Source organism: Marinobacter sp. (genome assembly GCF_033722735.1).
Lineage (GTDB): Bacteria > Pseudomonadota > Gammaproteobacteria > Pseudomonadales > Oleiphilaceae > Marinobacter.
On sequence record NZ_JAWVYN010000007.1, the window covers coordinates 1 to 56,211 of the forward strand.

The following is a 56,211-nucleotide window of genomic DNA, read 5'->3' on the forward strand; positions in this document are numbered from 1 at the left end:
AAACCCCACCTGGAGCAAGACCAAATAGGAATCCAATGGCGTGGCCCGCGCTGGATTCGGGTAGGTTGCTTGAGGCCTGTGGTGACGCAGGCCCTAGATGAATGACTGTCCACGACAGAACCCGGCTTATCGGCGAGCTCATTATTACCCTTCCCTAATGTTTAAGTCTGATCGTTCCCGATCGCGACCTTTTATAGCCAAATAATCTTACAGTTCACTTCGGACCTGCAGAATCCGTCGCAGGTATTTGATTTGGCTGTCTTTCCTGTCCGACATTTCAGTCCTCTCCGGGTTAATCGTCTGTAACCTGTTGTCATTAAAGAAAGTTTTCTTGGTCCGTCGTTCCCGGCGGCGCTTGCATTGTGTTTTCCGTGTTTCTATAGTGTGCAGAAGTGGGAAAAAGTGGTTTGTTGTGGTTTTTTGTGGTGAATAACGGGTGCGCGGTGGGAAATTTGGGATGCCGCTGATCGCCAGCCACACAACCTTTGGCCCTGGAATGCACCGCAGAGTCGGATTACATGAGCAACTTTCTCGGCAGTCATGCCATCAATATGGATGCGAAGGGACGCATGGCGATCCCCGCCAAGCTGCGCGAGGAGCTCGCGCAGCTGTGTGGCAGTCGCATCGTATTGACGGCGAGTGCGGATGAGGAGCGTTGTTTGTTGATCTACCCGGAGCCGCAATGGAAACAGGTGGAGGAGCAACTCAATGGGTTGCCCACCATGAAGAAGGCGGTGCGTCGCCTCCAGCGCATCATGCTGGGTTATGCGACGCCGTTGGAGCTGGACAGCGCCGGTCGGGTTCTGGTGCCGCCCACCTTGCGCAATTTTGCGGGCTTGGAGAAAAAGCTGATGTTGGTTGGTCAGGGCAAGAAACTGGAGCTCTGGAGTGAGGAGCGCTGGTTCGCCTGGCTGGATGAATCGGACGACGACGAAGAAATGCCACCGGAGATGGAGGCGCTTTCCCTATGACCGGCCGCCGCAAAGAGGGCGCGGATGGTCAGAAGCTGCACCAGTCCGTGCTCCTCGACGCGGCGGTGGATCAGCTGGTGACCGATCCGGACGGCAACTACGTAGATTGTACCTTTGGTCGTGGCGGTCACAGTCGCCGGATCCTGGAGCGGTTGTCGGACCGTGGGCGCGTTCTGGGTATCGATAAAGACCCGGTAGCGATTGATTTTGCCGAACGACTCGCCAAAGAGGACGTTCGGTTTTCGTCGTTCCATGGATCGTTCGCCGAGCTGCAGGCCGCGGTGGAAGGTGCCAGCTGGCAGGGAGGTGTGAACGGCGTGCTGATGGATCTGGGGGTCTCCTCCCCGCAGCTCGACGATGCCTCCCGTGGCTTCAGTTTCATGCGTGAGGGGCCGCTGGACATGCGGATGAATCCCCAGCAGTCACCCAGTGCTGCCCAGTGGCTGGCGGTCGCCGAGGAAAAAGAGATTGCGGATGTGCTCTGGCGTTACGGTGAGGAGAAGTTCTCCCGCCGCATTGCCCGGGCCATCGTCGCTCGTCGCCAGGAAGAGCCGCTACGGGGAACCCGGGAGCTGGCCGAGCTGGTGAGCGAGGCGATGCCTCGCAAAGAAAAACACAAGCATCCGGCCACCCGAACCTTTCAGGCGATTCGGATCTTTATCAATCGTGAGCTGGAAGACCTGGAGCTGGGGCTGGCGGATGCCGCTGGCCAGCTGGCACCGGGCGGACGGCTTGTGGTGATCAGCTTTCACTCGCTGGAGGACCGCATGGTGAAACGGTTCATGCGGGATAAGGCCCGTGGGCCGGTCCTGCCGCGAGGGGTGCCGGTCACGGCAAAGGAAGAGGCGTCGGACTATCGGCTGGTGGGCAAGGCCATCAAGGCCGATGTGGAAGAGGTCAGCGAAAACGTACGGTCACGCAGTGCTGTGATGCGGGTCCTGGAGCGGCGCGCAGATCGCAATGGAGAAGGAGCGTAGAATGGGTGCGGTGACCATTGAGCGGCCAGTCAAGGCCAAGCCGGCAAAACTGAACACGGAGCGCCTGAAGGAAGGAGTTTCCCGGGCCTACCGTCTGTCGCGGCGGATATTTTCAGCGTTGGCCCAACGCGACGTCCTGGTGTCTTTGGCGTTGGTCCTGGTGCTGATCAGCTCCGCCATTGGCGTGGTGGCCAGTGCTCACGCCAATCGAGGGCTGTTTAACGAATTGTCGAGGCTGCAGGAGCAGCGGGACGCTTACCAGCGGGAATGGAGTCAGCTGCTGCTGGAGCAGAGCGCGTTGAGTGCTCATGGTCGCATTGAGCATCAGGCCGCGGAACGGCTTGAGATGGTGGTGCCCGGCAAGCAGGACATCGTGCTGGTGCCTCTGGCTCCGGCGGACGTTCGGCTGCCTTAATCATAAAGCGGTTGTCAGGGTAGGTAGACAAAGTGGCAAACCAGAACCAGCAACAGACACCGATGCGACGGCTGGCTGCCGGGCTGCAGGCCTGGCGGTTCGGCTCCGTGGTGGGTGTCTTTCTGGTGGTGGTCGGTGTTCTGGCCTGGCGGCTGGTTGATCTGCATGTCGTGGACCAGGAATTCCTGCGTCGTCAGGGTGATGTCCGTACCATTCGCGTGGAAAACGTGGATGCCCACCGGGGCATGATTACCGATCGCTACGGCGAGCCGCTGGCGGTGAGTACGCCGGTACAGACTGTCTGGGCCAACCCGAGCGAGATGGACCCGGACGACCCGCGGCTGACCAATGCGGCCCGCTTGCTGGATCTCAGTGAGGCCGAGTTGCGCAGTCGTATTCGCCGCTATGGCGAGCGTCGCTTCATCTATGTCCAGCGCAAGGTGCAACCCAGTCTGGCCCGGGAGGTCATGGCCCTGCGGATTCCCGGTCTGTACAGTCGCCGCGAATACCAGCGCTTCTACCCGGCCGGAGAGGTCACCTCCCACGTGGTCGGCTTTACCAACATTGACGGCCGCGGCCAGGAGGGCATAGAGCTGTCCTACAACGACTGGCTGCGTGGGGAGCCCGGGGCCAAGCGGGTGCTCAAGGACAATCGTGGGCGGATTATCAACGACCTGTCACTGATACGCGACGCCAGTCCCGGCCGGGACCTGAGCCTCAGCATCGATTTGCGGCTGCAGTACCTGGCCTATCGCGAACTCAAGGCGGTTGTGGCGGCACACAATGCCCACGGCGGCACACTGGTGATGCTGGACGTGGATACCGGCGAAGTGCTGGCGATGGTCAACCAGCATTCTTACAACCCGAACGACCGCAGCCAGCTCAGTCCGGAGCGGTTACGGAACAAGGCGATCACCGACCTGTTCGAACCCGGGTCGCCGATGAAGCCGATCACCATGGCGGCAGCGCTGGAATCCGGGCGCTACACCATCAACAGTACCATTGACACATCGCCGGGCTATCGGCGATTCGGACGTTTTACCATTCGCGATATGCGCAATTATGGCGTTATCGACATGACCACCATCATTGCCAAATCGTCGAATGTGGGGATCAGTCGCATCGCCAACGATCTCGGCGGCGACATGATTCGCGACCTGTATTTCCGCATGGGCCTGGGGCAGGCCACCGGCATCGGGTTTCCCGGAGAAGCGGTGGGGGTTCTCCCCGCGCCGCCCCGTTGGCGGCCCGTGGAAGAGGCCACCCTGTCCTATGGCTACGGCATCAGCGTGAACGCCCTGCAGCTCGCCCAAGCCTACATGGTGCTGGCGAATGGCGGTATCCGCTATCCGGTGTCGCTGCTGAAGCTGACCGAGCCGCCGGCCGGGGAGCGGGTGTTGTCGGAGCGGGTGACTGCCCAGGTTCGGGGCATGTTGCGGGAAGTGGTGGAACACGGTACCGGGCGCCAGGCCCAGCCCGGTTTCTACTCGGCCGGCGGCAAGACCGGAACGGTCCACCTTCTCGGCAAGAACGGATATGAAGACAGCGAGTACAAGGCCATATTCGCGGGTATGGCTCCCATTGATAACCCAAGGATCGTAACGGTAGTGGCCGTCGATGCGCCCCAGGCCGGTGAATACTACGGTGGCGAAGTGGCTGCCCCGGTGTTCGCCCGGGTAATGGGGGACGCATTACGGCTGCTGAATGTGAAGCCGGAACTGGAAATCGGCGAGGCAACGGGGCCTGCCGGCACATCCGGAGAGCGGGGTTAACGCTATGTGCATCACATCCCTGAGTACGCTGTTACATGGCATTGTGGAAGTGCCATCGGTTTTCGACGTCACCATCCATGGCCTGGCGACGGACAGCCGTGAAGTGAAGTCGGGTGACGCCTTTCTTGCCCTGCCGGGCTCGCGAACGAGCGCCGGCCACTATGTGGATATGGCCATTGCCCGCGGCGCCTCGGTGGTGCTGTTGGATACCGAGCACGGCACGCCGTGCCGCGAGCATCACGGCGCCTTGCTGGTTCCCGTGGTCGGATTGCGGGCCAAACTGGGCCTGATTGCCGACCGGTTCTACGAGCACCCCTCGCGCCAGCTTCGGCTGATTGGCGTCACCGGCACCAATGGCAAGACCTCGGTGACCCAATATGTTGCCCAGCTGCTGAATGAAACCGGCACCCCCTGTGGGGTCATCGGGACACTGGGCTATGGCATGCCGGGGCGGCTCCAGACTGCCAGTCACACCACGCCGGATGTGGTCAAGGTCAATCGAACCCTGGCCCAGATCCGCGCCCAGCAGGGCCGAGCGGCGGCGATGGAGGTCTCTTCCCACGCGTTGGACCAGGGCCGGATCGACCAACTGACACTGACCGGGGCAGTCTTCACCAACCTGACCCGGGATCACCTCGACTACCACGGTTCCATGGAAGCCTACGGTGCGGCCAAGGCCCGCCTGTTTGAGCGCGAGGAGCTGCACTTTGCCGTCATCAACTTCGATGACCCGTTCGGTCGTCAGCTCTACGAGCAACTGGAAGGCAAGTGCGATCGGGTCCGTTACAGCCTGCACGAGGCGCAGACCGAACTCTGGCTGACCCACTTCAAGCCGACCGCGGGGGGCTTTGATGCCAGCGTGGATGGCCTGTGGGGGCCTTTCGAGGTTTCGACCCCGCTTCTGGGCAGCTTCAACGCCAGTAACCTGCTGGCTGCCATGGGCGTCGTATTGAGCCTTGGGGTACCGGTCGCCCGTCTTGTCCAGGCGGTGGAACGCCTGACCCCGCCGGCGGGAAGGCTGGAATCCTTCACCGGCGCCAACGGTATCCAGGTGGTCGTGGACTATGCCCATACCCCCGATGCCCTGGCCAATGCCCTGGCCGCCTTGCGGCCGCATACCGAGAAACGCCTGATCTGTGTCTTCGGCTGTGGTGGTGACCGGGATGCCGGCAAACGCCCGGAAATGGCACGGGAAGCGGAGAAACGGGCCGATGTGGTGGTGGTCACCGACGACAACCCTCGAAGCGAGGCGCCCACGCAGATTGTCCGGGACATAGTGACGGGGTTCGCCGAGCCGGCGCGGTCCACGGTGATCCACGATCGGGCCGAAGCCATCCGCCAGGCCATTGCCATGGCCGAACCTGGAGATGTGGTCCTGGTGGCCGGCAAGGGGCATGAGTCCTGGCAGGAAACCGCCGGCCAGCGGCTGCCGTTCAGCGATGTGGAACAGGTGCGTCATGCCCTGGATCTGAACGGGGGCGTGGCATGATTCGCGCTTTCTCCCTGAAAGAAGCGGCCGGCTGGCTGGGCACCGACGCTGGCGATCTGGCGGGCCAGTTTACCGGGGTCTCAACGGATACCCGCAGCCTGAGGGCCGGTGAGTTGTTTGTTGCCCTTCGGGGTGAGCGTTTTGATGGCCATCGCTTCCTGGCGGCCGCTGAAGCGGCCGGCGCGGTCGCCGCGGTGGTCGATGCGGTGGATGACTCGGTGCCACTGCCCCAATTGAAAGTGGCCGACACCCTGGTTGCCCTGGGCAGGCTGGCGGCGGCTAATCGGGATGAAAGCGATGCCCGCCTGGTGGCGGTCACCGGCAGCAGCGGCAAAACCACGGTCAAGGAGATGACGGCAGCGGTGCTGGCCCAGGCGGGCACCACGCTGGCCACGGCCGGCAACCTGAACAATCACATCGGAGTGCCGTTGACGCTGCTGCGCCTGGCGCCTGAACACCGCTACGGCGTCATTGAGCATGGCGCCAGCGGCCTGGGGGAAATCGCCGAAACCATCCGCCTGACCCGGCCGGAGGTAGGCATCCTGACCAACGCCGGCGACGCCCACCTGGAGGGGTTTGGCAGCTACGACAACATTGTCGTGGCGAAAGGGGAACTGATCGACGGTGTCGATGACCGCGGGGTGGTGGTGCTCAATCACGACGACCCCGCGTTTCCGGTTTGGCGTGAACGGGCCGAAGAGCGCCAGGTGTTGAGCGTGAGCGGGCAACAGCGGGCCGACGCCAGCTTCCGTCACGAACCGCTGGCTGCTCCGGCCGGCCAACAGCGATTTCGGGTCCTCGGCCCGGAAGGGTGGCAGTGTACGGTATCGCTGGCCCTGCCGGGGGAGCACAACGTGGTGAACGCGTTGATGGCGGTGGCCGCTGGTTTCGCCCTGGGGCTCTCCGCCGCCAGCATCGAGCAGGGACTGGCCACCATGGCGCCGGTCAAGGGGCGCCTTCAGCCGGTGGAACTGGCCAGCGGGATCACCCTGATCGACGACAGCTATAACGCCAATCCGACGTCAATGAAAGCGGCGCTGGGTGTGCTGGCAGGGCAACCCGGGCTTCGGGTGGCCTGTCTGGGCGCGATGGCGGAGCTGGGCGAAGCGTCCGACCGACTGCATCGTGAGATCGGTGAGGCGGCGAAAGCCCTGGGCATCGATCGGTTTGTGGCCGTTGGTGACGGCTGTGGTGAATACCTCGCCGGTTTTGGTGAGGGCGCCGTGCATTGTGGCAGTCACGCCGAGGCCGTCGATTGCTTGTTACAACTACTCAAGGGCCCGGCCACCGTGCTGTTAAAGGGTTCTCGCAGTTCCGCCATGGAGCGTGTGGCGGAGGGATTAAAGGAAAAGGTGACCAATTCATGCTGCTCTGGCTGACAGAGATTCTCTCACAGTATTTTTCTGCCCTGACGGTGTTTCAGTACCTCACGTTGCGGGGCATTTTTGGTGTGCTGACGGCGCTGCTGATTTCGCTGCTGATCGGTCCCTACATGATCCGCAAACTCAGCCAGTACCAGATTGGTCAGGCGGTGCGGGACGATGGCCCGCAAACCCACCTGAGCAAAGCCGGTACGCCGACCATGGGCGGTGCGCTGATCCTGGTGGCCATCGCCGTCAGCACCCTGCTGTGGGCGGATTTGGGTAACCGTTATGTCTGGATCACCCTGTTGGTCACCATGTTCTTCGGGGCCATTGGCTGGGTGGACGACTACCGCAAGGTGGTGGAGCGCAACCCCCGTGGTCTGCCGGGTCGCTGGAAGTATTTCTGGCAGTCGGTGATCGGTGCGGTGGCTGCGGTGGCTCTGTACTACAGCGCCTCGCTGCCCCAGGAAACCTCCCTGTTTCTGCCGTTCTTCAAGAACGTTTCGCTGACGCTGGGGCCGGTGCTGTTCATTCTGCTGACCTACTTCGTCGTCGTCGGCAGCTCCAACGCCGTGAACCTGACCGATGGCCTCGATGGCCTGGCCATCATGCCCACGGTGATGGTGGCGGCGGCCCTGGCGATTTTCGCCTACCTGTCCGGGCACGCCCAGTTTGCCGACTACCTGCTGATTCCCCATCTGCCCGGTACCGGTGAGCTGATTGTATTCTGTGGCGCCGTGGTGGGGGCCGGACTCGGGTTCTTGTGGTTTAACACCTACCCCGCGCAGGTCTTCATGGGCGACGTGGGCGCACTGGCGCTGGGCGCCGCCCTCGGGGTGGTGGCGGTGATCGTGCGGCAGGAAATCGTGCTGTTCATCATGGGGGGGGTGTTCGTGATGGAAACCGTCTCGGTCATCCTGCAGGTGGGGTCGTTCCGGCTGACCGGGCGGCGGATATTCCGCATGGCCCCGCTGCATCATCACTTTGAGCTGAAAGGTTGGCCGGAACCCCGCGTTATCGTTCGGTTCTGGGTGATCACCGTGGTCCTGGTCCTGGTGGGCCTGTCCACACTGAAAATTCGCTAGGCACGGCAGGTCGTTCATGACAGTCATCGTCTCGGATCGTCGCACATTGGTGGTAGGGCTCGGCAAGACCGGGCTTTCCTGCGTGCGTTACCTGTGCGCCCTCGGTCGCGACGTCGCAGTGGCCGACAGCCGCCAGGCACCACCGGGGTTGGCGGAACTGCAGGCCAACTGGCCGGAGGTGCCGGTGCACCTTGGCGACTTCGATGGCGAGCTGTTCACGGGCTTTAACGAGCTGGTGGTCAGTCCCGGCATCAGTATCGCCGAGCCGGCCATCCAGGCCGCTGCCGGGCAGGGGGCCCGCATTCGCGGCGACATCGACCTGTTCAGCGAGGCGGCCCGGGCGCCCATCGTCGCCATCACCGGCTCCAACGGCAAGACCACCGTGACCACGCTGGTGGGGGAGATGGCCAGGGCCGCGGGGATCCGTGTGGCCGTGGGTGGCAACATCGGAACCCCGGCACTGGATCTGCTGGACGACAGCGTCGAGCTCTACGTACTGGAGCTGTCCAGCTTCCAGCTGGAGACCACCGAAACCCTGGGAGCGCTGGCGGCCACGGTGCTCAATGTCAGCGACGACCACATGGATCGCTACGACTCCAAGATGGCGTACTTCCAGGCCAAGCAGCGGATCTACCGCGGCTGCCAGCACGCCATCGTGAACCTGGATGACGCCCTGAGTACGCCGATGGCGAGGGACAATCTGAAGTTTCTCTGCTTCGGTTTTCATCGGGTAAATCCGGACACCTTCAGCACCCGGGACGATGATGAAGGCACCTGGATCACCTTTGGCTTCGATAACCTGGTCCTGGCCGACACGTTACCGCTGCTGGGCAAACACAACATCAGCAATGTCATGGCGGCGCTCGCTCTGGGACAGGCCGCCGGCTTGCCGATGGACACCATGCTGGCGGTGGCAAAGCGGTTCCGCGGGCTGCCCCACCGTTGTGAATTCGTCCGCCGGGTCGAGGGGGTCGAATACATCAACGATTCCAAGGGCACCAACGTGGGGGCCACTGTCGCCGCGCTGGAGAGTCTGGAGCCCCGGGAGGGCAAGATCGTGCTGATCGCCGGCGGCGATGGTAAGGGCGCCGATTTTACACCGCTGGCCCAACCGGTGGCGGCCCATTGTCGGGCGGTGGTGCTGATGGGCGCCGACGCCGACAAGCTGGCCGCCGTCCTGCCGGCAAACGTCAGTACCGAGCAGGTGCCAAACCTGGCTGAAGCGGTGAAGCGGGCAGCGGCGTTGGCGCAGTCTGGGGACCGGGTCCTGTTGTCACCGGCCTGCGCCAGCTTTGACATGTTCCGCGATTATCTCGACCGTGGTGATCAGTTTCGACAGCGGGTGGAGGCGTTGTGATGCAGGCGGCATCGACTCTGGACCTCAACGGCGGCCTGTTCGGGCGGATCCGGCCGCTGCCCTGGCTGGTGCTCAGCGCCGGCTCGCTGCTGGTCCTGGGCCTTGTCATGATTTCCTCGGCCTCGATGGACATGGCCGCGGAAACGTTGGGCAACAGCTACCACTATGTGGTGCGTCAGCTGATCTTCGCCGCCCTGGGCTGTGCCCTGGCGTTGGCCGCGGCCAACGTGCCGCTGGCCTGGTGGGAACGTAGCGGCTGGTTATTGCTGGGCATCGGCCTGCTGGCACTGGTGCTGGTGTTGACGCCGCTGGGGCGTACGGTGAACGGCTCGACCCGCTGGATTCCGTTTGGCCTGTTCAACGTTCAGGTGTCGGAGATTGCCAAGCTGTGCCTGATTGCCTACCTCGCCGGCTACGTGGTCCGGCGACGGGAAGAGCTGGTAAACACCTGGTCCGGGTTCATCAAGCCGGTGGCCGTGCTGACCTTCGCCTCGGTGCTGTTGGTGATTGAGCCGGATTTCGGTGCCACCGTGGTCCTGATGACCGCGGCGCTGGGCATGATCTTCCTCAGCGGCGTGCGGCTCAGCCGGTTTTTGCCGCTGATCACCCTGTGTGTGGTGATGGGGGTGGCGCTGGTGGTGACCCAGCCCTACCGGTTGAAGCGGGTGGTCAGCTATCTCGATCCTTGGAAGGACCAGTTCGACACCGGCTACCAGCTGACCCAGTCACTGATTGCGTTTGGTCGTGGCGACTGGGCCGGCGTGGGGTTGGGCAACTCGATTCAGAAACTGTTCTATCTGCCGGAGGCCCACACCGATTTCATTTTTGCCATCACGGCGGAGGAGTTCGGCTTGCTGGGCTCACTGCTGGTGCTGACCCTGCTCACCGTGCTGGTGCTGTCCGGCTTCATCATTGCCCGCAAGGCTGAGCGGGCGGGGATGACCTTTGCCGGCTGCTTTTCCTACGGCATTGCGCTGCTGATTGGCCTGCAGGCGACGATCAATATTGGCGTCAACACCGGCCTGCTGCCCACCAAGGGCTTGACCCTCCCGCTAATGAGCTACGGCGGGTCCAGCCTGATGGTGACCTGTGTCTGCATCGGCATTCTGGCGCGGGTGGAAATGGAGCGGGCCGACCTGCTCGAGCAGGGCAAGGCACCAGCGGACCCCAGACCGTCGGGAGGAGCGTCCTATGACGACTAAACGCTTCCTGATGATGGCCGGGGGCACCGGTGGTCATGTGTTTCCGGCGCTGGCGACGGCTCGCATGCTGCAGGAGAAGGGGCATGAGGTGCACTGGCTGGGTTCCCAGGGCGGTATGGAAGAACGGCTGATTGGCGCTACCGACATTCCGCTGTCGCTGATTGCGGTGTCCGGCCTGCGTGGCAAGGGCAAACTGGCCCTGCTGGCGGCACCCTTCCGGCTGACCCGGGCGCTGTGCCAGGCGCTGGCGGTGGTACGAAGCCTGAAGCCGGACTGTGTCATCGGGATGGGCGGATTCGTCACCGGCCCTGGCGGCCTGGCGGCCTGGCTGACCAAGACACCGCTGCTGGTGCACGAACAGAATGCGATCGCCGGGATGACCAACCGAATCCTGGCCCGCTTTGCGAAGACGGTGATGGAGGCGTTCCCGGGCAGCTTCGGTCCCCAGCGGGTCACCCGCTGTACCGGCAACCCGGTGCGCCAGGACCTGGCCAGGATAGCGGAGCCGGCCGCCCGGCTGGAGCACCGCCGTGGTCCGCTCCACCTGCTGGTGGTGGGCGGCAGCCTGGGAGCCCAGGCCATCAATCAGCGGGTGCCGGAGGCGCTGGCAAAGCTCGACGCCGACATTCGACCGGTGGTGCGCCACCAGAGCGGGGAGCGGAACCTGGAGCTGGCAAGGCAGGCCTACCAGGCCGCCGGGGTGGAGGCCACCATCGAGCCGTTTATCGAAGACATGGCCGAGGCCTACGAGTGGGCAGATCTGGTGTTGTGCCGTTCCGGTGCGCTGACCGTGTCCGAGCTCTGTATCGCCGGCGTGGGGGCCATCCTGGTGCCCTTTCCCCATGCCGTCGACGATCATCAGACCCGTAACGGCCAACAGATGCTGGATGCCAGGGCGGCAGTGCTGATCCCGCAACATCGTCTGTCCGCGGAGCTGCTGGCGGATACCCTGGCCGAGCTGTGCAGCGACCGGCAGCGGATAATCAACATGGCGCAGGCGGCCCGGTCGCTGGCGCGCCCCGATGCGACGGAGAGAGTAGTGAATTACTGTCTGGAGGCGGCTCATGCCTGAGATGACCAATCCACCGCTGGTGTACCAGGTGCCTGAAATGCGCCGGATCCGCAACATCCATTTCGTGGGCATTGGCGGCGCGGGGATGAGCGGCATTGCCGAAGTGCTCAAGAACCAGGGCTATGACGTGTCCGGTTCCGACATCAGGCACAGTGCCGTCACCGACCGGCTGACCGCGCTGGGCGTTGACGTCTACATCGGCCATGCCGAGCGGAACAGCGCCCAGGCTGATGTGGTGGTGGTGTCCACCGCGGTTGCCCAGGACAATCCCGAGGTGGTGGCGGCACGGGCCCGTCGGGTACCCATCGTACCCCGTGCCGAGATGCTGGCGGAGATCATGCGTTACCGCCACGGCATTGCCGTGGCCGGGACCCACGGCAAGACCACGACGACCAGCCTGATTGCCTCGATACTGGGGGAAGCGGGGCTGGATCCCACCTTTGTGATCGGCGGCAAGCTCAACAGCGCGGGTACCAACGCCCAGCTGGGCGGTTCCCGCTACCTGGTGGCGGAAGCGGATGAGAGCGACGCGTCCTTCCTGCACCTGACCCCGGTGATTTCGGTGGTGACCAACATCGAAGCCGACCACATGGACACCTACGGCGGTGATGTCGGAAAGCTCAAGCAGACCTTCATCGACTTTCTCCACAACCTGCCGTTTTACGGGGTGGCGGTGATGTGTGTGGATGATGCTTATGTCCGGGAGATCATCCCGCGCATTTCCCGGGCCATCATCACCTATGGCATCGATAACCCGGACGCCGACTATCGGGCCGAGCAGATTCGCTCCGATGGATTGCGCAGCCGCTTCGTGGTGAAGCGCCCGGGTGGACGCCCGGACTTGCAGGTCGAGCTGAAAATGCCCGGCCGGCACAACGTGCTCAATGCCCTGGCGGCGATTGCGGTGGCCACCGATGAGGGGGTGGATGATGCCGCGATCTGCAGCGGCCTGGCTGGATTTGCCGGTGTTGGGCGTCGATTCCAGGTCTATGGCGACTATCAGACCCAGAACGGGATGGTCACGCTGGTTGACGACTATGGCCACCACCCGACGGAGGTGGAGGCGGTGATCAAGGCCGCCCGTGACGCCTATCCCGGGCGGCGGCTGGTGATGCTGTATCAGCCTCACCGCTATAGCCGCACCCGGGACCTCTACGAGGATTTCGTGAGGGTGCTGTCGGAAGTGGATGGTCTGCTGCTGATGGACGTCTATGCCGCGGGCGAGGCCGCGGTGCCGGGTGCCGATGGCCGGGCTCTGTGTCGGAGTATCCGCCAGCGGGGCCGGTTGGAGCCGGTTTTCGTCGAGAATAATGAGGAGATCGAACAACTGCTGACAGGCGTCCTGCAGGACGGTGATCTGCTGATCACCCAGGGCGCCGGGGACATTGGCGGTGTGGCTGCCCGGCTGGCCGCCGCAGGAGTGATTGCAAGTGAGTGAGATGAGCGAACAGGTCTATCGGGTCGACAGCGAAACCCGCGAACAGCTGGGACGAGTGGCCGTCTTCATGGGAGGCGATTCCGCCGAACGGGCGGTGTCGCTGAAAAGCGGAGCGGCGGTGGTGAGCGCCCTGCAGTCTGCCGGTGTGGATGCCTTCGGAGTGGACGTTCAGGGCTGCCTGCTGGAGACCGTCAAGGAGCCGGAGTTCGACCGGGTCTTCATTGCCTTGCACGGCCGTGGCGGGGAAGACGGCACGCTTCAGGCCATCCTGGCTCAGGCGGGTATTCCCTATACCGGCAGCGAGGTACTGGCGTCGGCCCTGGCCATGGACAAGTTGCGCACCAAGTACGTGTTCGAAGGTTGTGGCCTGCCAACCCCGAAATTCCGGGCCATGGCCTCGGTCGAGGAAGCGGACGATGTGCTGGCGGCGCTCCGGCTGCCGTTGAGCGTCAAGCCGTCCCGGGAAGGTTCGAGCATCGGCATCTTCAAGGTGAGCAACCGGGAGGAACTGGTCCGCGCCTATGAGAGTGCCAGTGAGCACGATGCCCTGGTGCTGGTGGAGGAATGGATCGAGGGCCCGGAGTTCACCGTCAGTGTCCTGCAGGGACGGGCATTGCCGGCCATTGGCCTGAGTACCGATCACGAGTTCTACGATTATGACGCCAAGTACCTGACCGATGACACCCAGTATCGCATTCCCTGTGGCCTGGCACCGGATCTGGAGCTGGAGTTGCAGCATCTGGCGGTGGATGCCTTCAACATGATCGGCTGCCGCACTTGGGGACGGGTCGACATCATGCAGGATCAGGACGGCAGGTTCTGGTTGTTGGAGTTGAACACCTCGCCGGGGATGACCGATCACAGCCTGGTGCCGATGGCGGCCAGGGCGGCGGGGATCAGTTTTGAAGAATTGGTGGTGCGTATTCTGCGCGACACCCTGGAGACTGGCGATGCTTGAACGGGTCTTGGTGCGCGGGCGCGCCATACCCCCCGAGCCACCACGGCGACGGGGGGCCACGTCCCTGGAGCCGGACGGTGACCGCTTCAACCCCTTCCGGGCCCTGTGGGAGGCGCTGCCCTGGACCCAGGTCGGGCTTGGCGCCGTGGTGTTGATGCTGGCGGCACTGGTGCCCTGGGGCACCGGCGAGGTGCTCAGCGCCATGGACCGTCAGATCATGGCGATCGACGTTCGCGGCGAGCTGGTGGGCGAGAGTCGGGTCGCCCTGGAGCGGCGGGTCAGTGAATGGGTGGGACGGAGTTTCTTTGCCACCGATCTGGCCGAGGTCAAGTCCGCGGTGGAGCTTCGGCCCTGGATCGCCAGTGCCGCGGTGCGCCGTATCTGGCCGGACCGGCTGGTGGTGGAGGTGCGGGAGAAGAAGCCTCTGGCCTATTGGAACGCCCGGCAACTGGTCAGTCGCTCCGGTCAGCTGTTCGCGCCCGACAACCGGGATATCGTCGGGCGGCTGCCTCAGTTGGCGGGTCCGGATGAGCGGGTGAGGGATGTTATTGATATGGCGCGCGCCATGGCGGAGGTCCTGGCCCAGCGGGATCTGGGCTTTGCCGGACTGCGCCTGGAGCCGCGTGGGGCCTGGACCCTGACCCTGGCCAACGGCATTGAAGTGTCCCTGGGGCGGGACCAGGTGGAACAACGGTTTGAACGCTTCATCACGGTGTATCAGGAGAGTCTGGCGGCGCGTGCGGATGAGGTGCAACGAATTGATGCCCGGTATACCAACGGAGTGGCGGTTCAGTGGAAGCCACTGGACGGGGCATCAGGCAGTAAAACATAGACGCATTCTAGAACCACGTTTTGGTGAAACACATGTCATCGGTTGATACGGAAAACATGATCGTCGGCCTCGATATCGGAACCTCGAAAGTGGTGGCGATTGTCGGTAAACGAAAGCTGGACGGCACTATTGAGGTTGTCGGTATTGGGTCCCACCCCTCCCGGGGGCTGAAGCGCGGGGTGGTGGTCAATATCGAGACCACCGTTCAGGCGATCCAGCGGGCGGTCGAGGAGGCGGAGTTGATGGCGGGATGCCGGATCCACTCCGTCTACGCCGGCATTGCGGGCAGTCACATCAAGAGCCTCAATTCCCACGGCATCGTGGCCATCCGCGACCGGGAAGTGACCCAGGCGGACATCGACCGGGTGATCGATGCCGCCCAGGCAGTGGCCATCCCGGCGGATCAGAAGGTGCTGCACATCCTGCCCCAGGAGTTCGTCATCGATAACCAGGAGGGCATCAAGGAACCCATGGGGATGTCCGGGGTTCGGCTGGAAGCCAAGGTGCACCTGGTGACCTGCGCGGTAAATGCCGCCCAGAACATCGAGAAATGCGTCCGTCGCTGTGGCCTGGAGGTGGATGACATCATCCTCGAGCAACTGGCCTCCAGCTATGCGGTGTTGACCGAGGATGAGAAGGAACTGGGGGTGTGCGTGGTGGATATCGGCGGTGGCACCACCGATATCGCGGTGTTTACCGGCGGCGCCATCCGCCATACCGCGGTGATCCCAATTGCCGGCGACCAGGTCACCAACGACATCGCCATGGCGCTGCGGACACCGACCCAGAACGCCGAGGAGATCAAGATCAAGTATGCCTGCGCCCTGACCCAGCTGGCCGGTGCGGACGAAACCATCAAGGTGCCCAGCGTCGGTGACCGGGCGCCACGGGATCTGTCTCGTCAGGCCCTGGCCGAGGTGGTGGAACCCCGTTACGAGGAACTGTTCACCCTGGTTCAGTCCGAGTTGCGCCGTTCCGGGTTCGAGGACCTGATCCCGGCAGGCATCGTGATCACCGGCGGTTCCTCCACCATGGAAGGGGTGGTGGAACTGGCCGAGGAAATCTTCCACATGCCGGTTCGTCTGGCCTGCCCGCAGGCCGTGGCCGGTATGACGGAGGTGGTCAACAACCCGATCTACGCCACCGGTGTCGGGTTGCTGATTTACGGCTTCCGCCAGATGGACCTTGGGGTGGAGCCAGTGCTCAAGAGCGAGGACGCGCCCTCGCTGGTTGAGCGCATGAAAAACTGGTTCACCGGCAACTTCTAGGTGAACCAGGGCAGTACCCGGCTCCTGGCCGGGGGTGAACGAAGGTATCTCGAAAATCGAAGACTCAAATAAATCAGCCGGGACAGGCTGACAATCGCACGAAGGAGTAGGGGAAAATGTTTGAACTAGTCGATAACGTCCAGCAAAACGCTGTGATCAAAGTCGTCGGTGTTGGTGGTGGCGGCGGTAACGCTGTCCGTCACATGCTCAGCAGCGACATCGAAGGCGTCGAGTTTATCTGCGCCAACACCGATGCCCAGGCGCTGACCGACCTGGAAGCCCGTCAGGTGATCCAGCTCGGTGGCAACATCACCAAGGGCCTGGGCGCGGGGGCCAATCCCGAAGTGGGCCGGCAGAGCGCCCTGGAAGACCGCGACCGGATCGCCGATGCCCTGCAGGGGGCGGACATGGTGTTCATCACCGCCGGCATGGGCGGCGGTACGGGTACCGGTGCGGCACCGATCGTCGCCGAGGTGGCCCGGGAAATGGGCATCCTGACCGTGGCCGTGGTCACCAAGCCGTTCATGTTCGAAGGCGGCAAGCGGATGAGCGTGGCCGAATCCGGTCTGAAGGACCTGGAAGAGTGTGTTGACTCCCTGATTACAATTCCCAACGAAAAACTGCTGGCAGTCATGGGCAAAAAGACTAGTCTGCTGGATGCGTTTGCGTCGGCCAACGACGTGCTGCTGGGTGCGGTTCAGGGCATCGCCGACCTGATCACCCGCAACGGTATGATCAACGTCGACTTTGCGGATGTGAAAACCGTGATGTCCGAAATGGGCATGGCGATGATGGGCACCGCCCGCGCCTCTGGCGAAAACCGGGCTCAGGAGGCTGCCGAAGCCGCCATTCGCAGCCCGCTGCTTGAGGACATCAACCTGCAGGGCGCCAAGGGAATCCTGGTCAACATCACCGCGGGTATGGACCTCAACCTGGGCGAGTTCTCCGAGGTGGGTGACATCGTCCGTGAGTTTGCATCGGATTCCGCTACCGTGGTGGTCGGCACCGTGATTGATCCGGAAATGACCGAGGAACTGAAGGTGACCGTGGTGGCGACCGGCCTGGGCGGCGAACGCGAGAAGCCGACCAAGGTGGTGGACAATACCCGCACCCTGGATGGCACCACCGACTACAACCAGCTGGACCGTCCGGCGGTACTGCGTCGCCGTGCGGTTGCCAACGGTAATGTGGCCATCGACCAGAGCAAGGAAAGTGAGGAGCAGAGCGTGGACTATCTCGATATTCCCGCATTCCTCCGCCGCCAGGCCGACTGATAGTCTGGCGGTAACCTGCGTTTTGTCGTCTGTTGCCGGTCAGCAGGGCCAACGCTTGCACATGCTTGCTGAGGTAGTATTCGCACACTGAAATACCATCTGGTGTAGCCTGGTTGGTTAAATGGTATTCAGTTACGTTCTTTGGTATTCTCTGGCCAACTTTTTGCCCAGAAGATATCGACTTTTTGTTACGGGTATATGTGCCAATGATCAGACAACGGACCCTCAAAAACACCATCCGAGCCACAGGCGTTGGCTTGCATTCGGGTGAGAAAGTCTACCTCACGCTGAAGCCGGCTCCGGTGGATTCGGGCATCGTGTTCCGACGCACGGATCTGGATCCGGTCGTTGAAATCCGGGCCTGTGCCGAGAACGTTGGCGAGACCATGTTGTCGACGACCCTGGTGAAAGAGGGCGTCCGTGTGGCGACGGTGGAGCATTTGCTGTCGGCCATGGCGGGTCTGGGCATCGATAACTGCTATGTCGAACTGAGTGCCGCGGAAGTTCCGATTATGGACGGCAGCGCTGGGCCTTTCGTGTTCCTGCTGCAGTCTGCCGGTATCGCCGAGCAGGACTCCGCCAAGCGGTTTATCCGCATCAAGCGGGAAGTGACCGTGGAAGAAGGCGACAAGAAGGCGACCTTCCTGCCGTTCGACGGCTTCAAGGTGAGCTTTGGCATCGATTTCGACCACCCGGTGTTCAAGGGGCGGGCACAGACTGCCTCGGTCGATTTCTCCAGCACGTCTTTCGTCAAGGAAGTCAGCCGCGCCCGTACCTTCGGTTTCATGCGTGACATCGAGAAGTTGCGCGCCATGAACCTGGCGCTGGGCGGCAGCGTGGACAACGCCATCGTGGTGGATGATTACAAGATCCTCAACGAGGATGGTCTGCGTTACGACGATGAGTTCGTCAAGCACAAGGTGCTGGATGCCATTGGCGACCTGTACCTGCTGGGGAACAGCCTGATCGGCGAATTCCGTGGTGTGAAATCCGGCCACGACCTCAACAACAAGCTCTTGCGCAAGCTGATTGCCGAGGAAGATGCCTGGGAAGTGGTGACCTTCGATGACGAAGCAACGGCTCCCATCTCTTACCTGAAACCGGTACTGGCGGCTCAGACTTAAGTCAGGACGACTTAATCCCGCGCATGGCTGGCGAGTTTTTCGAGAACCTCGCGTAGTTTTTTATCCTTCGTGTGCCCGGCTTCCTCTTTGAGGAGCCGGGCATTTTCGTTACTGAGCGGCCGCATGGTACGGGCGCGGCGGATTGGGTGTCGCGCGGGGCGGACCTTGACGGTCAGTTTCCAGGCGTAGCGGAAGGCGTCCTCATGCCGGAGCGTTTCCAGGACCTCGTGCTGACGGTAGCGTACCTGGCTGGCGACGGCGGCCGATTCGGTGCTGAGGGTAAGTTCGCCGTCGTGGTAGCTGACGAAGCGGGTCCGGTCCCGGAGGGGATGGGGGATCGCGGCCAGCACCACCTGCTCGGCGCTGGCATGGAGCTGGGCCTTGGCCAGCAGTTGGTTCAAGGTCGAGGACGGTCGGGTGCTTTCGGGGCTCAGGTGCAGGCTGGGTTTCTGTTTCATGACAAAACCTATACTCGACGGCGACAGTTACGATTGGTTACACTTAGGCACGTTTATTCAGTGGGCTCTTTATTACACTCGTGTAATATGAAGCGCAAGGAGTGTAATCCTGGAGCGACTCACCGTGAAGCTCCCGGGCGCCGGCTGATACTTTTCCTAATTTTGTGGTCGTTGCCTACAGGATGCACCTTTTTTGATACAAGGTACATGCTGCCCATGAGCGAGTAGTCGGGGAAGGAATCCCCGGAGTTGGCACAGGAAGGCCGGAAGATCTGCAAGATCTTCCGCGACACTCGACTGCAAGGATACTGGGGCGGCTCCGGATGAATCCTGAAAATGATATGAACATTATTCTTGTCGGTAAGAAACATGGTGAATCCCGTGTGCTTGCGGTGACACTACCCCTGGCTGCCCTGGTGTTGTGTCTGGTGCTTGCGCTCGTCGGTGGGGCCGCCTGGCTCGGCTATCGAGCGGCTCAGCCGGTCAGCAGCAGTGAAAGCGAGTTTTCGCCGGCAGTGATTGCGGCCTGGCAGGAGCGGCTGTCGAACCAGCAGCGGGAACTGGCGGAGCTGGAAACCCTGGCCAGTCAGCAGGTCGATGCCCTGACGCTTCGCCTGGGTGAAATGCAGGGCCGTCTGCTGCGGCTTGATGCCATGGGGCAGCGTTTTGTCGAGTCCGGCCTGATTGCCAGCGATGAATTCGATTTCGACCAGCCTGCCGCGGTGGGGGGGCCGGAAGACACCATGCCGGGAGAGTCCTACACCACCCCGGAGCTCAGCGCGATGATTGGCCAGCTGGAAACACGCATTGCCGACCGTGAGCAGCAGTTGCGCCTGCTGGATTCCCTCATATCCCGTCAGCAGATCGAGAAAGAACGTTTCGTCGCCGGGCGGCCCATTACCTGGGGCTGGCTCTCTTCCCGTTATGGTTACCGTTCAGACCCGTTCACGGGTCGCCGCACCTGGCATAGCGGCGTCGACCTTGCCGGCAAGGACGGCAGCGACATCATTGCGGTGGCGGCCGGGGTGGTCACCTATGCCGATGACCGCCATGGCTATGGCAACCTGGTGGAAATCGACCATGGCGATGGCCTGGTGACCCGCTACGCCCACTGCAAGACCATTCAGGTGGAAGTCGGGGACATTGTCCAGAAGGGCCAGGTTGTGGCGTTGATGGGCAGCACCGGCCGTTCCACCGGCCCGCACGTGCACTTTGAAGTGCTTCGCAACGGCAAATCCCAGAATCCCGAGCATTACATCCAGCGCGCCAGCCGATAACCGGGCTGGCCGCGTCCCCCCCCCTTTTCCGTCCCTTGCTGGCTAAACCTTGCGCCCTGCCTTTTTTCCTTTTGCAAAATAAGGTTAGAATGCCGGCTTCCTCCGTTTAATCAAAGAAGCAGTGGTTTATGTTCTCGAAGCTCGCGACCAAGATGTTCGGCAGTAAGAATGCCAGGGAAATCAAAAGAATGCGCAAGATCGTCCAGCGCATTAATGAACTCGAGGAACAACTTGGCGGATTGTCCGATGCCGAGCTTCAGGGTAAGACTGCCGAATTCCGTCACCGGCTGGCCGAGGGCGAATCCCTGGATGCCCTGTTACCCGAGGCGTTTGCCGCCGTTCGCGAGGCGGGGCGCCGGTCCATGGGCATGCGCCACTACGACGTCCAGCTGATCGGTGCCATCACCCTGCATGAGGGCCATATCGCGGAGATGAAAACCGGTGAGGGTAAGACCCTGGTGGCCACCGCCGCGGTTTACCTGAACGCGCTCTCCGGCAAGGGCGTCCACGTGGTCACGGTGAACGACTACCTGGCCCGCCGGGATGCGGAATGGATGGGCAAGCTGTACCGGTTCCTCGGCCTCCAGGTGGGGGTCATCGCCGCCGGCCAGACGCCCGAGGAGAAGCGGGCGGCTTATCAGGCGGACATCACCTACGGCACCAACAACGAGTTCGGCTTTGATTACCTGCGGGACAACATGGCCTTCAGCACCGCCGACAAGGTGCAGCGGGGACTGAATTTTGCCATTGTGGATGAGGTGGATTCCATCCTGATCGACGAGGCCCGGACGCCGCTGATCATCTCCGGTGCCGCGGAGGACAGTTCCAAGCTGTACCGTGAGATCAACGACCTGGTGCCCAACCTGGAGAAGGGGGAGGAAACCGAGGAGGGCGAGCCGGAAGGCGACTTCACGCTGGATGAGAAGTCCCGTCAGGTGGAACTGACCGAGGCCGGCCACGAAAAGGTTGAAGAACTGCTGCTCAGCCGCGGCCTGCTGCAGGAAGGCGAGAGCCTCTACTCTGCCGCCAATCTCAGCCTGCTTCACCACGTCCACTCCGCCTTGCGCGCCCATCACCTGTTCCAGAAGGACATCGACTACATTGTCCAGGGCGGTCAGGTGGTGATTGTCGATGAGCACACCGGCCGTACCATGCCGGGCCGTCGCTGGAGCGAGGGCCTGCATCAGGCCATCGAAGCCAAGGAAGGGGTCAATATCCAGGCGGAGAGCCAGACCCTGGCCTCCACCACCTTCCAGAACTATTTCCGCCTGTACGACAAGCTGGCGGGGATGACCGGCACCGCCGATACCGAGGCCTTCGAGTTCCGCCAGATCTACGGCCTGGACGTGGTGGTGATCCCGCCCAACAAGCCGATTCAGCGGATCGATTACAACGACCTGATTTACCTGACCCAGGAAGAGAAGTTCCACGCCATCATCGATGAAATCAAGGACGTCACCGCCGAGGGGCGGCCGATCCTGGTGGGGACGGCGTCCATCGAGGCCTCCGAGTTGCTGTCCATGTTGCTCAAGAAGGCCCGTATCGAGCACAAGATCCTCAACGCCAAGCAGCACGAGAGCGAGGCGCACATCATTGCCCAGGCCGGTCGTCCGGGGGTGGTGACCATCGCCACCAACATGGCCGGCCGGGGGACCGATATTGTCCTGGGGGGCAACTGGGAGTTTGAGGTGGCGGAGCTGGACAACCCCACCGAAGAGCAGGTTGCCAAGATCAAGGCGGCCTGGACCGAGCGCCACAACCAGGTGCTGGAGGCCGGTGGCCTCCACATCGTCGGCACCGAGCGCCACGAATCCCGCCGCATCGACAACCAGCTCCGAGGTCGTGCCGGGCGTCAGGGCGACCCGGGCTCGTCCCGTTTCTTCCTGTCCCTGGAAGACAACCTGATGCGGATCTTCGCACCCGACCGGGTCAAGAGCCTGATGCAGGCCATGGGCATGAAGAAGGGCGAGGCGATCGAGCACCGGATGGTGACCAACGCCATCGAGAAGTCCCAGCGCAAAGTGGAAGGCCGCAACTTCGATATGCGGAAGACCCTGCTGGAGTACGACGACGTCGCCAACGACCAGCGCACCGTGATCTACGAGCAGCGTAACGAGGTCATGGCCTCCGACGACATTTCCGACATGATTGAGACCATCCGTGCCGACGTGGTGGACAGCCTGGTGAGCGAGTTCATCCCGCCCCAGAGCATGCCGGAGCAGTGGGACATCGCGGGGCTGGAAGCCCAGTTGCAGTCCGAGCTGGCGGTGGAACTGCCGATCCAGAAGTGGCTGGATGAGGACAGCAAGTTGTACGAGGAAACCCTGCGTCAGCGCATCCTCGACGAGGTGGTCACGGTGTATGCCGGCAAGGAGCAGGTGGTGGGCGCCGAGTCCATGCGCAAGTTCGAGAAGCAGGTGGTATTGCAGGTGCTGGATACCCTGTGGAAGGAGCACCTGTCCAACATGGATCACCTGCGTCGCGGTATCCACCTGCGTGGCTATGCCCAGAAGAACCCCAAGCAGGAGTACAAACGCGAAGCCTTCAACCTGTTCGAGTCCATGCTGGAGACCATGAAGCGGGACATCACCCGGGTGCTGTGTCACGTCAAGGTACAGAGCCGGGAAGAAATGGAAGCGGTGGAGCGCCGTCGTAAGGAGGAGCTGGAGCGGGAGCTGGCCAAGGCCAAGCTTCGTCACGACGAAACCTCCGCCACCGCCCAGAAGCCGGCCGAGCCCGGAGAGGGCGCCGGTGGCACGCAGGCCACACCGGAGACCTTCGTGCGACAGGAGCGCAAGGTGGGCCGCAACGAGCCCTGCCCCTGCGGGTCCGGGAAGAAGTACAAGCAGTGTCACGGCAAAGTGACCTGAGGCCGACACACTGATTCACAACCCGCACCCTGACCACAGCAGGCTGCGGGTTTTTCGTTTTAGCCGGATCCCATCCGGCCGCTAATTGGAAGAGGAGAGACAATCATGGCGGTAGGGCCGGGCACTTTGCCTGAGTTTTTTCCCGTTGCGGGCGTTCGGCTGGGCATAGCCAGTGCCGGAATCAAGACGCCCGGACGCAAAGATCTGGTGGTGCTGGAGCTGGCCGAAGACAGCCGGGTCGCGGGGATATTCACCACCAACCAGTTTTGTGCGGCCCCGGTCACCGTGGCGCGCCAGCACCTGAGCCAGGGCCAGCCCCGCTACCTGGTGATCAACACCGGCAACGCCAATGCCGGTACCGGCGCCCAGGGCATGCGCGACGCCCTGGCCACCTGTTCCGCCCTGGGCGAAGCGGCAGGTGTGCCGGCTGCGGCGGTGTTGCCGTTTTCCACCGGGGTCATTGGCGAGCCCCTGCCCCTGGACCGGTTGGTGGCGGCGCTACCGGCGGCCCTGGACAATCTGTCCGAGACCCACTGGCCGGAGGCGGCGGCGGGCATCATGACCACCGACACCCGGCCCAAGGGCAGCAGCCGCCAGGTGACGGTGGGCGGTCAGCGGGTGACCATTTCCGGGATCAGCAAGGGGGCCGGTATGATTCGCCCCAACATGGCCACCATGCTGGGCTTTATCGCCACCGATGCCCGAATCGAGCCGGGTCTGCTGCAAACCCTGGTCAGCGAGCTGGGGGAGCGGTCGTTCAACCGCATCACCATCGACAGCGATACCTCCACCAACGATGCCTGCATGCTGATTGCCACCGGCCAGAGCGGTGGCGCGGAAATCGGTCCGGACAGCCCGGACCTGCCGGTGCTGCGTGAGGCGCTGGCGGAGGTCTTCCTGGAGCTGGCCCATGCCATCGTCCGTGACGGCGAGGGCGCCACCAAGTTCGTCACCCTGGACATCCGTGAGGCGGCCAGCCAGGACGAGGCGCTGGCGGTGGCCTATACCGTGGCCCACTCGCCGCTGGTGAAGACCGCGCTGTATGCCTCGGACCCCAACTGGGGACGGATTCTGGCGGCGGTGGGCCGTGCCGGGGTGGCAGGGCTTGACCTGGAGGCCATCGAAATCTGGCTGGGGGAGGTGTGCCTGGTGCGCAATGGCGGTCGGGCCGACGACTACAGCGAGGAGCGCGGTCAGGCGGTGATGGACCAGGAGGAGATCACCATCCGCATCGACCTGAAGCGCGGCGCGGTGCAGGAACGGGTCTGGACCTGTGACTTCTCCCACGACTATGTGACCATCAACGCGGAATACCGGACCTGACCATGACCGAAGTGCATGTGGCGGTCGCCGTGATCCGGCGGGGGGAGCGGGTGTTGATTGCCCGTCGTCCCGACCACGTCCACCAGGGCGGCCTGCTGGAGTTTCCCGGGGGCAAGGTGGAACCGGGCGAGACGGTGCAGGCCGCGCTGGTTCGCGAGATCCAGGAAGAAACCGGCCTGGCGGTGGCGCCGGAGTCGTTGCAGCCGGTTATCGGGGTGCGCCACGACTACGGCGACAAGCGGGTGTTTCTCGATGTCTGGAGCGCCGACACCGTGGTCGGCGAGGCCCATGGCCGCGAGGGGCAGGAAGTGGCCTGGATGCCGCTGGCGGACCTGCGGGATGCCGATTTCCCGGCCGCCAATCGCCCCATCATCCAGGCGCTGAAGCTGCCTCATCAGTACGCCATCAGCGGTCATTTTGACACCGTGGAGGCGGGCCTGGAACGCCTCGAGCGGGGCCTCGCCGCCCACTGCCCGGCGTTGGTGCTGCTGCGGGCCCCCTGGTTACCGGCGCGGGACTACCGTCGGTTTGCCGAGGCGGGCCTGGCCCTGTGCCAGGCCGCGGGGGCCGCCGCCCTGGTGCATGGCCTGGCCGACCCCGGGCTGCTGGCGGCGGCAGCGGGCGTCCACTTGCCGTGGCGTGAGGCCGCAGGCTTGTGCGAGCGCCCCGTGGCGCCCGACAGGCTGTTGGCCGTTTCCTGTCACAGTCAGGCGGAGCTGCGTCAGGCCATGGCACTGGGCGCCGATTTCGCCACTTTGGGGGCGGTCCAGGCGACGCCCTCCCACCCCGACGTCCAGCCCATGGGCTGGCAGCAGTTCGAGCGCGAAGTGGCCTGCGCCGCCCTGCCGGTGTTTGCCCTCGGCGGGGTGACCCCGGCCGATATTGACCAGGCCCGGGCGCGTGGGGGCCAGGGTGTCGCCGGCATCGGCCTGTGGTGGTAACCCCTGCCTCTGGCGGGGCGGAATCAGGTACACTGTGGGTAATTCAGTGAAGCGGGAGCCGATGTGAGCGAACTGACACACCTGGATGACAAGGGCGCCGCCCGCATGGTGGACGTGACCGCCAAGGCGGTGACCGAGCGAGAGGCCCGGGCGCAGGGCTTTGTGCGCATGGCGCCGGACACCCTGGCGATGATTGTCGATGGCCAGCACCCGAAGGGGGATGTGCTGGCGGTGGCCCGCATTGCCGGCATCATGGCGGCCAAGAAGACCCACGAGCTGATTCCGTTGTGCCACGCCCTGAACCTGACGTCGGTGAAGGTGGAGCTGACACCCCAGGAGCAACCGGCGGGTATCCAGATCGAGGCCCGCTGCAAGCTGGCCGCCCAGACTGGCGTGGAGATGGAGGCGTTAACGGCGGTCAGTGTCGCCGGATTGACGCTTTACGACATGTGCAAGGCGGTGGATCGGGGGATGGTGATCGAACAGGTCCGCCTGCTGGAGAAAAGCGGCGGTCGCAGCGGGCACTGGCAGGCCGGGTAGGCCGGGCCGAAAGGGGAAGCGATGAACAAACCACAGCCACTGATCGACAGTTTCGGGCGCCAGGTGACCTACGTGCGCCTGTCGGTGACCGATCGCTGTGATTTCCGCTGTGTCTATTGCATGGCCGAGGAGATGACCTTCCTGCCCAAGTCCCAGGTGTTGTCTCTGGAAGAGATGGAGGTGCTGGCCCGCAACCTGGTGGCCTGTGGCGTCACCAAGATCCGGCTGACCGGCGGCGAACCCCTGGTGCGCCCCGGGGTGGTGGACCTGGTGCGTAAGTTGCGTCGACTGCCGGGACTGCAAGAGCTGTGCATGACCACCAATGGTGGACGCCTCCAGGACCTGGCGCAGCCATTGAAGGACGCCGGACTGGATCGTCTCAACATCAGCCTCGACAGCCTGGATGCCGAGCGCTTCCACGCCCTGACCCGAACCGGGCGTCTGGGACGGGTGCTGGCGGGCATTCGCGCGGCGCAGCAGGCCGGCTTCGAGCGCACCAAGCTCAATGCAGTGATCCTGCGTGGGCGCAACGAAGACGAAGTCTTGCCCCTGGTCCGGTTCGCGTTGGCCCATCGGCTCGACCTGAGCTTTATCGAGGAAATGCCGCTGGGAGTGATTACCGAGCATGATCGGGCGGAGGCGTTCATGTCCAGTGACGACCTGAGCGCCCTGATCCGCCGGGAGTTTGACCTTGAGCCCCTTGCCGAGACCACCGGCGGGCCGTCGCGCTACTACGAAGTGCCGGGGCATCCGGTGCGGATTGGGTTCATCTCCCCGCACAGCCATAATTTCTGCGGCGACTGCAATCGGGTACGGGTCACCACCGAGGGCCGGTTGCTGCTGTGTCTGGGGAACGAGCATTCGATGGACCTGCGGGCGGTATTGCGGGATGGCCCGCAGCAACCGGAGGCGGTGGATGGCCGGGTGCGGGAGGCCCTGCAGGCGGCCATGGCAATCAAGCCGGAGCGGCACGACTTCAGCCTGGAAGACGAGCCCCAGATCCTGCGGTTCATGAACGCCACCGGTGGCTAGCACAGGGGCCGATGCTGGTGGGCCCACCTTCGTACTACGCCAATCGGCGGCCTTCTGTTAAAATGCCCGGCCTATTCAGATCGAGGGGCCGCCGTCAGTGTCCCGTGTGGCCCGGCCAAAGGCCTGGGATCCGTGGCGCGACTCCCTAATTGCGAGGAAATATTGTGGCTGTTCGCTACGTTCAGAGCTGCCGGCTGCCCACACCGTTCGGTGTCTTCGACATGCACGGTTTTGAAGAGCCGGACACGGGCAAGGAGCACATTGCCCTGACACTGGGGTCACTGGCGAGTGACGAACCCATGTTGGCCCGGACTCACTCCGAATGCCTCACCGGCGACGCGCTCTACAGCATGCGCTGTGACTGCGGCTACCAGCTCGAAGAGGCCCTGCGCAGCATCGCCCGGGAAGGACGTGGCATCCTGCTGTACCTGCGCCAGGAAGGGCGTGGTATCGGCCTGCTTAACAAGATTCGCGCCTACAACCTTCAGGATCAGGGGGCGGACACCGTCGAGGCCAACGAGCGGTTGGGCTTCGCCGCTGACCTGCGCGATTACAGCATGTGTCGCGACATGTTGTCCCACCTGGGCATCTCCAGCCTGCGGCTGATGACCAACAATCCCCGCAAGGTGGACGCGCTGAAGTCCTACGGCATCGACATCGCCGAACGGGTGCCGCTCCACGTAGGGCGCAACCCGCACAACGAAGGCTACCTCAATACCAAGCAGAGCAAGCTGGGCCACTGGCTCGAGACCCACCAGGATGACGACCCGGTCGAATAATCCGGCAGGAGGAGGGCAGCGCTAGAGGCCGGACTGACCGCTAGCGTGCAATTTTCAGGGTTTGGCGAGCCCGCAACTGGTCCAGGCGCTGTTCGATGCTGCGGCGGATACCGTCGGTATCCAGGCCGCAATCCGCCAGCAGATCTCCGTGTTTGCCGTGCTCGACAAACGCATCCGGCAGGCCCAGTTGCAACATCGGTTGGGCGATGCCCTGCCGGTTCAGGAATTCACTTACCGCGCTGCCCGCGCCGCCCGCCACCACGTTTTCCTCAAGGGTGACCAGCAATTCGTGCTGTTCGGCCAGTTCCATTACCAGGGCCTCGTCCAAGGGCTTCACAAAGCGCATGTCGGCCACCGTGGCATCCAGCGCCTCCGCGGCTCTCAGGGCCGGTGCCAGCAGGGTGCCAAAGTTGAGAATGGCGACGCCGTCACCTTCCCGAACCCGCCGGCCCTGTCCCAGCGGCTGGGCGGTCAGTTCCGCCTGCAGCTCGCGGCCGGGGCCGGTGCCCCTGGGGTAGCGTACCGCGGCCGGGCCGTCGTAGAGCAGGCCGGTATGCAGCAACTGCCGGGTCTCGTCCTCGTCGGACGGCGTCATTACCACCATGTTGGGGATGCAGCGCAGGTAGCTGATGTCGAAGGCACCGGCGTGGGTGGGGCCATCCTCGCCCACCAGGCCGGCCCGGTCGATGGCGAACAGCACATCCAGGTTCTGGATGGCGACATCGTGAATCAGCTGGTCGTAGCCCCGCTGCAGGAAGGTGGAGTAGATGGCGACCACCGGCTTGGCGCCGTCACAGGCCAGGCCGGCGGCGAGGGTGACGGCATGCTGTTCGGCGATGGCGACGTCAAAATAGCGGTCGGGGAAGCGCCGGGAGAAGGCCAGCAGGTCCGAACCCTCGCACATGGCGGGGGTAATGCCGACCAGGCGCGGGTGTTGCTCCGCCGCGTCACACAGCCACTGACCAAAGACGTTGGCGTACTTGGGCTTGGCGGGGGCTTTCTTAGCCACCGGCGCCGGCTTGCTGGCCGGGACCGGCTCGATCTTGTTGATGGCGTGGTAGCCAATGGGATCGGCCTCGGCGGGCGCAAAGCCCTTGCCCTTCTTGGTCACCACATGCAGGAACTGCGGGCCATCCAGGTCACGGATGTTTTCCAGGGTTTCCACCAGCAGCGGCAGGTCGTGGCCATCGATGGGGCCGATGTAGTTGAAGCCCAGTTCCTCGAACAGGGTGCCAGGGGCGATCATGCCCTTGAAGTGTTCTTCGGTCTTGCGGGCCAGGGCCATCAGTTGGGGGGCCCCCTGCAGGACCCGCTTGCTGCTGTCCCGCACCTGGTTGTAGGTGCGGCTGGCCAGCAGCTTGGCAAAATAGTTGGACAGGCCGCCCACGTTGTGGGAAATCGACATGTCGTTGTCGTTCAGGATCACCAGCATGTTGGCGCGCAGGTGGCCGGCATGATTGAGTGCCTCGAAGGCCATGCCGGCGGTCATGGCACCGTCGCCGATCACCGCTATGCTGCGGCGGCGGCTGTCCTCCAGGCGGGCCGCAATGGCCATGCCCAGGGCGGCACTGATCGAGGTGCTGGAGTGGCCGACGCCGAAGGTGTCGTAGTCGCTTTCGCCGCGCTTGGGAAACCCGGCGAGCCCGCCTTTCTGGCGGATGCTGGCCATGCGTTCCCGACGCCCGGTGAGGATCTTGTGGGGGTAGGCCTGGTGGCCCACGTCCCACACCAGCCGGTCATCCGGGGTGTTGAAGACGTAATGCAGCGCGACCGTCAGCTCCAGTACGCCCAGGCCCGCGCCAAAGTGGCCGCCGGTCTGGCCTACGGACCACAGCAAGAAGGCCCGGAGCTCCCGCGCCAGCTGGGGTAGCTGATCATCAGACAGCAGGCGCAGCTGGTCTGGCGTGTCAATCCGGTCCAGCAGCGGCGTGTTGGGCCGTTGTGGCGGGATTTCCTTGAATGTGTATGTGTCCTGCATCCGCTTGCGTCTTTTCCGCGTGTGTCAGCTACTGGTGAATAACGCCGTATTATACGGGATGATCGGCGCCAGTTTCACACTGATTGGGGGTGGTTGCCAATGGGCTCCGGGAATGCCGGTTAGCCCGCTCAGTGGGTCCTGGCTACGACAAAGTCCGCCATGTCCCTCAGTGGGTCCGCTTCGGGGCCAAATCCCCCGAGGCTGTCCAGGGCTGAGCGGAGCAGTTCCCGCAGATGTCCCCGTGCTCCCTCGATACCGAGCAGCGCCGGGTAGGTGGGCTTTTCCCGGGCCGCATCGGAGCCCTGGGGCTTGCCGATCACCGCCGTGTCGCCCTCGATGTCCAGCAGGTCATCCTGTACCTGGAATGCCAGCCCGAGCGCGCGGGCATACTGGGTCAGTTGCTCCAGCTGCTCCGTCGTCGTCGACTGGCTGGCCAGGGCCCCCATCCTTACGCTTGCCTCGATCAGGGCGCCGGTTTTGTGTCGGTGCATGGACTCGAGGGTGGCCAGGGCCAGTTGCTGGCCCACCGATTCCAGGTCGATGGCCTGGCCGCCGACCATGCCGGCCGCACCGCTGGCCCTGGCCAGCTCCTGCACCAGGCGTATCCGGGTGGCGGCGTCGAGGCCCGGGGCCTCGCTGAGCCAATCAAATGCGGCGGCCTGCAGGGCATCGCCGGCGAGAATGGCGGTCGCCTCGTCAAACGCGATGTGCACCGTGGGCCGACCGCGCCGCAGCTCGTCGTCGTCCATGGCTGGCAGGTCATCGTGCACCAGGGAATAGGCGTGGATGGCTTCGATGGCGCAGGCCGGCACCAGCGCCGTGTCCGCGTCCCGCCCCATGGCCTGTGCCGCGGCCAGGCAGAGTGCTGGCCGGATTCGCTTGCCCCCACCCAGGAGGCTGTAACTCATGGCGTCGTGGAGCCGCGTTGAGGGCTGGCGGATGGAGGCCAGCAGTCGATCAAGCTCGGCGTCCACCAGGCCTTGGCTCTGCGCCAGGAACGCCTGGGTAGCGGCGGTCGATGTCGGCATCAGGCGGACTCATCCGGATTGAAGGGTTTGCTTTCCAGGCTGCCATCCTCCAGTTGCACCAGCTGTTCGATGCGCTGCTCGGCGGATTTCAGGGCCTGTTGGCAATCGCGGGTCAGTTTCACACCGCGCTCGAACGCACCGAGCGACTGCTCCAGCGACAGTTCGCCCTGTTCCAGGTCCTTGACCAGGCTTTCCAGTTCGTTGAGGGCCTTCTCGAAGTCAGCGATGGATGTTGTGCTTGGCTGGTCGGCCATAGTGCCGGTTCTCCGGTTGCTCCACGGATTTCCGGCGGATTATATCAGAGGTTCCCGCTGCCAGCAGAACTGTCTGTGGTCGCCCGGTTGGCCCTGTGGCGTCCAGGCCTGCTCGGTCACGGTAATCTCGCCGTCACGGCGCACGGTGACGATGGTGGTGGCCCGGGTGCCGTAGTGGGGGCCGACGATGAACGGCGACGACAGGAAGCGCTCGGTTTCCAGGCCAACACCGGTATCGGGGAGCACGTGGTCCGGCGCTGGTGTGGGGTCCTGTAGCTGTTCAATCAGCTGGGCGTGGAGCTGCCCGGTGGGCCGGATGGAGGGATCGGCCAGGGTGCTGGCCACGGCGTTGCGCAGTCGCAACAGCTTGGGCCAGGGGCTTTGCAGCAGGTGGTTGCTCAACCCGTAGCTGCCCCGATGGAGGTGGCGGCCAGGGTGGGCGTCCCGGTTGCTGTAATACCAGCCGTGGCCATGGTCGAGCGGGCTCAGCTTCACCAGGTTAAAGCCTGAATAGAGGTCCTGTTGCGCCGTCAGCCGTGCCTGCAGGGTGTCGGTTTCAGTGGTCAGCGCACGCACCGGCAGCTCGCCGCGGGAGTGGCGGCCCATCTCGGGGGTGCCCTCGCGGACGTTGGTGACGGCGGCCACCTGACCCGCGCGGTCGATGGCCAGCCAGGTGCCGCCGGATTTCAGGTCACGGCCGGCGAGCAGGTCGGGCTGTGACCACCAGTCCATGGCGGCGGTGGGGCGCTGATGGAATTCGTCGCGGTTGGCGGCCACCAGCAGTGGGAAATCCGGGTGCTGGCCCAGTGAGAAGATGATCAGGCACATGGTGTTGGCGGGTTCCTCGGCGGTTGGGCGTTCGGCGGCAGTGCATGCCACGGTGATAATCTGACGCCTGCTTGTGTATCATACCAGCCTTCATGCATAGACCGGATTTGGGCGGGCCATGTCGATAGTGATTCTGTTTGCGTTGTACCTGGGGTTGGGCGCCCTGGCCGGAACCCTGGCCGGGCTGTTCGGCATCGGGGGCGGACTGGTCATTGTGCCGGTGCTGATCTTCAGCTTCGGCCTGCAGGGCATTGACCCGGACGTCGCGGCCCACCTGGCTGTCGGCACATCCCTGGCCACCATCGTGTTCACCTCCATTAGCTCCATTCGCTCGCACCACGTCAAGCAAGGGGTGCGCTGGGAGATTTTCCGGCCGATGACCGCCGGTATCGTGATTGGCGCGATGCTCGGGGCCTGGACTGCCTCCCTGCTCAGTGGTACGTCACTGGAACTGATCATCGGGGTGTTTGTCATTTTGGTGGCGTTGAAGATGCTGCTGGAAGTTAACCCCAGGCCGGGCCGGGATGTGCCCGGCGCGGTGGGGCTGGGGGGCGCGGGTGCCGGCATCGGCTGGGCGTCGGCGATTTTCGGCATTGGTGGGGGCACCCTGACGGTGCCGTTTCTCAGCTGGTGCAACGTGCGCATGCAACAGGCGGTGGGGACGTCGGCGGCCTGCGGCCTGCCCATCGCGGTGGCCGGAGCGCTGACCAACATTGCCACCGGCTGGCAGCAGCCCCAATTGCCCGAGTTCAGCGTGGGCTTCATCTACCTGCCGGCGCTGGTGGGTATTGTGCTGACCAGTGTATTCTTCGCCCGGTTCGGTGCTGAGCTGGCTCACCGCCTCGACGCCCGCGTATTGAAGAAGATATTCGCGCTGGTGCTGATCATCGTCGGCATCCGTTTTCTGCTGTAGTGTTCGATCCGATTCCTGACCCAAGAGGTTCTTGATGCTGCGTCATCCGCAATTTGATCCGGTCGCCATTTCCCTGGGCCCCTTGAAGGTGCACTGGTATGGGCTCACCTACCTGGTGGGCTTTCTGGTGGGCTGGTGGCTCGGCCGGATCCGCGCCCGCAAACCCTGGTCCCCGATCAACGAGCAGCAAATGGGGGATGTACTGTTTTACATCGCCATCGGAGTGATCCTTGGAGGGCGGTTCGGCTATGTGCTGTTCTACAACTTCGATCGCTTCCTGATGGACCCGTTGTGGCTGTTGCGGGTTTGGGAGGGCGGCATGTCCTTCCACGGCGGTCTGCTGGGGGTGATGCTGGCGATGTGGTGGTTTGGTCGCAAGGTCGGCCGCAGCTTCTTCGAGATCGCCGATTTCATTGCCCCGCTGGTGCCGGTGGGGCTCGGCGCCGGGCGTATCGGCAATTTCATCAATGGCGAGCTCTGGGGGCGGGCCACCGACGCGCCCTGGGGCATGGTGTTTCCCCAGGCACCGGACGCCCTGGCCCGCCATCCGTCGCAACTCTACCAGTTCGCCCTGGAGGGCCTGGTGTTGTTTGTGGCGCTCTGGTGGTTCTCCGCCAGACCGCGTCCGAAAATGGCGGTGTCGGGGTTGTTCCTCACCCTCTATGGCTGCTTCCGCTTCCTGGTGGAATTCGTGCGCCAGCCGGATCCGCAACTGGGCTACCTGGCCTTTGACTGGCTCACCATGGGGCAATTGTTGTCCCTGCCGATGATCGTGGCCGGTCTGGCGTTGATGTTCATGGCTTACCGGAGACAAGTGGCATGAAAGCCTATCTCGACCTGATGAAAGACGTTGTCGACAACGGCATCGATCGTGGCGATCGCACCGGGGTGGGAACCCGCTCGGTGTTCGGACGCCAGATCCGTTTCGACTTGAGCCAGGGATTCCCGCTGGTGACCACCAAGAAGGTCCACCTGCGCAGCATCATCTATGAGCTGCTGTGGTTCCTCAACGGCTCCACCGACAACAACTGGCTCAAAGAGCGCAAGGTCTCGATCTGGAACGAGTGGGCGCTGGACAATGGCGACCTGGGGCCGATCTACGGCAAGCAGTGGCGCAGCTGGCGCTGTCCCAACGGCGAGGTGGTGGACCAGATCAGCGAGGTGATCGAACAGATTCGCCGCACGCCCAACTCCCGGCGGCTGATCGTCTCCGCCTGGAACCCGGCGGAGCTGCCGGACGAGTCCATCAGCCCCCAGGCCAACGTGGAGCAGGGCCGGATGGCGCTGGCGCCGTGCCACTGCCTGTTCCAGTTCTACGTGGCCGACGGCCGGCTGTCGTGCCAACTCTACCAGCGCAGTGCCGACCTGTTCCTGGGGGTGCCCTTCAACATCGCCTCCTACAGTCTGCTCACTCACATGATTGCGCAGCAGTGCGACCTGGAAGTGGGGGAGTTCGTCCACACCTTCGGCGACTGCCACTTGTACCAGAACCACCTCACCGACGACATTGTCTTCGAGCAGCTCAAGCGGGAGCCGCGGCCCTTGCCACAGCTGACGATCCGTCGCCGGCCGGACAGCCTGTTCGACTACCAGCTGGAAGACTTTGAATTCGAAGGTTATGAGCCCTGGCCGCTGATCCGCGCGCCCATTGCCATCTGAACTTGGAATCCGTCATGCGAAAAGCCTTGATCGTCGCCATGGCCCGCAACCGGGTCATCGGCCGCAACAACGCCTTGCCCTGGTACCTGCCGGGGGATCTGCGCTACTTCAAGCAAGCCACTCTGGGCAAGCCGATCCTGATGGGGCGAAAGACCTTCGAGTCCATCGGTCGCCCGCTCCCCGGTCGCCTGAACGTGGTGATCACCCGCAATGCCGATTGGCAGGCGCCTGAGGGCGTGCGCCGGGCGGCATCGCTGGCGGATGCGCTGATCACCGCCGAGGCCCAGGCGGAGCTGGAAGGCGGTGACGAGGTGATGGTGATCGGGGGTGGGCAGATTTACGCCGAGGCGCTGCCCCTGGTGGATCGCATGTACGTCACTCAGGTGCATGCCGAGGTGGAGGGCGATGCCTACTTCCCGGAAGTGAACTGGGATGAGTGGGAGGAAATCGGACGGGAGGATTTCTCCGCGTCCGATAACAATCCCTATGATTACAGCTTCGTCGTCTATCAGCGACTGCGGGCGGCCTGACGTCCGCCCGCCTTGCCTTTGTAACCGCCGGAGTCGGGGCGGCCACGGCCCTTGCCGCCCTTCTTGAAGTCCTTCCGGTAACCCGGCTTGCCACCACGCCCTTTGTTGCCCGGGCGGCCAGCGCCCGGCTTGCGGCGTGGGGCCGCGGAGGGAATCGGCAGGGCGGAGGGCTGTTCCAGCGGCAGCGCACCCGGCTGCGCCGCTTCCATGCCACAGGCCAGGGCACCGGCGAGCATGGCGATGTCGATGTCGTTGCGTTCGGCGATGTCGTCCAGCAGGGCCATGGCCTTGGCCAGTTTCGGGTCATCCACGAAAGCCATCAGCTGGCTCTCGAACTGCTCCTCCCGGAGTTTCAACAGGTCCGCCGGAGACGGCAACTGGTACGGTTCCATGGGCGAATTGGTGGCTCGCTCCAGCGTCCGCAGCCAGCTTCGCTCCCGCGGGGTGACCAGCAGAATGGCCTTGCCGGTTCGACCGGCGCGACCGGTACGGCCCACCCGATGGATGTAGGCCTCGCTGTCGTAAGGCACGTCGTAATTGATGACGTGGGTGATGCGGGGCACATCCAGGCCGCGGGCGGCAACGTCGGTGGCGATGATGATGTCTTTCCTGCCGTTCTTGAGCTCCTCGACGGTCTGTTCCCGCTGGCGCTGGTTGAGGTCGCCGTTCAGGGGCGCGACGGCGTGCCCCCGGGCGGCCAGTTTCTCGGCCAGCAGGGTGGTCTCGGCCTTGGTGCGGACAAAGATGATGGAGGCATCGAAGGGCTCCACTTCCAGGATGCGGGTGAGCGCGTCCAGCTTCCGCTCCGCGTACACCGGCAGCATGAACTGGGAAATCCGGTCCACGGTTCGGGTCTCGCTGGCGATTTTGACTTCCTGGGCGTTGCTCAGGTAGGTCTGGGCCACCTTGCGGATCTGGCCGGGCATGGTGGCGGAGAACAGCGCCCGCTGACAGCTGTCGGGCGTGGCCGCGAGAATCGCCTCGACGTCGTCGATGAAGCCCATCCGCAACATTTCATCCGCCTCATCCAGCACCAGCGCTTTCAGTGCCTCCAGCGACAGGGTGCCCCGTCGCAGGTGGTCCAGGGTCCGTCCCGGTGTGCCCACGATCACCTGGGCGCCGCGCCTGAGGGCCTTGAGCTGGGGGTAGAAATCCTGGCCGCCGTAGATGGGCAGGACATGAAAGTTGGAAAAACGGCTGGCGTAGGTGCTGAAGGCCTCGGCCACCTGGATGGCCAGCTCCCGTGTCGGGGTCAGCACCAGGATCTGGGGGGCATTGAGGCTGGCATCGATGCGGCTGAGCAGCGGCAAGGCAAAGGCCGCGGTCTTACCGGTGCCGGTCTGGGCGATACCCAGCAGGTTTTCTCCTCGCATCAGGATGGGAATGGCCTTGGCCTGGATGGGGGAGGGGGTTTCATAACCTACTGCGGTGACGGCCTCCAGTACGGACGCGTCAAGGCCGAGATCGGCAAAAGCTTGTGTAGACATCGGGTTACTCGGAATTCGGGGAGGAAGGCGTCGTGCAACGACGCGTGATGGCGCTCATTATAGAGCCTTTGGCCGTGCTTTGATACGTGGGCGGCCAACGAACGCATAGGTAGTTGCCGGGGCGGGGGTTGCCGAAGGCCTGACGCTCGGGCACTCTTGAGCTTTTTAATAGGGAGCTACCTATGCAATTCGACGAACTACTGGCGGGGCTGGAGCAGGAGTCGCTGGTGCTTCCGTCAAGCTGGGGCCAGGGCCGGGCCACCTTTGGCGGACTGGTTGCCGCCCTGGTGACCCGGCGCATGCAACAGGTTGTGGCCGAGGGGCGACCCCTTCGCTCACTGCAGGTCTCGTTCGTGGGGCCGGTGGCTGTGGAGCAGCCGGTGCGGATCGAGGTTGAGTTACTGCGCGAAGGCAGGGCCGTGAGCCAGGTCCAGGGGCGGGTGGTCCAGGACGGCGAGGTAAAAGTTGTCGTGTTGGCCAGTTTTGGAGGCGATCGGGCCTCTCAGGTGAGCGTGGCTCCGGACCGGGCGCCGGAGGTTGCTGCGCCGGACCAGCTGCAGTCCCTGCCTTACATGCCCAATCTGTCACCCGAATTCGTCCAGCACATCGAGATGCGTTGGGGCTTTGGTGGACTGCCCTTCAGCGGCCAAACCTCGCGGGAAATGGGGGGCTGGATGAAATTCCGCAAGCAGCCGGAGGCGATGAGCGACGCCCACCTGGTGGCCCTGATCGATGCCTGGCCACCGGCGGTGTTGCCCCACCTGACGCAGCCAGCCCCCGCCAGCTCCCTGAGCTGGACGCTGGAGTTTGTCTACCCCAGGCCGGCGCTGGCCGCCGACGACTGGTTACTGTACCGGGCCAGCATCGACCAGGCCGGTGCCGGTTATGGCCACACCCAGGCCCGGATCTGGAGCCCAGGCGGTGAGCTGGTGGCGATCAGCCGGCAGACCGTGACGGTATTCGGCTAAGCTGTCGTTGCTCAGGCCGCCAGTTCCGGCTTGCAGGCGTCGGTGATCACCCGGGAGAAGGCCTCCGGGGAGTCCTCCTGCAGAAAGTGGCCACCCCGCAGCGTGATGTGGGGCTGGCCGTGGGCTCCGGGGATCCGACGCTGCAGGTAGCGGTCTCCGCCCCGGGTGATGGGGTCGCCGTTACTGAAGCAGGTAATGAACGGCTTGCGCCATTTTTCCAGAACCTTCCAGGCGGCCCGGTTGGCCTCACCCAGCGGATCCTCCGGCGACACTGGCACCAGCCTGGGAAAGGCCCGGACGCCGGCCTTGTATTGGGGCGAGGGGAAGGGGGCCTCGTAGGCGGCCAGTTCCTGGCGGCTCAGGGAGCGTCCGGTGCCCAATTGGACAATGCGGCTGACGGGAAACCACGGGCTGTAGCGGGCAAAGGTTTTCCAGAGGCCGAACATTGCCGGTGCCCGCTCCTCACCGGTGGGCAGGGAACCATTGCCAATGATGATGCGCTGGAAGCGTTCCGGCTGTTCGGCCACCAGCCTCAATCCCAGCAATGACCCCCAGTTCTGGCATACCAGGGTAATGTTGTTCAGATCCAGGTGGTCCAGCCATTGACCCAGCCAGGCCATATGACGGTCATGGCTGTAGTCCTCTACGTTGGCGGGTTTGTCGGATTTGCCAAAGCCGATCAGGTCGGGGGCCAGCACCCGGTGGCCCGCTTGGCTGACTGGGGGAATCATGTGGCGGTAGAGATAGGACCAGGAAGGCTCGCCATGCAGCATAACCACCGGGTCGGCATCGATGGGGCCCTCATCCACGTAATGCATCCTCAGCCCCGGTGCAACGTCCAGGTAGTGGGGATCGAAGGGGTAGTCCGGGAGGTCCGCGAAGCGGGCCGCATCGGTTCTCAAGATACGCATGCCATCGACTGTCCTGACTGATTGGGTGCGCGGCCGACACAGGCGGCCCAAGTCCTGTCAGGATAAAACAGATTGCGGCGAGTAGTGTTTGGTTTGCGTAACAGTGCGTTGACCGTTTGATTCAGGATGCGATCTGGCGAATGATTTCCGGATTTTCCAGTTGAGATAGGGCCAAATCGCAACAGTTGAGTGCGCCACAGTCGTCTGCCGAACAGACCGCCAGCGTTTGGCAGGTCGCGTTGACGCGGGCATCGCCCTGGTTAGAGAAGATGCGGGACCGGGATAGGGTGGAATGGCAGTGTCCGCAAAGCAGGGTGGGGACGGCGTGGCCCTCGGCCAGAATCGCCCGGTAATGGTCTTGTTTGTCCATGGTGATCCTCCTTGGTAACGGTCAGCCTACTGGCAGAATGTGACATTTCGAGGATCGTGACAGCTATACCTAGGTATCAATCCTCAACCCCGGGCACCGGGCGACGATTGGAGCGCTTGTCGTCCCAGTCGAGTTCTTTGGGGTCATACCAGCCCAGCGTATCCAGCACCTTGTCCCGCGTAGGGTCGGAAAGGGTTGGCCACAGGCTCTGAAATTCCTCCAGCCCCTGCTCGCGCAAGCGTTGCTGCTTGCTTTGCAGGCGGCGGATGATCCGGGGCAGATGCAGCGCTTCCCCCAATTGCCCCGGGACCAGCACCTCCTGACCCAAGACTTTTCGGCGGTGGCGGCGCGCGGACAGTACCTCGCTTAGGGAAATGGCTGCCTCGAGTGCAGTTTCGGTGCTGAAATCTGCGGTTTCCACGTCAACGACCCGTATTCTTCAGAGGCTTCCAACCAACAACCTACCACTATACCTCCAATGAGGTCCTGGTGGCCATGGTGCCGTGCTACCCTATAGCGGCACCGATGGCCGGACGCCACCGAGGCTCTAGGGAGCCTCTAAAAGCCCCAGGGCGCGCAGGGGCGATCCGGAGTTAAATCAGAGGCTCCCTCAAACAACCGGAGGAACTGTGGGAATGTACGAAAAACTGGAGCGGCGGACGTTTCTGGCCATGTTGGTGGGGGTTTCCCTGGCCTTTATCCTGCTGATGAAGCCATTCTTTGGCCCCATCTTCTGGGCCGTGGCCATTGCCCTCATCTTTCATCCGGTGCAGGAATGGATGCGGGCCCGCTTGGGAGAGCGTCCCAACACCGTGGCCATGCTTACCCTGTTGTTGTGCCTGGTCATCGTGGTGATTCCGGTGATAGTGCTGGTGTCGTCGCTGGTTGCCGAAGGCGTATCGCTATACCAGCAGATCCAGAGCGGCGAAATCCGTCCCGGTGACTACATCGACAAGGTGACTCAGTCATTCCCCGCCATTCAGTCGGTGCTGGACCAGTTTGACATTGACCTGTCCGGACTGCGGGAGCGGGTGGTCAACGCATTCGTCGGTGGCAGCCAGTTTCTGGCGAAGCAGGCCTTGGGGGTGGGGCAAAACACCTTCCAGTTCTTCCTCAGCCTCGCGTTGATGGTGTATCTGGCCTTTTTCCTGCTGCGGGACGGCAGTCGGCTGGTGGAATTGCTGATCAAGGCGCTCCCGCTGGGGGACGAGCGGGAAAGGCTGTTGTTTGCCAAGTTTGCCGAAGTCACCCGGGCCACCGTCAAGGGCAACCTGCTGATTGCGATCATCCAGGGGGCGTTGGGGGGCTTTATCTTCTGGGCGCTGGACATTCGTGGTGCCCTGCTCTGGGGGGTGGTCATGGCCATCGTCTCGTTGCTGCCGGCGGTGGGGGCCGCCATCGTCTGGGTGCCGGTGGCGGTCTATCTGGCGGCGGTGGGGGAATTTATCCAGGCCGCCATCCTGACTGGATTCGGGGTGGTGGTGATCGGTCTGGCGGACAACATCCTGCGCCCGATCTTTGTCGGTCGCGACACCAAGTTGCCGGATTACATCGTGCTGCTGTCCACCCTGGGGGGCATTGTGATGTTTGGCATCAACGGCTTTGTGATGGGGCCGCTGGTGGCGGCCCTGTTCATGGCGTTCTGGGGCATATTCATTCGTGAGTTCGGGGCTCAGGGTATGGAACTGGTGGCGGACCCGGCGGTTGATGAGGTCCGGACTCCCGAGCCGGACCGCGAGGCGCCCTGATGTCGACGGCGGTGGTCAGTGTGTTAGGCTGTCCGTGCTCGCCGGTCACGGGAACAGGCCGGCAGCCTCGATAACAAGAAAAGCTTGCAGGAGAAGTTCATGACAAAACAGTCCAGTTTCAGGACCCGTCTTACCTCCGTCACCGTCACCGTCGCCGGCCTGTTGCTGACCGGTGGCGCTTCCGCCGCCGCGTCCAATGACGTCGTCGCCCTCAAGAACGCACTGTATGGTGCGGGATATGACATCACCAATGTCAGCGGCACCATGGATCAGTCAACCCGCGACGCCTTGCGTGCCTTCCAGCGGGATCAGGCCGACTTGCCGGTCACCGGCGAGTTGGATCAGGCCACCAAGGAAGCCCTGGGCATGGTGGCCGTGACGGTGGCGGCCAGTCCGGAGCCTGCGGCCCCGGCCCCCTCAGCGGCCGAGTCCGAAGCCGTGAGCGAGGAGCCGGCAGACGAGGAAGGGGTGATTGAAGAGGATGAAGACGGCGGCTGGTCGTTCTTCTGATTCGCCACCGCCCGCTGGCACTCGGTCACCGGCGCCAGCGGGCGTGCACGGTTCAGTCCAGTTTCGCCAGGTCGCGCACGGCGCCCTTGTCGGCACTGGTCGCCAGCAGGGCGTAGGCTTTCAGGGCTGCCGAAACCTTGCGCTCGCGCGGCTGTGCCGGTTTCCAGCCCTTCTGGTCCTGCTGCTCACGGCGGCGATCCAGCTCGCTCTGGTCAAGCTGCACGTTGATCGCGCGGTTGGGGATGTCAATGACGATGACGTCGCCGTTCTCAATGAGGCCAATGGCGCCGCCAGCGGCCGCTTCCGGAGACGCGTGGCCAATGGACAGGCCTGAGGTGCCACCGGAGAAGCGGCCGTCGGTCAGCAGGGCGCAGGACTTGCCCAGCCCTTTCGATTTCAGATAGCTGGTGGGGTACAGCATCTCCTGCATGCCAGGCCCTCCCTTGGGGCCCTCGTAGCGAATGATCACCACCTCACCCGGCTGCACTTCGTCGTTCAGGATGCCGTGCACCGCAGAGTCCTGGCTCTCGAACACCCGGGCTCGACCCTCGAAGACGTAAATGCTTTCATCCACACCGGCGGTCTTCACCACGCAGCCGTCGCGGGCGATGTTGCCGTACAGCACTGCCAGCCCGCCCTCGGAAGAAAAGGCGTGATCGGCGGAATGGATGCAGCCGTTGGCGCGGTCGCCGTCGAGGGACGGCCAGCGCGTGCTCTGGCTGAAGGCTTCCTGGGTGGGGATGCCGGCCGGTCCGGCCTTGTACATTTCCACCACTTCGGGGGCGGGCTGTCGCATGATGTCCCATTTGTCCAGTGCCTCGGCCAGGGTCTTGCTGTGCACCGTGGGGACGTCGGTGTTGAGCAGGCCGGCCCGATCGAGCTCACCGAGGATGCCCATGATGCCGCCGGCCCGGTGGACGTCTTCCATGTGGTACTTGGGAGAGTTCGGCGCCACCTTGCACAGCTGGGGGACCTTCCGGGACAGCTGGTCGATCTCATTCAGGGTGAACGGTACGCCGCCTTCCTGGGCCGCGGCCAGCAGGTGCAGGATGGTGTTGGTGGAGCCGCCCATGGCAATGTCCAGGACCATGGCGTTCTCGAATGTGGACATGGACGCAATGCTCAGCGGCAGCACGCTGGCGTCGTTCTCTTCGTAATAACGCTTGGCGTTTTCCACAATACGGCGGCCGGCCTCCAGGAACAGCTCCTTGCGGTCCGCGTGGGTTGCCAGCAGGGAACCGTTGCCGGGCAGGGACAGCCCGATGGCCTCGGTGAGACAGTTCATCGAGTTGGCGGTGAACATGCCCGAGCAGGAACCGCAAGTGGGGCAGGCGCTGCGCTCGTACTCGGCAACCTCCTCGTCGCTGGCGTTGGGGTCCGCGGCAATGACCATCGCATCCACCAGATCCAGCTTGTGCTCGGACAGCTTGGTCTTGCCGGCTTCCATCGGGCCACCCGAGACAAAGATGGTGGGAATGTTCAGCCGCAATGCCGCCATCAGCATCCCCGGGGTGATCTTGTCGCAGTTGGAAATGCACACCAGGGCGTCGGCGCAGTGGGCATTGACCATGTATTCCACGGAATCGGCGATGATCTCCCGGGACGGCAGGGAGTAGAGCATACCGTCATGCCCCATGGCGATCCCGTCATCCACGGCAATGGTATTGAATTCCTTGGCGACGCCGCCTGCGGCTTCGATTTCCCGACAGACCAGCTGCCCCAGGTCCTTCAGGTGAACGTGACCCGGTACGAACTGCGTGAAGGAGTTGGCGACCGCGATGATGGGCTTGCCAAAATCATCGTTCTTCATGCCGGTGGCGCGCCAGAGTGCGCGGGCGCCGGCCATGTTGCGGCCAGCGGTAGAAGTCTTGGAGCGATACTGTGGCATTGCTATCTGTCTCTCATCACGTCATCAAGGTTCAAAACACAGAGCATACCAGATTCCGGCTGGGGTGTAGTCAATTCGGGGAGAGCCGCGGAGTGGATCAGGATCGACCAATGGACGTGGCCGGTGTGGCGGTCCCCCGATAGAATAACTAACATCATGATGTTCAGGGTGCCGTCTTTAAGGAGCTTTATCTATGATTGGCCGGGAAAGCCTACCCGTGCAACGCCTCAGACAGTTCAAGCCCCTGAACCGTCTGACCGAGGATCAGCTGGTGCTGTTGGCCAGCCGGGCAGAGCGGAGAACCCATACCCCCGGTCAGCGGGTGGCTGAACGCGGTGCCCGCGACGGCCTCGACTATTACCTGCTGTCCGGCGCCGTTGAGTTGGAGTCGGTGGATGGACGCAAATCCGAAATCGTCGCCGAAAGCGAACAGGCGGCCAATGCCGTCGCCCGCCTGCAGCCCCGCATGTACGATGTGATCGCGACTCAGCCCTGCGAATTCCTGGTGATCGAGCAGGACGTGCTCAACCAGTTGTTGCGGGTTGCGCCGGTGGAGCAGGTGGAGTCGCTGTCCGAGGAGGATTCGGACGCGGACGAAGAGTACCAACTGCTGATGGAGTTCTATGCCGAGCTGCGCTCCAACCAGCTGAGTTTGCCCAGTGTGCCGGACGTTGCCTGGAAGGTCCGGCGCCTGACCGATCGGGAGGATACCACCGCAGAGCAGATCGCCGGGGCCATTACCGCCGATCCGTCGATGGCGGCCAAGCTGGTGAGGGCCTGTAACAGTCCCCTGTATCGGGGCTTCAATGACGTTCGCAATGTGCGCGAGTCGGTGGTTCGGCTGGGGACCAACACCACCCGCCAGCTGGTGACCGTTTTTGCCCTGCGGGAGGTGTTCCAGACCCGCCAACCGCTTCTGCAGAAGGCCATGGAGACCCTGTGGCAGCATTCCCGGGAAGTGGCCGCGTTATGCTGGGTGTTGGCGGGCAGCGTCACCCGTATCAATCCGGAGGAAGCGCTGCTGGCCGGGCTGCTGCACGATATTGGTGTGGTGCCGGTGGTGGTGCAGGCCGAGCACCACGTCAACCTGTTTGCCGACCAGGTCAACCTGGACCGGGCCATCGCAGAGCTGCGTGGGGATGTGGGGGCGGCGGTCCTCGAAAACTGGGGGTTCCCCGATAGCTTTTCCGAGGCGGCCCGGCATGCAGAGGCGTGGGACTACGACTGTCGCAAGCCGGAGCCCCAACTCGTGGATGTCGTGCTTGTTGCCCAGATGCATGCCATGATTGGCAGCCACCAGAATCAGGGGCTGCCGGCGTTTGCGGCGGTGCCGGCTTATCATCGTCTGGGCGAGTTGGAGCTGAACGTATCCCGCAGCCTCAAGCTGCTCACCGAGGCTCGGGCCCGGGTGGATGAAGTTCAGCAATTGCTTTCCATTCACTGACCTTTGGGTACGATTGCAAAGGAGTCCAACAACAGGTGACCGTTTCCAGCATGCATGTGCCGCTGTTCCCATTGAATTCCATCGTCCTGCCCCGGGGCCGAATCCCGCTCCAGTTGTTCGAGCCCCGTTACATCGACATGCTGACTCGCTGTCTCAAGGAAGATCGCGGATTTGTGATCGTGCTCCTGCGCGAAGGCATGGAAACCAGTATCTCCGCTGCTTTCTACGATATCGGCACCTATGTGCGCATCATCGACTTCCAGCAACTCGACAACGGGTTGCTGGGGATCACGGTGGAAGGCGAGGCCAAGGTGGCGGTGACCCGCTCCTGGCAGGCGCCGGATGGCCTCAATATGGGCGATGTCGAGCCGTTGATGGATGAGGAGCAGTGGACGGTACCGGAGTCTTTTGTCGAGCTTGCCACGGTACTGCGGGCGCTGTTCCGTCATCCGGTGGTGAACGACCTGAAGATGCACGTGGACTTTGACGATGCCCGCCATGTCGGGTGGCGACTCACCGAACTGCTGCCGATTGATAAGCAGGAAAAGCAGCGGCTGGTGGAGCTGCAGGATCCCATCGAACGGCTGGGGCGGCTGAAGGAATTGCTGGAGGAGCTGGACTGACGGCGACGCCGGGTCGGTCGTCACCAGGGGGCGCCGAACACCGTTTCGCCCGGGCCCGACATCATGCCGCCTGCCGCCAGGCCAAGCCACACCAGCGCTGCCGCCGCCAGGGTGATGTCGGGCCAGATTGGAATCTGGTCATAGCGGCTGTAACTGGCCCGAACCAGGCCGCAGACCGACAGGCCCAGCAGGATGCCCCCGATCACATCGCTGAACCAGTGCACCTCCAGATAGAGACGACTGAGGCCGACCAGCACCATCGGTGCGCTGAGGGTCAGGTAGGTGCGCCAGCGCAGGTGGCGGGGCTGTTCCCGGGCAATGAAGCTGGCCAGCAGGCCCAGGAACACGGTGATCCCGGTGGTATGGCCGCTGGGGTAGGCCCAGGAAGGCGATGCCGCGTCGACGAGCGGTGGGCGGGGGACAGCCAGTCCGACCTTGAGCAACCAGACGCCCGCCACCGTGAGGCCCAGGGCCAGCAGGGCGTGGACCGCGGCCGCATAGTAGCCGCGAAACCACAGTGCCAGCGCGGCCAGGACGGCTCCGGTGGCCAGGAAAACCGGGTTGCCCAGGGCGGTGATCATGGTCATCGCCGGGTCCAGCAAGGGGTGCCGGAGACCGGCAAAGAAGGTCTGGGCGGCCTCGTCCATCGCCGCCGGCCAGTCCAGGTAGCGGATCAGCAGTGTCCACAGGAGGAGCAGGGCGCCGCTGCCCACCGTCAGCATTATCGAAGGCAGGGGAAACTCGCCGGCGCTGTCGGGGCGCTCGCTGGTGAGCAGCCGCCAGAACTGGTGGGTACTGTTGTAGCGGCTCATCCAGTCGGCCAGGCGGGCATACAGCCGACTGTCACGGCTCAGGCCGAGCTGGACCCGGAACAGGGTCAGGTAAATCAGCGACAGGGCCACCAGGCTGATGCCCAGCACCGGGTAGAAGTGCGGAGGCAGCGCCAGCTCGCTGCCCAGGGCGCTGCCCACCAGGTAGCCGGGCAGGATGTACACCGGCGCCCAGCCGATGGCGGAGATCACATTGAAGGCGAGAAACCGCCGCCAGGGCATCATCAGTGCGCCGGCCACCAGCGGGATAACCGGCCGGATCGGCCCCACAAACCGGCCAATGACCACGCTCTTGCCGCCATGCTGGTGGAAGAACCGTTCGCCCTTGTGGATCACCACCGGGTATCGGCTGAAGGGCCAGACGCCATCCAGTCGGTCATGGAATAGCCGGCCCAGCCAGAAACTGACGCCATCACCGGCCACCGCCCCCAGTCCGGCCCAGAGCAGGGCTTCGCTCAGCGGAAGGCCAGCCTGGCCGGACAACGCGGCAAAGGCAAACAGGATCGCCACCCCGGGCACCAGGATTCCGGCGATGGCCAGGGACTCGAGGAACGAGACCAGGAACAGCGCCAGCACCAGCCAGGTGGGATGACCCGCAAACCAGTCGGTAAAGGGTTGCAGCCAGTCCGGGATCATGCCTGCTGGGGAGCCCCGTTACTGAACCAGATGGTGTCGTGCCCCCGTTTCTGGGCGTCGGCCAGGGCCCTGGCGGCCCGTTTGCGCAGGGTGTCAGCCAGGTTGTCACCCTCGACACGGGTGGTGCAGCCGACGCTGACGGTGATGCGGCCGACGATGGGCCACTCTTTCTCTTCGAACGAGCGCCGCACCCGCTCGGCAATCACCCGCACCCCTTCTTCCGGCGTGTAAGGAAAGATCAGGAAGAACTCGCCGTTACCCAGGGTGTACAGCGTGTCCCCGGCCCGGATCACGCCGAACAGGTGCTGGGTGGCGTCCCGGTAGAAGGTGGTCAGGCCGTCCTCGCCATGCAGGTCCCGGGTCTGCTCCAGGTAGTCGAGGGCCACCGAGGCCACCGACAGTGGGTGGCCGGTGGCGATGCTGCGGCTGATTTCCTTCTGCAGGGTTTCGTCGAGAAAGCGGGCATTGTGGGCGCCGGTGTTCGGATCGGTAATCGCCAGGTCTTCGGCGGACTGGGTCATGTGATCGTAATGCCAGATGTACAGGGCGCCACAACTCAGCAATATCATCGCCGCAAAGCCCACCAGGACGGCTTCCGGCATTGGCCCGCGGCTGAGCAGGAAACCGATCAGCAGCGCGGCGGTCAGCAGTGACAGCACGATGCCCTGGCGTAAGGGCAGAATCAGCAGGTTCAGCAGGATGGCGGGCAGGCACCAGTGGCTGAGGTCGGTTTCCTTCAGCGAGAACAGGGCCGCCAGGATCACCGCATTCGCCGCGGCCAGAATGAACAGGTGCCCGGGCGCACGCAGCTGGTGTCGGCGGGCCAGGGTGGTGTAGATCAGGCCGGCAACCGTCAGCAGCGCCAGACCGGAGGCCAGGTAGAACAGCTGGTAGAAACCGTAGCGCAGATTCTGGATCGCCAGGGAGACGATAAACAGCGTGGCAATGCCGTAGCCGGCCAGGTGGGTGTAGGTTCGCAGTCTCGTCTCTGTCACTGTGACGACCCCTTGGCTGCTGTGGTCTGGGCTTCCGACCAGGTGCTGTAGGACTGGACCCGGTTGCCGCCCTGCTGTTGGGCCCGTCGCAGGGCATTGGCGGCCGATTGCTGCAGGCTGTCGGCGTCATCGCCAATGTTGAGGCCCGCGATACCCGCGCTGACGGTCAGGTTCAGTCCGTAGGACGTCAACAGGGTGCCCAGGCCCTTGCGAATCTGCTCGGCGCGGCTGGCGGCCTCGGCGGTGGCAATGCCAGGCAGGATCACCAGGAACTGCAGGTCGGCCACCCGGTAGTAGGTATCGAAGTCGCGCAGCTGGGAGTGCAGGAAGCGCCCGATCCGGGGCAGGATGGCCCGGATATCCTCGTCCGGGTCCTGGTCGCTGAGGTGCAGGTCCAGCCCAATCAGGATCACCGCCATGTCGGTACCCTCGCGCTCGCTACGCTGGATCTCCTTGTGCAGGTCGGCGGACAGGTACTCCCGGCTGGCGGCCTGGGTCAGCTCATCGGTGCGTCGTAGTGGTGCCAGTTGCCGGCTCTTGTACTCGCGCAGGAATACCAGGATGCCGGACAGGCTGAGGGTCAGTAAGAGCGAGCTGATGAACTGGTGCCGCTCCGCCAGGCCCACCGCGCTCTGGTTGGCGGCAATGATCGCCACCAGGGCAAACAGGGTGAGCAGGGCGGCCCAGCCCAGGGGCAGCAGGGCAAAGGCGATCAGCGGCAGGGCGTAGAGCCAGTGGCCAATCACCCAGGGCGGCAGCCACAGGCTGGCGCAGAGGACCAGTGTCAGAGCCGCCAACAGTGCCCAGGTCATCGCCTGCCATGGCTGTTTGAGGCGGTCGGGGCGAAACGCCGGGGTCGCCCAGATCAGGGCGGCGCCGGTAATCGAGGCGACGGCGGCCACCTCGAGGCCGCGCCAGGCGGTGAAGAGCGCAAGCGCCAGCAGGGCGACGAAACTGAACCGGGCGAATCGGCTCAACAGGAATAACTCAGCCATCTGGCTCATGGTGTTCGTCCTTTCCTCAGCGTCCATCTGCTAACAGCATACTGCAGGAACCGTGAATTGGCCCGCCGAGGTGCTGTAAGTTCTTGCATTTTAACGCTTTGACTTGGTTTCAGGGCGGTGAGGCCGCCAGGGTGGGCCAGGGTGAAGGGCCCGGTTCAGCACCAGCTTAGCAGCGGTATAATAAAGCAACGCTGGCGGAAGTCGAACCGTCTGTTGCGCCGGCGTGGATTTCCGGCGCGGCTGTCGGGTGCGACAACGTGCGTTAAGCGGGCCGGCAAGGTAAAGTGGGCCCCTGTTTCAGGTCGATATTTTGATGAAGGGTGTACCGATGGATATTGCAGCATACATGGCAGAAGTGGGTGAACGGGCGCGCGCGGCAGCTACCGTGGTGGCCCGCTCGACCACGGCCATGCGTAACCGGGCGCTGCTGGCGACGGCGGAAGCGTTGGACGCTGCCCGCAGCGAACTGGCGATGGCCAATGCCAAAGATCTCGAGAAGGGGCGTGAGAATGGTCTTGAGCCAGCCATGCTCGATCGCCTGGAGCTGACACCTGCCCGCATCGATACCATGATCGAAGGGTTGCGTCAGGTCGCCGGCCTGCCGGACCCGATTGGCGAAATTACCGACATGACCTACCGGCCCTCCGGAATTCAGGTGGGGCGGATGCGCGTACCGCTGGGGGTCATCGGCATCATCTACGAATCCCGCCCGAACGTGACCGTGGAGGCCGCCAGCCTGTGCCTCAAATCCGGCAATGCCACCATCCTGCGCGGCGGCTCCGAGGCGATCCACTCCAACCAGGCGATCGCCGCCTGCATCACCCGGGGGCTGTCGGACGCCGGGCTGCCGGAGGAGGCGGTTCAGGTGATCAAGACCACCGACCGGGCGGCCGTGGGGGAGCTGATCACCATGCCTCGCTACGTCGATGTGATCGTGCCGAGGGGCGGCAAGGGGCTGATCGAGCGGATCAGCCAGGACGCCCGGGTGCCGGTGATCAAGCACCTGGACGGGGTGTGTCACGTGTATATCGACAGTCACGCGGATCCTGAAAAGGCGCTGATGGTGGCGGTCAACGCCAAGACCCAGCGCTATGGCACCTGCAACACCATGGAAACCCTGCTGGTGGACCAGGACGTGGCGGCGGACCTGCTGCCCCTGCTGGCCGATGCCTTTGCCGACAAAGGCGTGGAGCTGCGTGGCTGCGAGCTGACCCGGCAGGTGCTGGCGGATGTCGTGCCGGCCACCGAGGCCGACTGGGAGGCGGAGTACCTGGCCCCGATATTGGCGGTCAAGGTCGTGGACGGCCTGGATAGCGCGATCGCCCACATCAACCGCTACAGCTCCCAGCACACCGACAGCATTATTACCGAAAACTACACCCGGGCCCGCCGGTTCCTGACCGAGGTGGATTCCAGCTCAGTGATGGTCAATGCCTCCACCCGTTTTGCCGACGGTTTCGAGTATGGCCTGGGTGCGGAAATCGGCATCTCCACCGACAAGATCCACGCCCGCGGACCGGTGGGACTGGAGGGGCTGACCTCCCAGAAGTATGTGGTGTTCGGCGACGGCCACATCCGGACCTGAGCCATGCACGTGATCTATGGCGGCACCTTTGACCCGGTCCACCACGGCCACCTGCGCCTGGCGGTGGAGCTGAAAGAGCGTCTCGGGGTGGCGGCGCTGTCGCTGGTGCCCTGCCACATTCCGCCCCACCGGGACGATCCCGGCGCCACCAGCGATGACCGGCTGGCGCTGCTGCGGCTGGCGATCGACGGCGAGGACGGACTGGCCGTGGACGAGCGTGAACTCCGGCGGGGCGGTGCCTCCTACACCGCCGAGACCCTGCGTCAATTGCGCGCCACGCTGGGGGACGAGGAACCGCTGGTGATGGTGGTGGGCACTGACGCGTTTGCCGGTTTCGACCGCTGGCGGGATTGGCAGGCCATTCCCGAATTGGCCCATATCGTGGTGATTGCCCGTCCTGGGGTCGAACTGCCCCCGGAGGGGGTGCCCGCCGGGTTGATCCGTGCCCGCGGTTGTCGGTCCGTGGCGGAGCTCCACCAGGCGCCCTGCGGGCGTATCCTGCCACTGGAGCTGCCGCTGCTGGACATCTCGGCCACCGGGATCCGTGAACGGATCGCCGCTGGCCGTTCCCCCCGTTACCTGCTGCCGGACCGGGTCTGGCAGGAGATCCGTGCCCGCCGGCTGTATCGCGCATCGCAGGGGGGAGAGGGAGGCAAAGCGGTCAAGCAGCCGCTGATTAACTCCTGAATCGTCTGCACTCCCGGTATTCTTTAATGCTACAATCCTGACTGACAAGACGATTGGGTTGTCCCATTCCCGGGGGAACCGTTAAACAGGGTGACTATGCAGGCAGAGCAGCTGAAAAACTTGGTGGTACAAGCGCTGGAAGATGTGAAGGCTCAGGATGTCAGTATCATTGATGTGCGAGACCGTACCAGCGTCACCGACTACATGGTGCTGGCATCCGGCACCTCCAACCGACATGTCAAATCACTGGCCGATTCGGTCATCGAAGAAGCAAAGGACCAGGGCGTTCGCGCCGCCAACGTCGAGGGAGCCAACGCCAGCGACTGGATTCTGGTGGACCTGGGCGACGTTGTGGTGCATGTGATGATGCCCGCAACCCGCGAATTCTACGACTTGGAACGGCTATGGCGTGACGCCCCCGACCTGGGCGCGGCAGGCAGCGAGTAGCCGGGGTGCGGCTGCGCATGATCTGCGTCGGGCAGAAGATGCCCGACTGGGTGACTCAGGGGTATAGCGATTACGCGCGGAGGATGCCTCCGGAACTGGCCCTGGAGCTGACCGAAGTCCCCCTGGCTCATCGTGGCAAGAATCCGGACATCCCCCGTTTGATGCAGAAGGAAGGGGAGGCGGTACTGGCCGCAGCCGGCTCCGGGGACCGCGTGGTGGCGATGGAAGTGGGCGGTCGGGCCTGGTCCACCGAACAGCTGGCGGATCAGCTGGAGAAGTGGCAATTGGACGGCCGCGATGTCAGCTTCCTGGTGGGTGGCCCCGATGGCCTGCCAAAGGCCTGCCGGGACCGGGCGGATCAGCTCTGGTCTCTGTCGCCGCTGACCCTGCCGCACCCGCTGGTGCGGGTCCTGCTGGCCGAGCAGCTCTATCGCGCCTGGACCATTACCCGTAACCACCCGTATCACCGTGCGTAGGTAATCACCATGCCTTGGGGCGACTTCAAAGACACCGCAGCGGAGCGGCGCCTGTTCCAACGGCGAGCCCTGGTGGTGTTCGGCTTCGTGGTCCTGATGCTGGGCGCTCTGATAGCGCGGATGTACCAGCTCCAGGTGTTGGAGCACGAGACCTACACCACGCTGTCGGACAAGAACCGGGTCCAGGTCCAGTCGGTGGCCCCAACCCGGGGGCTGATCTACGATCGTAACGGGACGCTGCTGGCGGAGAACCGGCCGGTGTTCAGTGTCACCATCGTTCCCGAGCGGGTGTCCGACCTGGACCAGACGCTCGCCCAGCTCACCGAACTGCTCAGCATTTCCGAGGAAGACCTCGAGCGTTTCCAGCGCCGTTTGAGCGAACCCCGCCGTCCCTATCAGGAACTGCCCCTGCGCTACGACCTCAATGAACAGGAAATTGCCGCGCTGGCGGTGCATCGCCACGAATTGCCTGGGGTCGAGGTGTCCGCAGAGCTGGTGCGTTTCTATCCATACGGCGAGACCACCTCCCACGCCCTGGGGTATGTCGGGCGCATCAACCGTGAGGAGTTGCAGCGGATTGATCCGGTGAATTACGCCGGCACCAATTACATCGGCAAGTCCGGCATCGAGTACTTCTACGAGGAAAAGCTCCATGGTCGGGTGGGTTACCAGCACGTCGAGACCAATGCCCGCGGTCGAACCCTGAGGGTGTTGGAGCGGGAGAACCCCATTCCGGGTGAGGACCTGCGTCTGCATCTGGATCTCCAGCTCCAGAAGCTGGCCTACCAGTTGCTGGATGGACGGCGCGGCGCTGTGGTTGCCCTGGAACCGAAGACCGGCGGCCTGCTGGCGCTGGCCAGCGTGCCGGGATTCGATGCCAACCTTTTTGTCACCGGTATCAGTGTGGCGGCCTATCGGGAACTGAGCACGTCCCACGACAAGCCGCTGTTCAACCGGGCTCTGCGGGGGCAGTACCCACCTGGCTCCACGGTCAAACCGATGATGGCCATTGCTGCCCTGGACAGTGGCGTCACTACCCGCGAGCGGGTGGTATGGGACCCGGGCTATTTTCAGCTTCAGTCCGGGGGCCGTCGATACCGGGACTGGAAGCGTGGCGGCCACGGCTGGGTCGACCTGACGGACGCGATTGCCGAGTCCTGCGACATCTATTTCTATGACGCCGCGGTGCGTATGGGCATCGATACCATGCATCAGTACATGGACATGTTCGGCTTCGGGCAGGACACTTCACTGGACGTCAGCGGGGCCCTGTCCGGTCTGCTGCCGTCACGGGACTGGAAACGGGCGGTCCGGAACGAACCCTGGTATCCCGGTGACTCGGTCAATATGGGCATCGGCCAGGGCTTTATGCTGGCCACCCCTTTGCAGCTTGCAACGGCCACCGCGGTGGTGGCCAATCGAGGCCGTTGGGCGCAGCCCCGACTGTTGATGGATGTGGTGGGCGATGATCCGCTGGTGGAGGTGTTGCCCCCGCCGAGCCGGGAGAATGTAATGCTGAACAACCAGGACGACTGGGAGTTTGTGGCCGACGCCATGGCGGAGGTGATGCATGGCCGGCGCGGCACGGCCCGCCGGGCGGCCCAGGGAGCCCCTTACCGGATGGCGGGCAAAACCGGTACCGCCCAGGTGTTCAGCCTCGCCCAGGACGAGGAGTACGAGGAGGAGGAAATCCGGGAACGGTTGCGGGACCATGCCTTGTTCGTCGGCTTCGCGCCCCTGGACGATCCGAAGATTGCCGTGGCGGTGATTGTGGAGAACGGCGGCAGCGGCAGCGGTACTGCGGCGCCGGTGGCACGGGCGATGTTCGATGCCTGGCTGTTGGGCTTCCCGGAAGATAAAGAGCCAGTGGTGATTGGCGCCCATCAGGAGGGCGGTGAGTGATGCTGAACAAGGGGCTGCTGGGGCAGACACCCCATCGGGGCTTCGGGTCCTCCCGGAGCATCTGGTCGGTACTGCATCTGGATCCACTGCTGCTGTTGCTGTTGCTGGTGTTGATTGCCGGCGGTCTGGTGGTGCTTTACAGCGGCGCGGATCGCAACATCGAGGTGGTCAAGGCCCAGGGCGTGCGCATGGCGGTGGCCTTCGTGGTGATGCTGGTGTTCGCCCAGCTGGACCCGTCGGTGTATCGACGCTGGGCACCGTGGCTGTACCTGGTTGGCCTGGGGGCGTTGCTGGCGGTGCTGCTGGTTGGCGTGGGCGCCAAGGGCGCGCAGCGCTGGCTGGCCCTGCCCGGTTTGCCCCGGTTTCAGCCCTCGGAGCTGATGAAGCTGGTTGTGCCGATGATGGCGGCCTGGTTCCTGTCGCGTCATTTCCTGCCGCCACGGCTGACCCATGTGGCCATTTCGCTGGCTATAGTCCTGATCCCGATGGTCATGATCATTCAGCAGCCCGACCTGGGCACCGCCCTGCTGGTAGGTGCTGCCGGACTGTTCGTGGTGTTCTTTGCCGGCATCAGCTGGAAGCTGATCGGTGCGTTCGTGGGGCTGGCCTCAGTGGCGGCGCCGCTGATGTGGTTCTTCGTCATGCGCGATTACCAGAAGCAGCGGGTGCTGACGTTGCTGGACCCGCAGAGCGATCCCCTGGGCGCCGGCTGGAACATCATCCAGTCCAAGACCGCAATCGGCTCCGGCGGCTGGAGCGGGAAAGGCTGGCTGCAGGGGACCCAGTCCCATCTTGAGTTCCTGCCGGAGAGCCACACCGATTTCATCGTGGCCGTGCTGGCGGAGGAGTTCGGCTTTGTCGGCATGTTGGTGCTGCTGTTTACTTACCTGTTGATCCTGATGCGTTGCCTCTACATCGCCGTCAACGCCCAGGATTCCTTTGGCCGACTTCTGGCCGGCGCGCTCACCATGACGTTCTTCATCTATATTTTTGTCAAGATCGGCATGGTCAGTGGCCTGCTGCCCGTGGTGGGCGTGCCGTTACCGTTGATCAGTTACGGTGGCACTTCCATCGTGACGCTGATGGCCGCCTTTGGTGTCCTCATGTCCGTGCATACCCACCGGCGCATGATTTCCGCCTGACCGGCGCGTGCAGCGGAAGTGACCGGCGGGTAATGGTGGTGGTTCGGGGGGCGTGATATGGTATCGCTGCCCCGGATGCTGCAGCCAGAGCGCCTGACCGGGCCCAGCAGCAGGGCAGAAGGGGACAAGCGGTGGCGCCAGGGGGGCGCCGCCTAACTTTCGCGGCGTAAGCCGTTACAATCACCGTCGTCGACGTCAACTTGCGGCGTGAGGCAGTCCAGCGCCCTGGTGGCGCCGGCATCAGCACAGGAACCGGCAGTAAGTGAAGACATCCGCAGTTCGCCTGACCCCCTTGATGGGAGTGTGCGCCCTCGCTGTGACAGTGGTGATGGCCGGGTGTGCGTCTTCGCCAGGCTCCTCGTCCCGCTATGCCCTGAGCCAGGACCGGGCCCCGGCCGGCCACTTTGATGCCTCGGGGTTGGCGGATGCGGTGCCTCGTTATGAGCCGCGACGGGCAGCGGGTAACAAATCCCCGTACACGGTCTGGGGCAAGCAATACCGGGTGATGGACAGTGCCGAGGGTTACCTCGAGGAAGGCACGGCAAGCTGGTACGGCGAGAAGTTTCACGGTCACAAGACCTCCAATGGCGAAGTCTTTGACATGTATGCCATGTCGGCGGCCCACAAGAGCCTGCCGATCCCCAGTTATGCCCGGGTGACCAACCTGGAGAATGGCCGCAGTGTGATTGTCCGGGTCAATGATCGGGGCCCTTTCCACGGCGACCGGTTGATCGACCTGTCCTACGCCGCCGCAATCAAGCTGGGATACCAGGGGCAGGGCACCGCCCGGGTGGAGGTGGCGGCCATCACCGTTACGCCCGACGGCGTTGTGACGGTGGCCGGGGAACCGCTGAACCAGGCTGTACCGGTGGCCAGCGGCCCGACGTCCCGGGGGGGCGTTGGCGCCCAGGCACTGTTCCTGCAGTTGGGATCGTTCAGTCATCGTGCACCGGCCCAGTTGCTGGCGGAACAGGTGGAGGAAATCGTGGCCTCCGCCGTACGGGTGAGGGCCGTTGAGACGGCCGACGGACGGTTCCATCGCGTCCAGGTCGGTCCGTTTGTCGACGATGGCGAGGCGCTGCAGGCCCGGCAGCAGCTGGAGGCCCGCGGGTTTGTGGAATCGATCCTGCTGACCGACACCCGTTAATGCGTGTACGACCCCTGCTGGAACCGGGGTCGGCTTGAACTCGAAACAGTCAACCAACTATGAATGGACCCATGGCACACATCACCGTAATTCGTTCTTTCCTCTCTGTTCTCCTGCTCGCCCTGCTGCCTGCGTGGGTCAGTGCGGCGCAAGCGATGCTGATTCCTTCGCCGCCGCAAATTGGCGCCAGCTCCTACGTCTTGATGGACCCCCACAGCGGGCGGATCATCATGGAGAACAACAGCAACGAACGCCTGCCGCCGGCGAGCCTGACCAAGATGATGACCGCCTACATCGTGGAGCGGGAGCTGGATGAGGGGCGGATTTCCATGGACGACATGGTGCCGATCAGCGTCAATGCCTGGAAAACGGAGGGGTCCCGAACCTTTGTCCGGGAGGGCAC

Annotated in this window: 52 protein-coding genes, 1 other RNA gene and 1 pseudogene (1 of these 54 only partly in view); 41 read left to right on the forward strand and 13 right to left on the reverse strand. The window is 63.7% G+C overall.

Annotated features, from left to right (window positions below; genetic code table 11):
* The 17 genes and pseudogenes from rnpB to lpxC all read left to right on the forward strand — a co-directional run.
* Window positions 1-145, forward strand: an RNA gene (gene rnpB, locus R3175_RS06840) — RNase P RNA component class A; the annotation flags it as partial.
* Between the two features lie 373 nt (window positions 146-518).
* A complete protein-coding gene (mraZ, locus tag R3175_RS06845) occupies window positions 519-971 on the forward strand; it encodes a division/cell wall cluster transcriptional repressor MraZ (RefSeq protein WP_318943133.1) in 453 nt (150 codons plus the stop codon).
* Window positions 968-1,948, forward strand: coding sequence for a 16S rRNA (cytosine(1402)-N(4))-methyltransferase RsmH (rsmH, locus tag R3175_RS06850; protein WP_318943134.1), 981 nt, complete (start codon window positions 968-970; stop codon window positions 1,946-1,948). The genes mraZ and rsmH overlap by 4 nt, the downstream gene beginning before the upstream one ends.
* Before the next feature lies 1 nt (window position 1,949).
* On the forward strand, window positions 1,950-2,363 hold the full coding sequence (ftsL, locus tag R3175_RS06855) for a cell division protein FtsL (RefSeq protein ID WP_318943135.1): 414 nt from the start codon (window positions 1,950-1,952) through the stop codon (window positions 2,361-2,363).
* Window positions 2,364-2,425: 62 nt separating this feature from the next.
* Entirely contained in the window at window positions 2,426-4,135 is a 1,710-nt protein-coding gene (locus R3175_RS06860; protein ID WP_318943436.1) for a penicillin-binding protein 2, read from the forward strand.
* 4 nt (window positions 4,136-4,139) lie between these two features.
* A complete protein-coding gene (locus R3175_RS06865; protein ID WP_318943138.1) occupies window positions 4,140-5,624 on the forward strand; it encodes a UDP-N-acetylmuramoyl-L-alanyl-D-glutamate--2,6-diaminopimelate ligase in 1,485 nt (494 codons plus the stop codon).
* Complete coding sequence (locus R3175_RS06870) at window positions 5,621-7,003, forward strand: UDP-N-acetylmuramoyl-tripeptide--D-alanyl-D-alanine ligase (RefSeq protein WP_318943139.1); 1,383 nt, start codon at window positions 5,621-5,623, stop codon at window positions 7,001-7,003. The genes R3175_RS06865 and R3175_RS06870 overlap by 4 nt, the downstream gene beginning before the upstream one ends.
* A complete protein-coding gene (mraY, locus tag R3175_RS06875; RefSeq protein ID WP_318943141.1) occupies window positions 6,988-8,073 on the forward strand; it encodes a phospho-N-acetylmuramoyl-pentapeptide-transferase in 1,086 nt (361 codons plus the stop codon). Before R3175_RS06870 ends, mraY begins: the two co-directional genes overlap by 16 nt.
* 16 nt (window positions 8,074-8,089) lie before the next feature.
* Entirely contained in the window at window positions 8,090-9,430 is a 1,341-nt protein-coding gene (murD, locus tag R3175_RS06880) for a UDP-N-acetylmuramoyl-L-alanine--D-glutamate ligase (RefSeq protein ID WP_318943143.1), read from the forward strand.
* Window positions 9,430-10,632, forward strand: a complete 1,203-nt coding sequence (ftsW, locus tag R3175_RS06885; RefSeq protein WP_318943145.1) for a putative lipid II flippase FtsW — start codon at window positions 9,430-9,432, stop codon at window positions 10,630-10,632. The genes murD and ftsW overlap by 1 nt, the downstream gene beginning before the upstream one ends.
* Window positions 10,622-11,704 (forward strand): undecaprenyldiphospho-muramoylpentapeptide beta-N-acetylglucosaminyltransferase, encoded by a 1,083-nt coding sequence (gene murG, locus R3175_RS06890; RefSeq protein WP_318943147.1) that lies wholly within the window; start codon window positions 10,622-10,624, stop codon window positions 11,702-11,704. Before ftsW ends, murG begins: the two co-directional genes overlap by 11 nt.
* Window positions 11,697-13,142 carry a UDP-N-acetylmuramate--L-alanine ligase gene (gene murC / locus R3175_RS06895; protein ID WP_318943149.1) on the forward strand — a complete coding sequence of 482 codons (1,446 nt, stop codon included), beginning with the start codon at window positions 11,697-11,699 and terminating at the stop codon, window positions 13,140-13,142. The genes murG and murC overlap by 8 nt, the downstream gene beginning before the upstream one ends.
* A gap of 1 nt (window position 13,143) precedes the next feature.
* Window positions 13,144-14,100 carry a D-alanine--D-alanine ligase gene (locus R3175_RS06900; RefSeq protein ID WP_318943438.1) on the forward strand — a complete coding sequence of 319 codons (957 nt, stop codon included), beginning with the start codon at window positions 13,144-13,146 and terminating at the stop codon, window positions 14,098-14,100.
* Entirely contained in the window at window positions 14,093-14,932 is an 840-nt protein-coding gene (locus R3175_RS06905) for a cell division protein FtsQ/DivIB (protein WP_318943151.1), read from the forward strand. Before R3175_RS06900 ends, R3175_RS06905 begins: the two co-directional genes overlap by 8 nt.
* 32 nt (window positions 14,933-14,964) lie before the next feature.
* Entirely contained in the window at window positions 14,965-16,200 is a 1,236-nt protein-coding gene (ftsA, locus tag R3175_RS06910; RefSeq protein ID WP_318943153.1) for a cell division protein FtsA, read from the forward strand.
* Between the two features lie 116 nt (window positions 16,201-16,316).
* A pseudogene (gene ftsZ, locus R3175_RS06915) lies at window positions 16,317-17,306 on the forward strand (cell division protein FtsZ); the annotation flags it as partial.
* 374 nt (window positions 17,307-17,680) lie between these two features.
* Window positions 17,681-18,598, forward strand: a complete 918-nt coding sequence (gene lpxC / locus R3175_RS06920) for a UDP-3-O-acyl-N-acetylglucosamine deacetylase (protein ID WP_318943157.1) — start codon at window positions 17,681-17,683, stop codon at window positions 18,596-18,598.
* 11 nt (window positions 18,599-18,609) lie between these two features.
* On the opposite strand, the gene R3175_RS06925 is transcribed toward lpxC, so the two are convergent.
* Complete coding sequence (locus tag R3175_RS06925; protein ID WP_318943159.1) at window positions 18,610-19,056, reverse strand: DciA family protein; 447 nt, start codon at window positions 19,054-19,056, stop codon at window positions 18,610-18,612.
* 341 nt (window positions 19,057-19,397) lie between these two features.
* Between R3175_RS06925 and R3175_RS06930 the strand changes: the two genes are divergently transcribed.
* From R3175_RS06930 to ribA, 7 genes are all read left to right on the forward strand, one after another.
* Window positions 19,398-20,333, forward strand: coding sequence for a M23 family metallopeptidase (locus tag R3175_RS06930; protein WP_318943160.1), 936 nt, complete (start codon window positions 19,398-19,400; stop codon window positions 20,331-20,333).
* A 128-nt stretch (window positions 20,334-20,461) separates the two neighbouring features.
* Entirely contained in the window at window positions 20,462-23,203 is a 2,742-nt protein-coding gene (secA, locus tag R3175_RS06935; RefSeq protein ID WP_318943162.1) for a preprotein translocase subunit SecA, read from the forward strand.
* 105 nt (window positions 23,204-23,308) lie between these two features.
* Window positions 23,309-24,526 carry a bifunctional glutamate N-acetyltransferase/amino-acid acetyltransferase ArgJ gene (gene argJ / locus R3175_RS06940; protein WP_318943164.1) on the forward strand — a complete coding sequence of 406 codons (1,218 nt, stop codon included), beginning with the start codon at window positions 23,309-23,311 and terminating at the stop codon, window positions 24,524-24,526.
* Between the two features lie 2 nt (window positions 24,527-24,528).
* On the forward strand, window positions 24,529-25,467 hold the full coding sequence (locus R3175_RS06945) for a Nudix family hydrolase (protein WP_318943167.1): 939 nt from the start codon (window positions 24,529-24,531) through the stop codon (window positions 25,465-25,467).
* 63 nt (window positions 25,468-25,530) lie between these two features.
* The gene (moaC, locus tag R3175_RS06950; RefSeq protein ID WP_318943169.1) at window positions 25,531-26,007 is read left to right on the forward strand and encodes a cyclic pyranopterin monophosphate synthase MoaC; all 477 of its coding nucleotides are present in this window, start codon (window positions 25,531-25,533) and stop codon (window positions 26,005-26,007) included.
* A 21-nt stretch (window positions 26,008-26,028) separates the two neighbouring features.
* The gene (gene moaA, locus R3175_RS06955) at window positions 26,029-27,039 is read left to right on the forward strand and encodes a GTP 3',8-cyclase MoaA (RefSeq protein WP_318943170.1); all 1,011 of its coding nucleotides are present in this window, start codon (window positions 26,029-26,031) and stop codon (window positions 27,037-27,039) included.
* Window positions 27,040-27,203: 164 nt separating this feature from the next.
* Window positions 27,204-27,818, forward strand: a complete 615-nt coding sequence (gene ribA / locus R3175_RS06960) for a GTP cyclohydrolase II (RefSeq protein ID WP_318943171.1) — start codon at window positions 27,204-27,206, stop codon at window positions 27,816-27,818.
* Window positions 27,819-27,858: 40 nt separating this feature from the next.
* Here ribA and dxs read toward each other — a convergent pair whose 3' ends face one another.
* The 4 genes from dxs to R3175_RS06980 all read right to left on the reverse strand — a co-directional run bounded on the left by dxs (window position 27,859) and on the right by R3175_RS06980 (window position 31,906).
* Entirely contained in the window at window positions 27,859-29,796 is a 1,938-nt protein-coding gene (dxs, locus tag R3175_RS06965) for a 1-deoxy-D-xylulose-5-phosphate synthase (RefSeq protein ID WP_318943172.1), read from the reverse strand.
* A 128-nt stretch (window positions 29,797-29,924) separates the two neighbouring features.
* Window positions 29,925-30,824, reverse strand: coding sequence for a farnesyl diphosphate synthase (locus R3175_RS06970; protein WP_318943173.1), 900 nt, complete (start codon window positions 30,822-30,824; stop codon window positions 29,925-29,927).
* Window positions 30,824-31,078: an exodeoxyribonuclease VII small subunit gene (locus tag R3175_RS06975; RefSeq protein ID WP_318943175.1), complete on the reverse strand. Its 255-nt coding sequence runs from the start codon at window positions 31,076-31,078 to the stop codon at window positions 30,824-30,826. Before R3175_RS06975 ends, R3175_RS06970 begins: the two co-directional genes overlap by 1 nt.
* Before the next feature lie 39 nt (window positions 31,079-31,117).
* Window positions 31,118-31,906, reverse strand: a complete 789-nt coding sequence (locus tag R3175_RS06980; RefSeq protein ID WP_318943439.1) for an NRDE family protein — start codon at window positions 31,904-31,906, stop codon at window positions 31,118-31,120.
* A gap of 130 nt (window positions 31,907-32,036) precedes the next feature.
* Here R3175_RS06980 and R3175_RS06985 point away from each other — a divergent pair, with 130 nt between their 5' ends.
* Genes R3175_RS06985 through R3175_RS07000 form a run of 4 tightly spaced genes read left to right on the forward strand, consistent with a single transcriptional unit; the run spans window position 32,037 to window position 35,008 of the window.
* On the forward strand, window positions 32,037-32,819 hold the full coding sequence (locus R3175_RS06985; RefSeq protein ID WP_318943441.1) for a sulfite exporter TauE/SafE family protein: 783 nt from the start codon (window positions 32,037-32,039) through the stop codon (window positions 32,817-32,819).
* Window positions 32,820-32,853: 34 nt separating this feature from the next.
* Window positions 32,854-33,642, forward strand: a complete 789-nt coding sequence (gene lgt / locus R3175_RS06990) for a prolipoprotein diacylglyceryl transferase (protein ID WP_318943176.1) — start codon at window positions 32,854-32,856, stop codon at window positions 33,640-33,642.
* A complete protein-coding gene (locus tag R3175_RS06995; RefSeq protein WP_318943178.1) occupies window positions 33,639-34,478 on the forward strand; it encodes a thymidylate synthase in 840 nt (279 codons plus the stop codon). The genes lgt and R3175_RS06995 overlap by 4 nt, the downstream gene beginning before the upstream one ends.
* 14 nt (window positions 34,479-34,492) lie before the next feature.
* Entirely contained in the window at window positions 34,493-35,008 is a 516-nt protein-coding gene (locus R3175_RS07000) for a dihydrofolate reductase (protein ID WP_318943180.1), read from the forward strand.
* Here R3175_RS07000 and R3175_RS07005 read toward each other — a convergent pair.
* The gene (locus R3175_RS07005) at window positions 34,987-36,495 is read right to left on the reverse strand and encodes a DEAD/DEAH box helicase (protein WP_318943182.1); all 1,509 of its coding nucleotides are present in this window, start codon (window positions 36,493-36,495) and stop codon (window positions 34,987-34,989) included. The two genes, R3175_RS07000 and R3175_RS07005, sit on opposite strands and share 22 nt — an antisense overlap.
* A gap of 182 nt (window positions 36,496-36,677) precedes the next feature.
* Here R3175_RS07005 and R3175_RS07010 point away from each other — a divergent pair, with 182 nt between their 5' ends.
* On the forward strand, window positions 36,678-37,463 hold the full coding sequence (locus tag R3175_RS07010) for a thioesterase family protein (protein ID WP_318943184.1): 786 nt from the start codon (window positions 36,678-36,680) through the stop codon (window positions 37,461-37,463).
* 11 nt (window positions 37,464-37,474) lie between these two features.
* Here R3175_RS07010 and R3175_RS07015 read toward each other — a convergent pair whose 3' ends face one another.
* The 3 genes from R3175_RS07015 to R3175_RS07025 all read right to left on the reverse strand — a co-directional run bounded on the left by R3175_RS07015 (window position 37,475) and on the right by R3175_RS07025 (window position 39,165).
* Window positions 37,475-38,374 carry a haloalkane dehalogenase gene (locus tag R3175_RS07015; RefSeq protein ID WP_318943185.1) on the reverse strand — a complete coding sequence of 300 codons (900 nt, stop codon included), beginning with the start codon at window positions 38,372-38,374 and terminating at the stop codon, window positions 37,475-37,477.
* Window positions 38,375-38,495: 121 nt separating this feature from the next.
* Complete coding sequence (locus tag R3175_RS07020) at window positions 38,496-38,744, reverse strand: hypothetical protein (RefSeq protein WP_318943187.1); 249 nt, start codon at window positions 38,742-38,744, stop codon at window positions 38,496-38,498.
* A gap of 76 nt (window positions 38,745-38,820) precedes the next feature.
* Complete coding sequence (locus tag R3175_RS07025; protein WP_318943189.1) at window positions 38,821-39,165, reverse strand: hypothetical protein; 345 nt, start codon at window positions 39,163-39,165, stop codon at window positions 38,821-38,823.
* A gap of 214 nt (window positions 39,166-39,379) precedes the next feature.
* Between R3175_RS07025 and R3175_RS07030 the strand changes: the two genes are divergently transcribed.
* Together R3175_RS07030 and R3175_RS07035 are read left to right on the forward strand one after the other, a co-directional pair.
* Complete coding sequence (locus R3175_RS07030) at window positions 39,380-40,492, forward strand: AI-2E family transporter (RefSeq protein WP_318943190.1); 1,113 nt, start codon at window positions 39,380-39,382, stop codon at window positions 40,490-40,492.
* 99 nt (window positions 40,493-40,591) lie between these two features.
* Complete coding sequence (locus R3175_RS07035; protein WP_318943191.1) at window positions 40,592-41,002, forward strand: peptidoglycan-binding domain-containing protein; 411 nt, start codon at window positions 40,592-40,594, stop codon at window positions 41,000-41,002.
* A gap of 52 nt (window positions 41,003-41,054) precedes the next feature.
* Here the strand turns inward: R3175_RS07035 and ilvD are convergent, their stop codons facing one another.
* A complete protein-coding gene (gene ilvD / locus R3175_RS07040; protein WP_318943192.1) occupies window positions 41,055-42,890 on the reverse strand; it encodes a dihydroxy-acid dehydratase in 1,836 nt (611 codons plus the stop codon).
* Window positions 42,891-43,083: 193 nt separating this feature from the next.
* Between ilvD and R3175_RS07045 the strand changes: the two genes are divergently transcribed.
* Both R3175_RS07045 and R3175_RS07050 read left to right on the forward strand, forming a co-directional pair.
* Window positions 43,084-44,334 (forward strand): HDOD domain-containing protein, encoded by a 1,251-nt coding sequence (locus R3175_RS07045; protein WP_318943193.1) that lies wholly within the window; start codon window positions 43,084-43,086, stop codon window positions 44,332-44,334.
* Between the two features lie 50 nt (window positions 44,335-44,384).
* Window positions 44,385-44,957 (forward strand): LON peptidase substrate-binding domain-containing protein, encoded by a 573-nt coding sequence (locus R3175_RS07050; protein WP_318943442.1) that lies wholly within the window; start codon window positions 44,385-44,387, stop codon window positions 44,955-44,957.
* Between the two features lie 20 nt (window positions 44,958-44,977).
* Here the strand turns inward: R3175_RS07050 and R3175_RS07055 are convergent, their stop codons facing one another.
* The 3 genes from R3175_RS07055 to R3175_RS07065 are packed head-to-tail and all read right to left on the reverse strand — an operon-like array spanning window position 44,978 to window position 48,422.
* Entirely contained in the window at window positions 44,978-46,423 is a 1,446-nt protein-coding gene (locus R3175_RS07055) for a bifunctional DedA family/phosphatase PAP2 family protein (protein WP_318943194.1), read from the reverse strand.
* Entirely contained in the window at window positions 46,420-47,418 is a 999-nt protein-coding gene (locus tag R3175_RS07060; protein ID WP_318943196.1) for a GGDEF domain-containing protein, read from the reverse strand. The genes R3175_RS07055 and R3175_RS07060 overlap by 4 nt, the downstream gene beginning before the upstream one ends.
* Window positions 47,415-48,422 (reverse strand): GGDEF domain-containing protein, encoded by a 1,008-nt coding sequence (locus R3175_RS07065; protein ID WP_318943198.1) that lies wholly within the window; start codon window positions 48,420-48,422, stop codon window positions 47,415-47,417. The genes R3175_RS07060 and R3175_RS07065 overlap by 4 nt, the downstream gene beginning before the upstream one ends.
* Window positions 48,423-48,750: 328 nt before the next feature.
* On the opposite strand from R3175_RS07065, the gene R3175_RS07070 reads away from it, so the two are divergent.
* The 8 genes from R3175_RS07070 to R3175_RS07105 form a co-directional block, all read left to right on the forward strand.
* On the forward strand, window positions 48,751-50,007 hold the full coding sequence (locus tag R3175_RS07070) for a glutamate-5-semialdehyde dehydrogenase (RefSeq protein WP_318943200.1): 1,257 nt from the start codon (window positions 48,751-48,753) through the stop codon (window positions 50,005-50,007).
* Window positions 50,008-50,010: 3 nt separating this feature from the next.
* A complete protein-coding gene (nadD, locus tag R3175_RS07075) occupies window positions 50,011-50,694 on the forward strand; it encodes a nicotinate-nucleotide adenylyltransferase (protein WP_318943202.1) in 684 nt (227 codons plus the stop codon).
* 96 nt (window positions 50,695-50,790) lie between these two features.
* A complete protein-coding gene (gene rsfS / locus R3175_RS07080; RefSeq protein WP_318943203.1) occupies window positions 50,791-51,141 on the forward strand; it encodes a ribosome silencing factor in 351 nt (116 codons plus the stop codon).
* A 5-nt stretch (window positions 51,142-51,146) separates the two neighbouring features.
* Window positions 51,147-51,617, forward strand: a complete 471-nt coding sequence (gene rlmH / locus R3175_RS07085; RefSeq protein WP_318943205.1) for a 23S rRNA (pseudouridine(1915)-N(3))-methyltransferase RlmH — start codon at window positions 51,147-51,149, stop codon at window positions 51,615-51,617.
* 9 nt (window positions 51,618-51,626) lie between these two features.
* Window positions 51,627-53,519: a penicillin-binding protein 2 gene (gene mrdA, locus R3175_RS07090; RefSeq protein ID WP_318943207.1), complete on the forward strand. Its 1,893-nt coding sequence runs from the start codon at window positions 51,627-51,629 to the stop codon at window positions 53,517-53,519.
* A complete protein-coding gene (rodA, locus tag R3175_RS07095; RefSeq protein WP_318943443.1) occupies window positions 53,519-54,661 on the forward strand; it encodes a rod shape-determining protein RodA in 1,143 nt (380 codons plus the stop codon). The genes mrdA and rodA overlap by 1 nt, the downstream gene beginning before the upstream one ends.
* Window positions 54,662-54,956: 295 nt before the next feature.
* Complete coding sequence (locus R3175_RS07100) at window positions 54,957-55,808, forward strand: septal ring lytic transglycosylase RlpA family protein (protein ID WP_318943445.1); 852 nt, start codon at window positions 54,957-54,959, stop codon at window positions 55,806-55,808.
* Window positions 55,809-55,879: 71 nt separating this feature from the next.
* A protein-coding gene (locus tag R3175_RS07105) for a D-alanyl-D-alanine carboxypeptidase family protein (protein WP_318943209.1) crosses the window boundary here: on the forward strand, window positions 55,880-56,211 show its 5' portion. 835 nt of this gene lie beyond the right edge of the window; the window shows 332 of its 1,167 coding nt (coding positions 1-332); the start codon lies at window positions 55,880-55,882; its stop codon lies off the right edge, out of view.

Coding starts and splice junctions, on each gene's coding strand:
- mraZ (WP_318943133.1), top strand. CDS start 519: ATGAGCAACTTTCTCGGCAGTCATGCCATCAATATGGATGCGAAGGGA.
- rsmH (WP_318943134.1), top strand. CDS start 968: ATGACCGGCCGCCGCAAAGAGGGCGCGGATGGTCAGAAGCTGCACCAG.
- ftsL (WP_318943135.1), top strand. CDS start 1,950: ATGGGTGCGGTGACCATTGAGCGGCCAGTCAAGGCCAAGCCGGCAAAA.
- R3175_RS06860 (WP_318943436.1), top strand. CDS start 2,426: ATGCGACGGCTGGCTGCCGGGCTGCAGGCCTGGCGGTTCGGCTCCGTG.
- R3175_RS06865 (WP_318943138.1), top strand. CDS start 4,140: ATGTGCATCACATCCCTGAGTACGCTGTTACATGGCATTGTGGAAGTG.
- R3175_RS06870 (WP_318943139.1), top strand. CDS start 5,621: ATGATTCGCGCTTTCTCCCTGAAAGAAGCGGCCGGCTGGCTGGGCACC.
- mraY (WP_318943141.1), top strand. CDS start 6,988: ATGCTGCTCTGGCTGACAGAGATTCTCTCACAGTATTTTTCTGCCCTG.
- murD (WP_318943143.1), top strand. CDS start 8,090: ATGACAGTCATCGTCTCGGATCGTCGCACATTGGTGGTAGGGCTCGGC.
- ftsW (WP_318943145.1), top strand. CDS start 9,430: ATGCAGGCGGCATCGACTCTGGACCTCAACGGCGGCCTGTTCGGGCGG.
- murG (WP_318943147.1), top strand. CDS start 10,622: ATGACGACTAAACGCTTCCTGATGATGGCCGGGGGCACCGGTGGTCAT.
- murC (WP_318943149.1), top strand. CDS start 11,697: ATGCCTGAGATGACCAATCCACCGCTGGTGTACCAGGTGCCTGAAATG.
- R3175_RS06900 (WP_318943438.1), top strand. CDS start 13,144: ATGAGCGAACAGGTCTATCGGGTCGACAGCGAAACCCGCGAACAGCTG.
- R3175_RS06905 (WP_318943151.1), top strand. CDS start 14,093: ATGCTTGAACGGGTCTTGGTGCGCGGGCGCGCCATACCCCCCGAGCCA.
- ftsA (WP_318943153.1), top strand. CDS start 14,965: ATGTCATCGGTTGATACGGAAAACATGATCGTCGGCCTCGATATCGGA.
- lpxC (WP_318943157.1), top strand. CDS start 17,681: ATGATCAGACAACGGACCCTCAAAAACACCATCCGAGCCACAGGCGTT.
- R3175_RS06925 (WP_318943159.1), bottom strand. CDS start 19,056: ATGAAACAGAAACCCAGCCTGCACCTGAGCCCCGAAAGCACCCGACCG.
- R3175_RS06930 (WP_318943160.1), top strand. CDS start 19,398: ATGAACATTATTCTTGTCGGTAAGAAACATGGTGAATCCCGTGTGCTT.
- secA (WP_318943162.1), top strand. CDS start 20,462: ATGTTCTCGAAGCTCGCGACCAAGATGTTCGGCAGTAAGAATGCCAGG.
- argJ (WP_318943164.1), top strand. CDS start 23,309: ATGGCGGTAGGGCCGGGCACTTTGCCTGAGTTTTTTCCCGTTGCGGGC.
- R3175_RS06945 (WP_318943167.1), top strand. CDS start 24,529: ATGACCGAAGTGCATGTGGCGGTCGCCGTGATCCGGCGGGGGGAGCGG.
- moaA (WP_318943170.1), top strand. CDS start 26,029: ATGAACAAACCACAGCCACTGATCGACAGTTTCGGGCGCCAGGTGACC.
- dxs (WP_318943172.1), bottom strand. CDS start 29,796: ATGCAGGACACATACACATTCAAGGAAATCCCGCCACAACGGCCCAAC.
- R3175_RS06970 (WP_318943173.1), bottom strand. CDS start 30,824: ATGCCGACATCGACCGCCGCTACCCAGGCGTTCCTGGCGCAGAGCCAA.
- R3175_RS06975 (WP_318943175.1), bottom strand. CDS start 31,078: ATGGCCGACCAGCCAAGCACAACATCCATCGCTGACTTCGAGAAGGCC.
- R3175_RS06980 (WP_318943439.1), bottom strand. CDS start 31,906: ATGTGCCTGATCATCTTCTCACTGGGCCAGCACCCGGATTTCCCACTG.
- lgt (WP_318943176.1), top strand. CDS start 32,854: ATGCTGCGTCATCCGCAATTTGATCCGGTCGCCATTTCCCTGGGCCCC.
- R3175_RS06995 (WP_318943178.1), top strand. CDS start 33,639: ATGAAAGCCTATCTCGACCTGATGAAAGACGTTGTCGACAACGGCATC.
- R3175_RS07000 (WP_318943180.1), top strand. CDS start 34,493: ATGCGAAAAGCCTTGATCGTCGCCATGGCCCGCAACCGGGTCATCGGC.
- R3175_RS07005 (WP_318943182.1), bottom strand. CDS start 36,495: ATGTCTACACAAGCTTTTGCCGATCTCGGCCTTGACGCGTCCGTACTG.
- R3175_RS07010 (WP_318943184.1), top strand. CDS start 36,678: ATGCAATTCGACGAACTACTGGCGGGGCTGGAGCAGGAGTCGCTGGTG.
- R3175_RS07015 (WP_318943185.1), bottom strand. CDS start 38,374: ATGCGTATCTTGAGAACCGATGCGGCCCGCTTCGCGGACCTCCCGGAC.
- R3175_RS07020 (WP_318943187.1), bottom strand. CDS start 38,744: ATGGACAAACAAGACCATTACCGGGCGATTCTGGCCGAGGGCCACGCC.
- R3175_RS07030 (WP_318943190.1), top strand. CDS start 39,380: ATGTACGAAAAACTGGAGCGGCGGACGTTTCTGGCCATGTTGGTGGGG.
- R3175_RS07035 (WP_318943191.1), top strand. CDS start 40,592: ATGACAAAACAGTCCAGTTTCAGGACCCGTCTTACCTCCGTCACCGTC.
- ilvD (WP_318943192.1), bottom strand. CDS start 42,890: ATGCCACAGTATCGCTCCAAGACTTCTACCGCTGGCCGCAACATGGCC.
- R3175_RS07045 (WP_318943193.1), top strand. CDS start 43,084: ATGATTGGCCGGGAAAGCCTACCCGTGCAACGCCTCAGACAGTTCAAG.
- R3175_RS07050 (WP_318943442.1), top strand. CDS start 44,385: ATGCATGTGCCGCTGTTCCCATTGAATTCCATCGTCCTGCCCCGGGGC.
- R3175_RS07055 (WP_318943194.1), bottom strand. CDS start 46,423: ATGATCCCGGACTGGCTGCAACCCTTTACCGACTGGTTTGCGGGTCAT.
- R3175_RS07065 (WP_318943198.1), bottom strand. CDS start 48,422: ATGAGCCAGATGGCTGAGTTATTCCTGTTGAGCCGATTCGCCCGGTTC.
- R3175_RS07070 (WP_318943200.1), top strand. CDS start 48,751: ATGGATATTGCAGCATACATGGCAGAAGTGGGTGAACGGGCGCGCGCG.
- nadD (WP_318943202.1), top strand. CDS start 50,011: ATGCACGTGATCTATGGCGGCACCTTTGACCCGGTCCACCACGGCCAC.
- rsfS (WP_318943203.1), top strand. CDS start 50,791: ATGCAGGCAGAGCAGCTGAAAAACTTGGTGGTACAAGCGCTGGAAGAT.
- mrdA (WP_318943207.1), top strand. CDS start 51,627: ATGCCTTGGGGCGACTTCAAAGACACCGCAGCGGAGCGGCGCCTGTTC.
- rodA (WP_318943443.1), top strand. CDS start 53,519: ATGCTGAACAAGGGGCTGCTGGGGCAGACACCCCATCGGGGCTTCGGG.
- R3175_RS07100 (WP_318943445.1), top strand. CDS start 54,957: ATGGGAGTGTGCGCCCTCGCTGTGACAGTGGTGATGGCCGGGTGTGCG.